The 57,671-nt window shown below is 34.4% G+C and carries 48 protein-coding genes and 1 tRNA gene (1 of these 49 running past the window's edge); 32 read left to right on the forward strand and 17 right to left on the reverse strand.

What is annotated here, in order from left to right; genetic code table 11:
- Positions 1-129: 129 nt before the first annotated feature.
- The 4 genes from OO775_RS09200 to OO775_RS09215 all read right to left on the reverse strand — a co-directional run bounded on the left by OO775_RS09200 (position 130) and on the right by OO775_RS09215 (position 5,250).
- Positions 130-1,812, reverse strand: coding sequence for a glutamine--tRNA ligase/YqeY domain fusion protein (locus tag OO775_RS09200; RefSeq protein ID WP_264846788.1), 1,683 nt, complete (start codon positions 1,810-1,812; stop codon positions 130-132).
- A gap of 83 nt (positions 1,813-1,895) precedes the next feature.
- Positions 1,896-2,489, reverse strand: coding sequence for a hypothetical protein (locus OO775_RS09205; RefSeq protein WP_264846789.1), 594 nt, complete (start codon positions 2,487-2,489; stop codon positions 1,896-1,898).
- A gap of 2 nt (positions 2,490-2,491) precedes the next feature.
- A complete protein-coding gene (locus OO775_RS09210) occupies positions 2,492-2,677 on the reverse strand; it encodes a hypothetical protein (protein WP_264846790.1) in 186 nt (61 codons plus the stop codon).
- A gap of 1,592 nt (positions 2,678-4,269) precedes the next feature.
- Complete coding sequence (locus OO775_RS09215) at positions 4,270-5,250, reverse strand: leucine-rich repeat domain-containing protein (protein ID WP_264846791.1); 981 nt, start codon at positions 5,248-5,250, stop codon at positions 4,270-4,272.
- Positions 5,251-6,127: 877 nt separating this feature from the next.
- On the opposite strand from OO775_RS09215, the gene pheS reads away from it, so the two are divergent.
- Entirely contained in the window at positions 6,128-7,147 is a 1,020-nt protein-coding gene (gene pheS, locus OO775_RS09220; protein ID WP_264846792.1) for a phenylalanine--tRNA ligase subunit alpha, read from the forward strand.
- 53 nt (positions 7,148-7,200) lie between these two features.
- On the opposite strand, the gene dinB is transcribed toward pheS, so the two are convergent.
- The gene (gene dinB / locus OO775_RS09225; protein WP_264846793.1) at positions 7,201-8,283 is read right to left on the reverse strand and encodes a DNA polymerase IV; all 1,083 of its coding nucleotides are present in this window, start codon (positions 8,281-8,283) and stop codon (positions 7,201-7,203) included.
- Positions 8,284-8,346: 63 nt separating this feature from the next.
- Here dinB and OO775_RS09230 point away from each other — a divergent pair, with 63 nt between their 5' ends.
- Genes OO775_RS09230 through cysS form a run of 9 tightly spaced genes read left to right on the forward strand, consistent with a single transcriptional unit; the run spans position 8,347 to position 16,548 of the window.
- Positions 8,347-9,840: a YfcC family protein gene (locus tag OO775_RS09230; RefSeq protein WP_264846794.1), complete on the forward strand. Its 1,494-nt coding sequence runs from the start codon at positions 8,347-8,349 to the stop codon at positions 9,838-9,840.
- 56 nt (positions 9,841-9,896) lie between these two features.
- Positions 9,897-10,814: a pseudouridine synthase gene (locus tag OO775_RS09235; RefSeq protein ID WP_264846795.1), complete on the forward strand. Its 918-nt coding sequence runs from the start codon at positions 9,897-9,899 to the stop codon at positions 10,812-10,814.
- Positions 10,815-10,832: 18 nt separating this feature from the next.
- On the forward strand, positions 10,833-11,204 hold the full coding sequence (locus OO775_RS09240) for a hypothetical protein (RefSeq protein ID WP_264846796.1): 372 nt from the start codon (positions 10,833-10,835) through the stop codon (positions 11,202-11,204).
- An 18-nt stretch (positions 11,205-11,222) separates the two neighbouring features.
- The gene (gene folE, locus OO775_RS09245; protein ID WP_373874563.1) at positions 11,223-11,888 is read left to right on the forward strand and encodes a GTP cyclohydrolase I FolE; all 666 of its coding nucleotides are present in this window, start codon (positions 11,223-11,225) and stop codon (positions 11,886-11,888) included.
- Between the two features lie 55 nt (positions 11,889-11,943).
- Positions 11,944-12,492, forward strand: a complete 549-nt coding sequence (gene fic, locus OO775_RS09250) for a protein adenylyltransferase Fic (RefSeq protein ID WP_264846797.1) — start codon at positions 11,944-11,946, stop codon at positions 12,490-12,492.
- A gap of 29 nt (positions 12,493-12,521) precedes the next feature.
- Positions 12,522-14,102, forward strand: a complete 1,581-nt coding sequence (locus OO775_RS09255) for a DNA methyltransferase (RefSeq protein WP_264846798.1) — start codon at positions 12,522-12,524, stop codon at positions 14,100-14,102.
- A 3-nt stretch (positions 14,103-14,105) separates the two neighbouring features.
- Positions 14,106-14,324: a hypothetical protein gene (locus OO775_RS09260; RefSeq protein ID WP_264846799.1), complete on the forward strand. Its 219-nt coding sequence runs from the start codon at positions 14,106-14,108 to the stop codon at positions 14,322-14,324.
- Positions 14,296-15,078: a TdeIII family type II restriction endonuclease gene (locus tag OO775_RS09265; RefSeq protein WP_264846800.1), complete on the forward strand. Its 783-nt coding sequence runs from the start codon at positions 14,296-14,298 to the stop codon at positions 15,076-15,078. Before OO775_RS09260 ends, OO775_RS09265 begins: the two co-directional genes overlap by 29 nt.
- Before the next feature lie 3 nt (positions 15,079-15,081).
- A complete protein-coding gene (cysS, locus tag OO775_RS09270; protein WP_264846801.1) occupies positions 15,082-16,548 on the forward strand; it encodes a cysteine--tRNA ligase in 1,467 nt (488 codons plus the stop codon).
- 129 nt (positions 16,549-16,677) lie between these two features.
- Here cysS and OO775_RS09275 read toward each other — a convergent pair whose 3' ends face one another.
- A complete protein-coding gene (locus OO775_RS09275; RefSeq protein WP_264846802.1) occupies positions 16,678-18,531 on the reverse strand; it encodes a hypothetical protein in 1,854 nt (617 codons plus the stop codon).
- Positions 18,532-18,743: 212 nt separating this feature from the next.
- On the opposite strand from OO775_RS09275, the gene hflX reads away from it, so the two are divergent.
- Positions 18,744-19,949 (forward strand): GTPase HflX, encoded by a 1,206-nt coding sequence (gene hflX / locus OO775_RS09280; RefSeq protein ID WP_264846803.1) that lies wholly within the window; start codon positions 18,744-18,746, stop codon positions 19,947-19,949.
- Between the two features lie 28 nt (positions 19,950-19,977).
- Here the strand turns inward: hflX and OO775_RS09285 are convergent, their stop codons facing one another.
- Positions 19,978-20,721, reverse strand: a complete 744-nt coding sequence (locus tag OO775_RS09285; RefSeq protein ID WP_264846804.1) for a DUF6261 family protein — start codon at positions 20,719-20,721, stop codon at positions 19,978-19,980.
- Between the two features lie 698 nt (positions 20,722-21,419).
- Here OO775_RS09285 and OO775_RS09290 point away from each other — a divergent pair.
- The 7 genes from OO775_RS09290 (at position 21,420) to OO775_RS09320 (ending at position 35,367) form a co-directional block, all read left to right on the forward strand.
- Positions 21,420-24,488: a SusC/RagA family TonB-linked outer membrane protein gene (locus OO775_RS09290; protein ID WP_264846805.1), complete on the forward strand. Its 3,069-nt coding sequence runs from the start codon at positions 21,420-21,422 to the stop codon at positions 24,486-24,488.
- An 11-nt stretch (positions 24,489-24,499) separates the two neighbouring features.
- Positions 24,500-26,308 (forward strand): RagB/SusD family nutrient uptake outer membrane protein, encoded by a 1,809-nt coding sequence (locus OO775_RS09295; protein WP_264846806.1) that lies wholly within the window; start codon positions 24,500-24,502, stop codon positions 26,306-26,308.
- Between the two features lie 18 nt (positions 26,309-26,326).
- Entirely contained in the window at positions 26,327-27,424 is a 1,098-nt protein-coding gene (locus tag OO775_RS09300) for a DUF5017 domain-containing protein (protein WP_264846807.1), read from the forward strand.
- A gap of 85 nt (positions 27,425-27,509) precedes the next feature.
- The gene (locus OO775_RS09305) at positions 27,510-29,756 is read left to right on the forward strand and encodes a ligand-binding sensor domain-containing protein (protein ID WP_264846808.1); all 2,247 of its coding nucleotides are present in this window, start codon (positions 27,510-27,512) and stop codon (positions 29,754-29,756) included.
- Between the two features lie 60 nt (positions 29,757-29,816).
- A complete protein-coding gene (locus OO775_RS09310; protein WP_264846809.1) occupies positions 29,817-31,622 on the forward strand; it encodes a hybrid sensor histidine kinase/response regulator transcription factor in 1,806 nt (601 codons plus the stop codon).
- Between the two features lie 562 nt (positions 31,623-32,184).
- Positions 32,185-33,768: a glycoside hydrolase family 31 protein gene (locus OO775_RS09315; RefSeq protein WP_264846810.1), complete on the forward strand. Its 1,584-nt coding sequence runs from the start codon at positions 32,185-32,187 to the stop codon at positions 33,766-33,768.
- Between the two features lie 159 nt (positions 33,769-33,927).
- A complete protein-coding gene (locus tag OO775_RS09320) occupies positions 33,928-35,367 on the forward strand; it encodes a DUF4832 domain-containing protein (RefSeq protein ID WP_264846811.1) in 1,440 nt (479 codons plus the stop codon).
- Between the two features lie 68 nt (positions 35,368-35,435).
- On the opposite strand, the gene OO775_RS09325 is transcribed toward OO775_RS09320, so the two are convergent.
- Positions 35,436-36,008, reverse strand: coding sequence for a hypothetical protein (locus OO775_RS09325; protein ID WP_264846812.1), 573 nt, complete (start codon positions 36,006-36,008; stop codon positions 35,436-35,438).
- Between the two features lie 12 nt (positions 36,009-36,020).
- Positions 36,021-38,150, reverse strand: coding sequence for a S9 family peptidase (locus tag OO775_RS09330; protein ID WP_264846813.1), 2,130 nt, complete (start codon positions 38,148-38,150; stop codon positions 36,021-36,023).
- A gap of 137 nt (positions 38,151-38,287) precedes the next feature.
- Here OO775_RS09330 and OO775_RS09335 point away from each other — a divergent pair, with 137 nt between their 5' ends.
- The 9 genes from OO775_RS09335 (at position 38,288) to OO775_RS09375 (ending at position 46,119) form a co-directional block, all read left to right on the forward strand.
- Entirely contained in the window at positions 38,288-39,052 is a 765-nt protein-coding gene (locus OO775_RS09335; RefSeq protein WP_264846814.1) for an enoyl-CoA hydratase/isomerase family protein, read from the forward strand.
- Positions 39,052-39,240 (forward strand): hypothetical protein, encoded by a 189-nt coding sequence (locus OO775_RS09340; protein WP_264846815.1) that lies wholly within the window; start codon positions 39,052-39,054, stop codon positions 39,238-39,240. Before OO775_RS09335 ends, OO775_RS09340 begins: the two co-directional genes overlap by 1 nt.
- Before the next feature lie 5 nt (positions 39,241-39,245).
- Positions 39,246-40,022 carry a hypothetical protein gene (locus OO775_RS09345; protein WP_264846816.1) on the forward strand — a complete coding sequence of 259 codons (777 nt, stop codon included), beginning with the start codon at positions 39,246-39,248 and terminating at the stop codon, positions 40,020-40,022.
- A 15-nt stretch (positions 40,023-40,037) separates the two neighbouring features.
- Complete coding sequence (locus OO775_RS09350) at positions 40,038-41,372, forward strand: alpha-L-fucosidase (protein WP_264846817.1); 1,335 nt, start codon at positions 40,038-40,040, stop codon at positions 41,370-41,372.
- 23 nt (positions 41,373-41,395) lie between these two features.
- The gene (alr, locus tag OO775_RS09355) at positions 41,396-42,517 is read left to right on the forward strand and encodes an alanine racemase (RefSeq protein ID WP_264846818.1); all 1,122 of its coding nucleotides are present in this window, start codon (positions 41,396-41,398) and stop codon (positions 42,515-42,517) included.
- Between the two features lie 67 nt (positions 42,518-42,584).
- A tRNA-Met gene (locus tag OO775_RS09360) sits at positions 42,585-42,657 on the forward strand.
- A 189-nt stretch (positions 42,658-42,846) separates the two neighbouring features.
- Positions 42,847-44,544, forward strand: a complete 1,698-nt coding sequence (gene lysS, locus OO775_RS09365) for a lysine--tRNA ligase (RefSeq protein ID WP_264846819.1) — start codon at positions 42,847-42,849, stop codon at positions 44,542-44,544.
- 249 nt (positions 44,545-44,793) lie between these two features.
- A complete protein-coding gene (locus tag OO775_RS09370) occupies positions 44,794-45,342 on the forward strand; it encodes a hypothetical protein (RefSeq protein ID WP_264846820.1) in 549 nt (182 codons plus the stop codon).
- A 198-nt stretch (positions 45,343-45,540) separates the two neighbouring features.
- A complete protein-coding gene (locus tag OO775_RS09375) occupies positions 45,541-46,119 on the forward strand; it encodes an ADP-ribosyltransferase (RefSeq protein WP_264846821.1) in 579 nt (192 codons plus the stop codon).
- A 764-nt stretch (positions 46,120-46,883) separates the two neighbouring features.
- On the opposite strand, the gene OO775_RS09380 is transcribed toward OO775_RS09375, so the two are convergent.
- From OO775_RS09380 to OO775_RS09415, 8 genes are all read right to left on the reverse strand, one after another.
- Positions 46,884-47,525, reverse strand: coding sequence for an efflux RND transporter periplasmic adaptor subunit (locus OO775_RS09380; RefSeq protein ID WP_264846822.1), 642 nt, complete (start codon positions 47,523-47,525; stop codon positions 46,884-46,886).
- A gap of 121 nt (positions 47,526-47,646) precedes the next feature.
- The gene (locus tag OO775_RS09385) at positions 47,647-48,003 is read right to left on the reverse strand and encodes an efflux RND transporter periplasmic adaptor subunit (protein ID WP_264846823.1); all 357 of its coding nucleotides are present in this window, start codon (positions 48,001-48,003) and stop codon (positions 47,647-47,649) included.
- A gap of 19 nt (positions 48,004-48,022) precedes the next feature.
- Positions 48,023-48,304, reverse strand: a complete 282-nt coding sequence (locus OO775_RS09390) for a TolC family protein (protein ID WP_264846824.1) — start codon at positions 48,302-48,304, stop codon at positions 48,023-48,025.
- The gene (locus OO775_RS09395) at positions 48,301-48,429 is read right to left on the reverse strand and encodes a hypothetical protein (protein ID WP_264846825.1); all 129 of its coding nucleotides are present in this window, start codon (positions 48,427-48,429) and stop codon (positions 48,301-48,303) included. Before OO775_RS09395 ends, OO775_RS09390 begins: the two co-directional genes overlap by 4 nt.
- 229 nt (positions 48,430-48,658) lie before the next feature.
- Positions 48,659-48,880, reverse strand: a complete 222-nt coding sequence (locus tag OO775_RS09400; protein WP_264846826.1) for a hypothetical protein — start codon at positions 48,878-48,880, stop codon at positions 48,659-48,661.
- A 295-nt stretch (positions 48,881-49,175) separates the two neighbouring features.
- Positions 49,176-49,484: a hypothetical protein gene (locus OO775_RS09405; protein WP_264846827.1), complete on the reverse strand. Its 309-nt coding sequence runs from the start codon at positions 49,482-49,484 to the stop codon at positions 49,176-49,178.
- A gap of 79 nt (positions 49,485-49,563) precedes the next feature.
- Complete coding sequence (locus tag OO775_RS09410) at positions 49,564-50,538, reverse strand: HlyD family secretion protein (protein WP_264846828.1); 975 nt, start codon at positions 50,536-50,538, stop codon at positions 49,564-49,566.
- Positions 50,539-50,556: 18 nt separating this feature from the next.
- Entirely contained in the window at positions 50,557-51,945 is a 1,389-nt protein-coding gene (locus tag OO775_RS09415; protein ID WP_264846829.1) for a TolC family protein, read from the reverse strand.
- A 357-nt stretch (positions 51,946-52,302) separates the two neighbouring features.
- On the opposite strand from OO775_RS09415, the gene OO775_RS09420 reads away from it, so the two are divergent.
- From OO775_RS09420 to OO775_RS09440, 5 genes are all read left to right on the forward strand, one after another.
- Complete coding sequence (locus tag OO775_RS09420) at positions 52,303-53,862, forward strand: type I restriction-modification system subunit M (protein ID WP_264846830.1); 1,560 nt, start codon at positions 52,303-52,305, stop codon at positions 53,860-53,862.
- A 6-nt stretch (positions 53,863-53,868) separates the two neighbouring features.
- Positions 53,869-54,873 carry a virulence RhuM family protein gene (locus OO775_RS09425; RefSeq protein WP_373874564.1) on the forward strand — a complete coding sequence of 335 codons (1,005 nt, stop codon included), beginning with the start codon at positions 53,869-53,871 and terminating at the stop codon, positions 54,871-54,873.
- Entirely contained in the window at positions 54,870-56,018 is a 1,149-nt protein-coding gene (locus tag OO775_RS09430) for a restriction endonuclease subunit S (RefSeq protein ID WP_264846831.1), read from the forward strand. The genes OO775_RS09425 and OO775_RS09430 overlap by 4 nt, the downstream gene beginning before the upstream one ends.
- A 301-nt stretch (positions 56,019-56,319) precedes the next feature.
- Positions 56,320-57,432, forward strand: a complete 1,113-nt coding sequence (locus OO775_RS09435; RefSeq protein WP_264846832.1) for a Fic family protein — start codon at positions 56,320-56,322, stop codon at positions 57,430-57,432.
- Positions 57,433-57,487: 55 nt separating this feature from the next.
- Positions 57,488-57,671 carry the beginning of a type I restriction endonuclease subunit R gene (locus OO775_RS09440; protein ID WP_264846833.1) on the forward strand. The gene runs 2,870 nt beyond the window's last position, so 184 of the gene's 3,054 nt are visible here — the first part of the coding sequence; the start codon lies at positions 57,488-57,490; the stop codon falls past the right edge of the window.

The following is a 57,671-nucleotide window of genomic DNA, read 5'->3' on the forward strand; positions in this document are numbered from 1 at the left end:
AATATAATAAACAATATTTAATTAACAAGGCTAAATTTTTTAAGTTTAAATCAAAAAGAAAATCATTAGATACTTCAACTTTACTTTTTTAGGTAGTTATTCGGAAATTCCGAACAACTGATTTTTCATCTACTCCTTCACTTCAATCTTCGCCCACGTATCTTTCAGCCCTACGGTTTTGTTGAATACCAATTTGTCGGCAGTAGTGTCGGGGTCTACGCTGAAATATCCCAATCGTTGGAACTGGAATTTGTCGCCCACGTTGGCTTCTTTCAGACTTGGCTCCACATAAGCCGTTACCACTTTTAACGAATCCGGATTTGCGTATTCCAAAAAATCTTTCTCTTGGCGGTCTGGCTCTGCCACAGTGAAAAGTCGGTCGTAAATACGAGCCTCAGCCTCCACCGCGTGTGGTACAGAAACCCAATGTAGCGTTCCTTTTACCTTGCGTTGGCTTGCCTCAGTGCCACTTCCGCTGCGACTTTCAGGGTCGTACGTACAATGAATTTCAGTAATATTTCCTTCGTTATCTTTTACAACTTGCTCTGCTTTAATGATATACGCATTTTTCAAACGAACTTCTCCACCCAATTTCAAACGGAAAAACTTGTTATTTGCTTCCTCTTTAAAATCTTCTCTTTCGATGAAAATTTCTCTTGAAAAAGGCACTTTTCGGTAAGTAAGTACTTCTTCCTCAGGATTATTTTCGGCATCTAACCATTCTTCTTTTCCTTCGGGATAATTCGTGATGATAACCTTCACGGGGTCAAGCACAGCCATTACACGATTGGCGGTTTTGTTCAAATCTTCGCGAATGCAAAACTCTAATAATGAGACATCTATAAGATTTTCACGTTTTGCAATTCCGATAGTATCTGCAAATTTACGAATCGAATTGGGCGTATAACCTCTGCGACGAAGCCCCGAAATGGTAGGCATACGCGGGTCGTCCCAACCTGCCACGTGCTTTTCGTTTACCAATTGCAACAATTTGCGTTTGCTCACCACCGTATGACTCAGATTACGACGAGCGAACTCGCGTTGTTTCGGACGTACTTTATTTTCATCGATAATTTGGTTTAAAAACCAATCGTACAACTCGCGATGTGGCAAAAATTCGAGCGTACAAAGCGAGTGCGAAATTTGCTCCAAATAGTCGCTTTCGCCGTGAGCCCAGTCGTACATCGGGTATATACACCACTGATTTCCAGTACGATGGTGAACCGAGTGCATAATGCGGTAAATAATCGGGTCACGCATCAGCATATTCGACGAAGCCATATCGATTTTGGCACGAAGTACGTATTTTCCGTTCGGAAATTCGCCATTTTTCATTCGCTCAAAAAGGGCTAGATTTTCCTCTACTGATGTATTTCGGTACGGACTTTCTGTTCCTGCCTGTGTGGGCGTTCCTTTTTGCGAGGCGATTTGCTCGGAAGTTTGCCCATCTACATACGCCTTTCCTTTTTTGATAAGAAGCACCGCCCAATCATACAATTCCTGAAAATAATCGGAAGCATAGCATTCTCTATCCCACTGATAACCAAGCCATTCCACGTCTCTACGGATAGCATCAACGTATTCTTGTTCTTCTTTACTTGGATTGGTATCGTCAAAACGCAGGTTTACAGGAGCTTTGTAACGCAATCCCAAACCGAAATTCAGACAAATAGAACTTGCGTGTCCGATGTGCAAATATCCGTTGGGTTCTGGCGGAAAACGAAAACGTAATCCATTGTGAGGGAATCCATTAGATAAATCTTCCTCAATAATATTCTCAATAAAATTGTTTGATTTTACTTCTTCTGACATTGTTTGTAAATTTTAAAATGCAAAAATAATTATTTTTTGACAACTAAAGGTTAATTTCGGTCAAGGAATCTTATTTTTCGGGGTTATTTTTCTGAATAACTTAGCGAAGCAATTTGCTCACGAGCCACTCTTTCTATTTTTGAAACATTTTCTGCTGAAACAATTTCGATTTTGCTTGGAACAAAAACTTCGTGTTTATCTTGCCTTTCATACTTGCCTATTTTTAAGGTAAATCGAATGTGTTTTTTGTCTATATCCACCTTTATTTCATCGGTAAAAAGTTCCCACACATAGATTCTCACATCTCCTTTTTTGTAATGAATAAGCCTTGTGGGAGTGCCTACAAAATAGCCTCCTTCGCTGAAAATCATAAAGATAGCTGACACAGAAACCCACATACCCGCAAGCGAAAATAAACTTCCTATAACCAACACGGGCAATCTACTCTCCGAAATAAGTTCCATAATATTAGTTGTTTGGTCATATTCTCCTCGAAGAAAGGCAAACAAACCCATTTCGAAATTTAAAACAAAAATGCCCATTACAATGAAAATCAATCCCATAAGAAATGAAAATATCGTATTGCTCCAAGTGGCATTTCGTTGGGAAAAGCTGACAAATTCTATATTTTCGCCATTAATTATGTAATTGAGTTGATGAGGTATCGTTCCTTTCATTGTTAAAATGCAAATTTGTTAACGTCTTTATTTTCGGTGATTCGCTGACGAGAAATTCGTTCTATTTCTAAAATGTTATCTGCTGAAAACAAATTAATTACATCACAAATCATATACATATTAGCTCTTTTTTCTACCTTTCGAATGCTGTGCAAATAAAAGGTAATATGACGTCTGGAAGGATTCATATCGACATTTCCCGTAAAATCTTGCCACGGATGGATTTTTGGGGTGCCTTTTTTATAATGAATAAATCACTTGTCACTTGAATATCTACAAAATGCTTTCTGTTTAAGGAAAAAACTACTCTCCAAATAAGCAACCCTATTCTGATAAGTGCAAAAAAATCAATGCTTTGCGATGTACGTCTGTTTCTAAAACCTTCTCTTTTTGCCTATTTTTGAAATACTTTCCGTCATTATTACTAACTGTTCCACAATTTTGTTTAGTGGTTATCTTTTTCTATTTCAGAGAATTCTATTGTAAAATAACCTTAATTAATCTCAATCATATTCTTTAGAGTGTGGCATTTATTGCGATTTCCTATAGTTTTTGCAACTTGTGAACTATTATCTAACTAAAAATGAGAGATTTGAGCTTTGCATAATGATTCCGATTTGTAAAGAGGTTCGACTTTTATCGTTTTTTAACTCTCATATGTCCAGATGCTTTTGTGTCAGTAATGTGTTGTGCCATAGCACTTTTTTATGGATGATGCCAATCTTATCATATTGAGTCTTGAAATGATTGAGGCAATCTTGTTGTGTGTTGTAAAACTAAAAATATTTGTAACTTCTAACTTTTAAGCAAATATATAAATTTATTTTTGATTAATGATATACAATAGAATTCGTCTCAACTTTTTGTTCTTCCTAAATTTTCTCAAACCTAAAACTATAAAAGGAAAATAAGTAAAACCAAAATTACTTACAGCTGTATCAAAACGATTTAGAATCAAACTAAAACTATCCAACCAAACATTGCTTTTTTAGCATACTACTCTTTGTACAATTTTTCATCAAAATAGGATTCTTTTTCTTGTTTTGATGTTTTTTATTTCGCTTGTTTTCACAAATATTAGCTTATGCCTTTTGACATTGTTTTTTCTTCTAATCAATAAGATTTTAGCTTTTTCTAAAACAGAGGTAATTACTTCAAAATAAGCATCAATATTAAAATCATAATGATTCTGTGAAATGAAATAGGATATTTTAGTATTATTACATCTTGTCAGTCAGACAGATACAGACATAAACTATCAGTTGTTCTTGTTTTTTCTATGCTTACTATTCAGCCTGGTATCCTCCTTTCTTTACAGAATTTTGATTTCTATCAAAATAACAACTCAAAAAGTTTAATTTAGATTTACTTTAAAATTTCTATTCAAGAAATGCTCCAAACACCTTCCTTGCACCTTTTTCAGCAATGTCCAAATACAGTTTTATAGCTTAAGGCATTGTCCGAAAACGATTTGTTTACAAATAAAAACTCCCATTTAATGTTTATTTTTTACAGTTAATTATCTCACTAATAGGAATTTTTGACTTAAAATCTTTTTTTCTTTTATTACGTAAGTGAGGTAGTATCTCTTAAGTATTACAAATAAAGATTTATTTTTTTATGTTTTGTATCACGAAAATCTAAATTCTTCGTTTAATTTTCAAAAAATCAAAATCATTTCATCAATAAAAGTTAGTAGTCTCTCTTTATAGGGAATTGATAATTGATTAAGGAATAAAATACACCGCTAAAAAGCGGTGTATTAATAATAATTAATTTCTCATTTTCCTTTAATTTTTAGTTGAAATTGCTGCCAATACTTGTCATTAGTGTTACTACCAATATAAGTATGTATCGCAGATTGTGGAACATAAATAGTTTCTAATTTGGGTGTATTTAGGAAAGCATTTTCACCCAAGGTAGGAGGAGTTGTTGCCTCTATAGTTATGGTTCTAAGTTCTGTATTTCCTTCAAAAACTTCTTTACCAATTTCCATAATAGTTTCAGGTAATGTTATTTCTTTCAAGTCGGTACAATGACTAAAGGCATTCTCTCTAATAGTCTTTACTCCTTTTGGAACAGTAACAGAGACTAATTTAGTTCCTAAAAAAGTATTCCCGTTAATGGAGGTCAGTCCTTCATGAAGTGTAACTTTAGTTAAAGAACTCTCTGCAAAAGCATATTCTGAAATAGTAGTTACACTTCTGGGTATTTCAATAGATAATAAACCTGTTTTTGCAAAGGCAGCACGTCCAATAGTAGTTAAACTACTAGGTAAAGTAATAGATATTAAGTTTGTTTGATTATCAAAAGCATCTTCGCTAATGGCAGTTATTTTACTTAAAACAGGATCTGATTGCATATCAAGAGAAGTAATGCCTGAGTTTTTCCAACGTTTAAGTGTTGTACCTTCAACTTCATAATCTGTTGGTTTTGTTACATAAGGAGTTACAGTAAGTTTAAGTATTTGCATTGTATTACTCTGTTTATCAGTAACACTAATATCAGAATTTCCTACTTTTAACGCTTTTATTACCAAATTTTTTTTGTCAACCGAAATACTTACGTGTGCAATAGTTTCATCGGTCTGTTTAAGAGTATAATCACCGTTACCCGAAGTGATTTTTATGGTAGAACTTTGTCCATTTTCCAAGCTTAATTGAGTCTTTTCAAGAGCTAATGTTGTAGTGCTATCTTTACTACAACTAGTAATGATAATTGTTACAAGTGATAACAATAGATGTAAAAAATATTTTTTCATACTGTTGAAATTTTTATTAGTTTTATTTTGAGTTAACTTTATATTCAAAGAAAAAAAGTAAGGTTATTAAATCGGGGCAAAGGTATATATTTTTTCTCAAAAAAAAAAATTAAAAAAGAGAATTTTAAATTAAGTATTAAACTTGTCTATACTTTTCTGAGTAATAAAACTTCCAAACACACTAATATTCAAGGAACTTTGAGCAAAGATACAATTAAAAATGGATATTACTATATTTGAGATTTGGAAAGAGGAAGGGGGGTAGATTAAGATTTAATTTTTATTTTTTTACTGATAATTAAATCAGATTGCCAATATAAGGAAACTTCTGCTAGATATCACGCAAGAAAGAGAGCTTTTACCACAAATTCTATCTTTTTGGTAGATAATTTAGGTTAAATTTTAGCTTTTAATAATCCAAAATCGAGTATTATCATGATTAGAACAAGATAGAATAGAGATAATTTTGGAAGAAATTTTTCTTCTTTTAGAAGAAGCGGATATTGATCGCAAAAGGTTTATTTCTAAATACCAATAAAGGACTTGATAGTCAATAGTTTATATATTTTTAAAATGGAAAAGAATAATAGAAAAATATTCCTAAAAATTTAAATAAATGCAGAAATTTTTTGTGTTTTTGATGAAAAATTGTATAAAATTGGTTTAAAATAGAATTGAGTTTTGCTAAGATTGATAGATTTAATGAATTTATTTTCAGGTGTAAAACCCTAAATATAACTTGGAATACAATACTGTATTTAGGGATTATAATGAGATTTATTAGAAAAGTTTAGATAGGTTTTAAAAAATATATTATGGGGTAGTAAGTTTTGAAAAAAACTTCTATCTTTGCACCTCGAAAATTTGTATCACTTATATGATTGATAAAATAAAAGAACATATCGCTAAGGTTGAAGCTTTTACATCAGCAAAAAAAGAAGAAATTGAGCAATTCCGAATAGAATATTTAGGAAAAAAAGGTGTGTTGAATGATTTTTTTGCACATTTTAAATCGGTTCCTGTACAAGAGAAAAAGATGTTTGGACAGGCAATAAATGAACTCAAAGCCAAAGCAGAAGAGAAAATACAGCAATTACGTGATTTGCTTGAAAACAATACCGAAAAACAAGGAGTTTATGGTGACCTTACACGTCCAGCAACTCCTGTTTTGATAGGCTCTCGCCATCCGATATCTATTGTAAAAAATCAGATTACAGAAATTTTTGCAAATATAGGATTTAACGTTTCTGAAGGCCCTGAAATGGAAGATGATTGGCATAACTTCACAGCACTAAACTTGCCTGAATATCACCCTGCACGAGATATGCAAGATACGTTTTTTATTCAAACAAATCCAGATATTCTTTTGAGAACTCATACGAGTTCCGTGCAAGTACGATATATGGAAACTCATACACCACCCATTCGGACGATTTCCCCCGGGCGCGTGTTTCGCAATGAAGCTATTTCGGCACGTTCGCATTGTTTATTCCATCAGATAGAGGGGCTTTATGTAGATAAAGATGTTTCGTTTGCTGATTTAAAACAAACACTTCTGTATTTTACCAAAGAAATGTTTGGCAAGTCAAAAATTCGTATGCGTCCCTCATATTTTCCTTTTACTGAACCTTCGGCAGAGGTTGATATTTATTGGGGTTTGAATAACGAAATTGACTATCGAATAACCAAAGGTACAGGTTGGCTCGAAATAATGGGATGCGGAATGGTAGACCCTAATGTGTTGAAAAATTGCAATATAGATTCTGAAAAATATACAGGTTTTGCTTTCGGAATGGGAGTAGAGCGTATCGCAATGCTTCTGTACCAAATAGGAGATATACGAATGTTTTATGAGAATGATGTTCGATTTTTGGAACAATTCAGATATGAATTATAATGTTTTTTAGTTTGATATTTTATAACCGATGTTTTTAAGGGCATCGGTTTTTTTCAAAAATCAAATTTTAGTTGAATATATTTTGGTTTTTTGTCAGCAGTAGGTACATTGTTAAGGTTTGAGATTGAAATACCGAGCAAGCGTACAGAGTCTTGTGGTTTTTTCTGAAACAAAAGCTCTTTTACAATATCCAAAATCATTTTGGGGTCTAAAACGAAATATGAGACAGATTTACTGCGAGTTTGTGTGGTAAAATCACTATATTTTAGTTTGAGAGTAATGGTTTTTCCCGAAACATTTTTACGATTTAGCCGATGATACAACTCTTGGCTTATAATTTCTAAGTGTTCCAGTATACGTATTTCACTTGTCAGATTTTCTTCAAAAGTATGTTCTACACCAACCGATTTGGCTATATGAACAGCATTAACAGGGCTTTGATGAATACCTCGTGCCAATTGATAGAAATACAATCCGCGGTTGCCGAAATGCTCTTTTAGATAATCTAAATCTTTGGATAACAAATCTTTACCTGTGAATATCCCTTTTTGATACATTTTCTGAGCAGTTACTTTACCAATACCATAAAATTTACGAACATCTAATTTTTCTAAAAAAGGAATTACTTCGTCTTGAACAATGGTTTTCTGTCCGTTGGGTTTGTTATAATCACTAGCTATTTTGGCTACAAATTTATTAATCGAAATCCCCGCTGAGGCTGTAAGTCCAGTACATTGATATATTTTCTGTCGAATTTCTTGTGCAATAATTGTTGCAGATGGATTATTTTTTTTGTTGATAGTAACATCAAGGTAGGCTTCATCAAGGGAAAGAGGCTCGACAAGGTCTGTATATTCGTAGAAAATCTCACGAATTTGCATAGAAATTTCTCGATACCTATCGAATCGAGGTTTGACAAAGATAATCGTAGGACATAAACGCAAAGCAATTGCTCCACTCATAGCACTTCGTACGCCATATTTTCGAGCTTCATAGCTTGCAGCGGCTACCACACCTCGTTTTTCGCCTCCACCCACGGCAATAGGTTTACCTCGTAATTCTGGGTTATCGAGTTGCTCTACAGATGCAAAAAAAGCGTCCATATCAATATGAATTATTTTTCGTTGAGGTATCATTGGAGCAAAAATACTATTTTTGTGTAAAAAAAATACTATCTTTGCGCCATAAAATTTCTTTGAATGAAACGTGTTTTAAAATTTCCGACCCCTTACACTGTCCTTATGATAGTGATTGTTTTTGCAGCTTTATTGACCTATTTACTTCCTTCGGGAGCGTATGATACGTTGACTTATGATAGTACGCAAGATGTTTTTGTGCTAAAATCAAAAGAAACTACGCAAACTTTACCTGCCACACAACAAGTATTGGACGAAAAATCCATAGCTATCGACATTAGCAAATTCAAAGAAGGAAAAATCAAAAAACCGGTATCCATCCCAAATACCTATAAGGAAAGCGAATCACAGCCTCAGGGAATTAAAGAAATCTTGTTCGCTCCCATAAAAGGAATTTATGAAACGATTGATATTATCTTGTTTGTACTTATTTTAGGCGGATTTATCGGAGTTTTTAACAATTCAGGAACCCTTAACGAAGGCGTGGGCTATTTATCATATAGGCTCAAAGGGCGTGAGGGAATTTTGATTATCATCGTGTGTACGCTCATCGCTTTGGGAGGTACGTCTTTTGGTCTTGCCGAAGAAACTTTGGCTTTTTATCCGATTCTGATTCCGGTATTTTTAGCGGCGGGGTATGATTTGATGGTACCTTTGGCGGTGATTTATTTGGGTTCATCAGTAGGTTCAATGGCGGCTACTATAAATCCGTTTTCGGTGATTATAGCTTCAGATGCGGCAGGAGTGGACTGGACTACGGGAGCTACAACTCGCGTAATTATGCTGGTAACTTCGTTAGTAATCACAATCGTTTATATTATCCGATATGCCGAAAAAGTAAAGAAAAATCCGCAATTATCTATCGCTTACGGAACGCCTCTACCTGAATCATTATCCATAGAAAAAGCGGCTCCTGTCGAAAAACTAAAACTTTCAAGCAAGTTGCTACTGACCGTTTTCGCTCTGTCATTTCTGATTATGATTGTGGGTGTAGCCCGTTGGGGGTGGTGGTTCGAGGAGATGACCGCATTATTCTTAGTAGCTTCGGTGTGTATTGCTTTGTTCCAACGTATGGGAGAAGAACAATTTATTACTGATTTTATAGCAGGAGCGAAGGATTTGCTGGGCGTCGCTTTCATCATCGGGATAGCTCGTGGAGTTACGTTTATTCTCAATGACGGACAAATTTCAGATACGATTTTGCATTATTCGACCAATTTGGTAGGGGGGATGTCACCTGTGCTTTTTCTGCCTGTACTGATGTGCGTTTTCGGGATACTAACACTTTTCATTTCTTCTTCGTCAGGAATGGCAGTAGTTACAATGCCGATAATGGGTTCGCTGGCTACCGTAGTGGGTATTGAAGGGCAAAATGTAGTCAATGCATATCTTTTCGGGATGGGACTGATGAGTTTCATTACCCCGATAGGGCTTATTCTGCCGTCGTTGGCAATGGTAAATATTAGTTATAATCAGTGGTTAAAGTTTGTTATGCCATTGCTTATTATTTTAACTTTGTTATCAGTTGGTATGCTTTGGGTAGGTTATTATTTTTAAACAAATAATACCTTTCTTTTTCTTTAAAATATAGTATCTTTGTAAAAAATTTATGTATGAACTCAAATAAATCATTTCGTAAAACGAATAATAAACGAAATAATAATGAAAAGAATTCTTTTGAACGGAAATCTTCTACCAAAAATAAACCTTTTTCAAAAACAAATAATAGAGAAAAAACATTTCAAAAGAACAATAATTTTTCTATAAATACATATAAAAAATCATTCCAAAATAAACAAGAATTCCGCGAAGAAGAGCAGAAAGATATTCGTTTGAATAAGTTTATTGCTAACGCGGGAATTTGTTCTCGACGTGATGCTGATAAATATATTGTTGCAGGTAATGTTCAAGTGAATGGACAGGTAATGAATGAGTTGGGATATCGTGTAAAATCGACAGATATAGTTAAGTTTGATGGTAAAGTAATTTCTTCTGAAAGAAAAGAATATATTTTGTTGAACAAACCAAAAGGATTTATTACAACAACCGAAGATGAAAAAGGGCGCAAAACGGTAATGGACTTGGTTGCAGGTGCTACTTCGGTACGAATAAAACCTGTAGGAAGGCTTGATAGACTTACCACGGGGCTTCTTTTATTTACCAATGATGGCGATTTAGCAAAAAAACTAACCCATCCCTCACACGGAATTCGCAAAATATATCACGTGGTGTTGAATAAAAAACTCTCAGGCGAAGATATCTATAAAATACAAGAAGGACTTACTCTTGAAGATGGATTCGTTCAGGTTGATGAAATTAGTTATGTTGAAAATTCGCCTAAAAATGAAATCGGAGTGAAAATACATAGCGGAAAAAACCGTATCGTTCGACGTATTTTTGAGCATTTGGGATATGAAGTCGAAAAACTTGACCGAGTATCTTTTGCAGGGCTTACTAAGAAAGATCTTCCACGAGGACATTGGAGACACCTTACAGCACAAGAGGTTATAAATCTGAAAAATATTAAATAAATTGAAATAAACGAAAAAATGAAAAAAATTCTTATTCTTTTGGTTTTTGTATTATTGTGTTCAGCAGGAGGTTTTTTCTGGTGGAAATATTTTTATGTTTTTGGTGAAGGTGTCAAGTCGGGTTATTTGAACTATGCTGTTTATAAAGGAGATATATTCAAAACATACGAAGGGAAACTTATTCAAGAAGGTTTTGGAAGAGGCAAAGTAGGAGGTGTTTTGCAGAGTTATGAATTTGAATTTTCGATAGAAAATGAAGAGGTTTTCAATCAGTTGAAATCCAAAGCTGGAAAATACTTGGATTTGCATTATAAAGAATATCACGGAACACTTCCCTGGCGAGGAAATACCGTTTATATCGTTGATAGAATAGAAAATGTAAGAGATTAAAAATTTAAAAGAAAAATTATGTGTAAAGAACACGAAGATATTATAGGAGAAAATCATATTGGAACTTCTGCAAAAACTCCTTTACGTAGTGATGCTTTTGATATTTCAGAAGAAGAAAAAATTGCTCGTATAGAGAAATCGATGGCAGAAATTATGCAAACACTTGGGCTAGACCTTACGGATGACAGCTTGAAGGGAACTCCGCGCCGTGTGGCAAAGGCCTATGTAAAAGAATTGTTTGGTGGGCTAAATCCAAAGCGTAAGCCCAGCTCCTCAACTTTTGAAAATAATTATAATTATGGAGAAATGCTCGTAGAAAAGAATATCGTAGTGTATTCAACGTGCGAACATCATTTCTTACCGATTGTAGGAAGAGCCCACGTAGGATATATTTCTAATGGAAAAGTGATAGGTCTTTCCAAAATGAATAGAATTGTAGAATATTATGCCAAACGCCCACAAGTACAAGAAAGATTGACACTTCAAATAGTACAAGAAATGCAAAGGGTTCTTGGAACACAAGATGTTGCTTGCGTGATTGATGCCAAGCATCTTTGCGTGAATTCTAGAGGAATAAAAGATATTGAAAGCAGTACAGTTACAGCAGAATATGGAGGAAAATTTAAAGAAGAAAGCATTAAAAAAGAATTTTTAAAATATATCCAGATGGAAACAAAATATTAAGTTTTTGTTTTTGTGGGAATTATGGAAGGAAAGATATATTTGTAAAAGAATTAAAATGAAAAACATCGATCAGCAGAGTATTGAAAAAGCCTATCAGTTGTTTGAAAGTGGAGCTATTGACCAAATGGAAATCGGAACAACCAAAGGTTTGCAACAAATTCACGCATATTTGTTCGGCGGATTGTATGATTTTGCTGGGAAAATTCGAACACTAAACATTTCAAAAGGTGGTTTTCGATTTGCTAATAGTTTGTATATCAATGAAATATTAGTAAAAATAGAACAAATGCCTGAAACTACGTTTGAAAAAATCATTGCCAAATATGTGGAAATGAACATTGCACACCCTTTTATGGAAGGCAACGGCAGAACTATGCGAATTTGGCTCGATATGATGCTGAAAAAGAACCTAAAAAAGGTGGTCAATTGGCAATTTGTCGATAAAACACTTTACCTCCAAGCAATGGAACGCAGTCCTATCAATGATTTGGAAATTCGTTTTCTTTTGAAAGAAAATCTTACCGAAAATGTAAACGATAGAGAGATTATTTTCAAAGGAATAGAACAATCTTATTATTACGAAGGGTATAGAAAGGAGAAGTGATTTATAAAATAATCGAATATTTTTGTAAAATGCCAGAACAATTATTTACAATAAAAGATGCGAGTCTTTGGGCTACGGAATATACGGGTAAGCGTGTAACGACTTCCAATATTTCGTATCTGATTCAATATGGGAGGGTGAAAAAAATCGAGACTAACGGCATTACTCAAATTTATCAGAAAGAATTAGAAAACTATTATAATTCACAGACACACAACAAAGAATCAGAGTGGAAAGAAAAATTGGGATATGATTTGAATTGGCATTTATCGTTTGACCAATATAAAGAATCAGAAACCACCAAACACGTTCATCGTTTGCATCCGTATAAAGGAAAATTCATTCCGCAATTGGTTGAATATTTTTTAGACAGCCATACCGACGAATTTAAAAAAGAGGTATTTTTTCAAAAAGGAGATATTGTACTTGACCCATTTTCAGGAAGTGGGACTACTATGGTACAAGCCTCTGAATTAGGTATTCACGCTATCGGAATTGATATTTCTATGTTCAATACATTGATAGGAAATAGCAAAGTAGGTAAATACGATTTGTTTGATATTCAGGAGCAAACGAGAAAAATAACTCATAAATTAAAATTATTCTTAGCAGAAAGACATATCCTTGATTTTGATGTGGAATTGTTAGAGGCTCTCAATGAATTTAATAAATTGTATTTTCCAGTTCCGGATTATAAATACAGACTTCGTCAAAAAGAAATCGACGGAAAAATTTATGGAGCTGAAAAAGAACAATTATTTTTAGAAAAATATTACGCTTTGATTGAGAAATATAATATCCGGTTAAAGCAAGAAAAAACAGAAAGTTTTTTGGATAAATGGTACATTAAAAATGTCCGAGAGGAGATTGATTTTGTGTTTGATTTGATAAAACAAATTGAAAATCCGAGAACTAAAAATATTGTTACTATTATTCTAAGTCGAACTATTCGCAGTTGTAGAGCAACTACACACGCAGATTTAGCAACACTTATAGAACCTGTGATGACCACTTATTATTGTGCAAAACACGGGAAAATATGTAAACCATTGTTTTCTATCCTTAAATGGTGGGAAACATATTCCAAAGATACCATCAAACGACTTCAAGAGTTTGCAACTTTACGAACAAACACTTTTCAAATTTGTTTGCAAGGCGATAGCAGAAATGTTGATATTGAGGAGGATTTAGCAAAAAAATATCCTCAATTTGCCGAATTGGTGAAGCAACAAAAAATAAAAAGTATTTTTTCATCGCCTCCTTATGTTGGGCTTATTGACTATCACGAACAACACGCCTATGCCTATGATTTATTTGGTTTTGAACGCAATGATGACAAAGAAATCGGTCCGCTGTTCAAAGGACAAGGGCAAGAAGCTAAAAAATCGTATGTAGAAGGCATTTCTATGGTTTTAAACAATTGCAAAAAGTATTTAGTAGAGGATTATGATGTATTTTTGGTGGCGAATGATAAATATAATTTGTATCCACAAATCGCCGAAAAAGCAGGAATGCAAATTGTCAATCAGTACAAACGTCCGGTACTAAACCGTACCGAAAAAGATAAAAATGCGTATGCAGAGATAATATTTCATTTAAAAAAAGCATAAAAAATGGATGATATTAATTATGAAAAATCTATATATACTCTTACAATTGAAGATTTACAAAAGGTAGCAGATGATGTTCTCAATAGGAAATTAACATTATCGGAAATAGAAATACTTGAAGATAGAATAGGAGACTATATAGATTGGTACTCTATTATAGATTTGCTAATTTTTGATAATATAAAAGACGATAATGGCACTAACTCCACAACAAATAACTAACATAGAAAACACTTTACGCCATAGTTTGCGGAATAAGTTTCAAAACTATAATCCAGAACCTGCCGTAATGCCTTTTCATACACGCCTTTTAGGGCAGGATAGAATGGCGTTGTTCTCTTTTATTCATTCGTTGAATACCAATTTTGGCACAACAATATTTGAGCCTGTTGCTAAATCTTTGGCTGAAAGTAAGTTTAAAAATGTAAAGTTGCAAGCCACAGCAGGTACTCAAATTAGCACAGAAGCACAGCGTGTTATTCAAGATATTATAGATAATCTTACGGCAGCAACGGATAAACCTGTCAAAGATGTAGAAATCGAACGAATTAGAAAAGTTTGTCAACAAGGTGTAATGAAAAAAGTAAAACCTACCAAAGTTGATATTTGGCTTGAAAGTGAAACTGATGAACTCTTTTTGTTTGATATAAAAACTGCTAAACCAAACAAGGGAGGATTTAAAGAATTTAAACGTACACTTCTGGAATGGGTAGCTTGTGTATTAGCAGAAAATCCAGAAGCTAAAATAAATACACTAATAGCAATCCCTTACAATCCTTATGAACCCAAGCCTTATTCTCGTTGGACTATGGCAGGAATGTTAGATTTAGACAAAGAACTCAAAGTAGCTCACGAATTTTGGGATTTTCTTGGAGGCCAAGGAACATATCAAGATCTGTTAGGTTGTTTTGAACGTGTAGGAGTAGAGCTACGCCCAGAAATAGGCGAATATTTTAAGAATTTCAATAAAGTATAATATATGCAATTAAAAATATACAACTCGCTTTCGGGCGAAAAAGAATTGTTTAAACCCTTGAAAGAGGGGTATGTAGGAATGTACGTTTGTGGGCCTACGGTGTACAGCAATGTGCATTTGGGAAATGTGCGTACGTTTATGTCGTTTGATTTTATCTTTCGGACGCTCAAGTATTTGGGTTACAAAGTGCGTTACGTTCGCAATATTACCGATGCGGGACACTTGACCGATGACGGAAATGTGGATAACGACCGATTCGTAAAACAATCCCGATTGGAGAAGCTCGAACCGATGGAGATTGTGCAGAAATACACCGTTGATTTTCACAAGGTTTTGGAAATGTTTAACTTGCAACCGCCTACCATCGAACCGACAGCTACGGGACATATTTTGGAACAAATTCAGCTTACCGAAAAGCTCATCAAAGACGGATTTGCATACGAAAGCAACGGTTCGGTATATTTTGACGTGTTGGAATACAACCGTCGAGGTCTGAATTATGGCGAACTTTCTCGCAGAAATATTGAAGAACTTTTTGCCAATACCCGCGATTTGGACGGACAAGGTGAAAAACGGAATCCGCAAGATTTTGCCTTGTGGAAAAAGGCTTCTCCCGCTCATATTATGCGTTGGGCTTCACCTTGGGGCAATGGTTTCCCTGGTTGGCATTTGGAATGTACTGTAATGAGTACCAAGTATTTGGGAGAAGAATTTGATATTCACGGTGGTGGAATGGATTTAAAATTTCCGCATCACGAATGCGAAATTGCACAAGGAAAAGCAGGACACGGACATTCGCCAGTTCGCTATTGGATGCACGCCAATATGCTGACAATGAATGGACAACGAATGAGTAAATCTACTGGAAATTATATTTTGCCGATGCAACTCATCTCGGGTGAAAACAACTTTTTTGAAAAAGTCTTTTCGCCAAGTGTGGTGCGTTTTTGCTTTATGCAGGCTCATTATCGCTCGGTTTTGGACATTTCCAACGAAGCGATGCTTGCAGCCGAAAAAGGTTTTGTACGACTGATGGAAGCTGTAAAAGTTTTACCTACATTGCCAATTTCTGAAAAATCATCATTCGACTTGCAAACGTGGAAAAAAACGTGTGAAGAAGCCTTGACAGACGATTTTAATTCTCCGATTTTGATTGCACAATTGTTTGAAATTGTGAAGTTTATCAATTTAATCAAAGACGGAAAAGAAACGATTTCTGCCACCGATAAAGAAATGTTGATAGCCACGTTAAACACGTATGTTTTTGATGTATTAGGGTTGGAAGACAATCAGCAAAATGCTCAAAACAACGATAAATTGGACGGCGTTTTGCAAATGCTTATCAATATGCGATTGGAAGCCAGAGCTAACAAAGACTGGGCGTTGTCCGATAAAATTCGTGATGAACTCAAAGCCCTGGGCATTCAGCTTAAAGACGGAAAAGACGGAACAAGTTATAGTTTGGAATAAAAGAGATAAATAAAACGGGATTTTACAATTTCCCGTTTTATTTTTTAGAATATACCCAATAAGATGGCTTTATGAAAATATAAATTAGAGTATAAATACTTTTTCTTTTAAGAATAGCAAAAAAAGGAGCTAAGATTTACTATTATCAGAGAGAATATTTTGTAAAAAATCTTCGAGAGTATTATTTGTTTTGATATTTAGTTTTTGTTTTATTCGGTATTTACTCATACGTACGCTTGTAATTTCTACATTGAAAATAGTTGCAATTTCTTTGGTTGATAATTTCAGATATATGTAAGCACAATATTTTAAATCAAGAGAGGTTAATTTATCATTTGAGAGTTTTTTTAACTTGTCAAAAAAGTTAGGGTGTATATCTTGAAATTCTTTAACTGTTTGATTTATTGTTTCTTCTAAGTATTTTTCATTTCTAAAAATACGTTCAATATTAAAACTTTCGCCATCTTCTTTTATTCTATCTTTAATTTCTTTTAAGAGTTTATTTTTTCTTTCAATTTGTAGTGTATTGAATAGTATTTCCTTTTGCATTTGTTCATTTTTCAAATACAAAAGTTCTTTTTCAGCTTTCATTCGTGCTTTTTCTTCTTTTTCAAGTTGTATTTGCATTTTTACTTGTTTTTCCATTTGTAATTTTTGTATAGATAGTAAGCGTCTTTCTTTTTCTTTAAGAAGTGCTTTTGCTTTTGCTTCATCGTTTTCTTTTTTGAGTCTCAGCTCTTTTTCAGTTTGTAATTTTGTTTTATTTCTATAAAAAATAAAAATGATAAATAAAGAAAAAAGAGCTAATATGGTAATACTTATATACAAATAGTTTAAAAGTTTTCTATTTTTGGCAAGTTTAGTTATTATTTCTATCTCTTGTTTTATTTGTTTGTTTTCAAATTCTGCTTCAAGTCTAAAAATTTTTTCTAATTGTTTTTGATTATATAATAAATTTGTATATTTTTCTTTTTCTTCTTTTAATGAAAATGCTTTTTCATAATTTTTATTTGTTTTATATAAGTTTGAAAGTGCATCAGTGATAGAAATTATTGTATAATAGTCAGGATTTTTTTGTAAATTAAGATCAATTAAAGATTTGATAAGTAACTGTTCTGCATAGCTACTATTACCTTCATTTAGAGCAAGCATAGCAAGTATTCCATTTGCATTGGCTTGTATTGAGGTAGTATTTTCTTTATTTTTGGTTATATTTTTAGCAATATTGACATATTTTTTTATGCTATCATTTATATCTTTTTTAGAAATATTTTCGTTTTGATAATAATAGTTTGCAATATTGATATTTGTTATAGCGTAAGTTTTTGTACTTATTTTATCAGGATATTTTTTATAAAGTGAAGAAGATTCTTTCAAATAAATTAAAATACTATCTTTATAAGTTTGATTTTGTTCCTTTTTATATAGATATTCCATTACGATTGATTTAGCGCTATATCCATTAGAAAGCAAATTATAGTTTTTAACTTTTTTGGAATATTTTATAGTCAAATTTGCATAATTTTGAGCTTGATTTACTTGATCAAAGTTCGAATATGCTCCGTAAAGAATATAATAGATACGAGGTTTTATATTTTCTAAGTTATATTTTATAGCAATGTCCAATGCACTTTGACTATTTTCAACTGCTAAATTTCGGATATCTAAATAGTTATAATAATAAGCCTTTGTATAATATTTATATGCAATAGCTTGTGGTGTATTGAATTTTTTGGAAGAAGATTCAGCTTTATACATCATATCTTTTGCTAACGAATTATTATTTGTAGCAAAATAAAATTTAACATATTCGCTATAAATTTGTGGTAAATAATCTGAATTTATTTTTATAGCTTTTGACTCTATTTGTTGTAATAAACTTAGTGCTTGGTCAAAATTACTTTCACCACGTAGAAATTCAATTTTTTCTAATGCTATTTCAAATTGATTTGTATCTTCTTGTCCAAATATTTTAATAGTCATAAAAAAAATTACTATAAATAAAATAAATTTTGGTATATATACTTTTTTAGATTCTTTTTTCATAAGCAAAGCTATTAAGTTTTTATTTTATATTACTTATAAGATATAAGTAAGGCAAAAATATAATTTTTTATTTAAAAATAAAATATTTTATAGATAAAAAATTAGAATTTATATCAGAAATTTACTATCTTTGCATAAAAAATTAGATAATGCTAGAAAAGAAAAATTTAGATTATGAAAAAGTAGTACTTGTTGGTATTATTCATCAGCAACAAGATGAAAAAAAATCAAAAGAATACTTAGATGAATTAGAATTTTTAACATATACAGCAGGAGGTGAAGTTGTTAAACGTTTTGTTCAGAAAATAGATACACCCAATCCAAAAACTTTTATAGGTACTGGTAAAATAGAAGAGGTAAAACTATTTGTTGAAGAAAATAAAATAGGTACAATTGTATTTGATGATGAACTTACACCTGCACAGCAGAATAATATTGAAAAATTACTACAAATTAAAGTTTTAGATAGAACAACACTTATTTTAGATATTTTTGCACAGCGCGCACAAACAAGTTATGCTCGTACACAGGTAGAATTAGCTCAATATCAGTATTTATTACCTCGACTTACAGGACTTTGGACACACTTAGAGCGACAACGAGGTGGAATAGGTATGCGTGGTCCAGGTGAAACTGAAATTGAAACAGACAGACGTATTGTTAGAGATAGAATCGCTCTTCTGAAAAAAAAATTAGAATCAATTGACCGACAGATGGCAACACAACGAAGTAACAGAGGGGCATTGGTTCGAGTAGCGCTTATCGGGTATACCAACGTGGGGAAATCTACACTAATGAATGTGATAAGCAAAAGTAATGTCTTTGCAGAAAATAAACTTTTTGCTACGCTTGATACCACAGTTCGTAAAGTTGTTATTGAAAATCTACCTTTTTTACTTAGCGACACGGTAGGTTTTATAAGAAAACTACCCACGCAACTTATTGAATCATTCAAAAGTACGTTAGATGAAGTTCGTGAAGCTGATTTGCTCTTGCATGTAGTAGATATTTCACACCCCAATTTTGAAGAGCATATCAATTCTGTAAATCAGATTCTGTCAGAAATAAATAGTATAGATAAACCTACAATAATGATTTTTAATAAAATAGATGCTTACAAATATGAAATCTTAGAAGAAGATGATTTAATTACTCAAAGAAGTAGCAAACATTTTACACTTGCTGATTGGAAACAGACATGGATGAATCGAACAAATGGAGATGCTATTTTTATTTCTGCAACTAATAAAGAAAATTTGGACGAATTTAGAGAAAAAATTTATGAGAAAGTTAAAGACATACATGTTACAAGATTTCCATATAATAATTTTTTGTATCCTGAGATTGATACATAATAAAAAAGGAACAAATTTGTTCCTTTTTTTAATTACTTTCTTCTGAACTTACTTCTTTTGATTTATTAGTACGTGTTTTTATCTGATTTCTATGATAGCTTAAAAGCTCTGTTAGCTCATTGATAAGCGGTGTATAATTTTTATCTTCGTGTTCTGTTTTGCAAAATATAATAGCTGTAAATAATTTATTGGTAGCATCATCTATTTTAGCGCGAATACTTTTTACATCAATGCTTGGATTCTTAGCAATTTCAGCAGTTCTATTTCTAAACAATTCTTCAAAGTCTGTATTTGCTTTTTCTAATTTTTTTACTAAATCTAATAAATGCAAATTCTCTAACGCATCAGTTATTTTTATATTCTTTTGCTTATCAGAAAGTAATTGATTTGTTTTTTCAGTTTGAGATGTATAATTATCACGAATAATTCCTTTTCCATACTTACTTAACCATAAGTCAAGTATCTTAGCATTCGATGTATAAGGTTCTATACCTAATTTTTTATAATTATCAACAAGGTTGAAAATACATTTTGTTAATCTACCTCTTAGGTCATCAATTTGTGTAATAGTTTCAGTTATAGTACTTGTTTTCCCTTGAATTTTAATTTTTGAAAGGTCTTCTTGATATGATTCTAATCTATCATATGCCTTTTTTAGATAAAGTTCTTCAGGATTATACCTTTTTACAATATCTAAGATACGTTCTATAACTAATGGATACTCACTATTCCATAATCTTGGAAAATTAAAACTTAATGCTTTCTTTTTCATATCTGATTTATATTTTGAAAGAATTTTACACTGCAAAAATACTATTTTTTTTGAAATATAAAAATAATATCTATAATTTTTTTTGAATATCTATATAATTTTTTTGTTTTCTATAATAAATTAAGTTTTTGTATCTTTTAATTTTTTATTTTTGAAAATGTTTTAATTTCTTGTATTATTATATTTTGTAAAACAGAAGATACTTGGTTTCTTTTATAAATATATTTATTTTTATTAAAAAATAAAAAGTTTTTTATATAATTTAAAAATGAAAGTCTTAATATACTTAATTTCTAATTCAATTTAATTGTTAATATTAAAAAATACTACATTTCTGTTATTTTTTTATTTTTATTTACTCAATATATTGAGTATATTATTATATATAATTATATTTTATTAAATATACTTTGTGTGTTATATATTTTTGTTTTTATTTTGATAATATACTAAGTATATACATCTGATTTTATAATTCATTTATCAAAAATAATAAAGAAAAAAAGCGGTAAAAAAATTTGCGTTTATCAAAAATAAAAAAAATGTAAAAATCAACAACAATGCTTTATTTTAGTGTATTTTGAGCTTAAATTTCAATAAAACGTACAATAAGTCAAGCCAAATGTACAATGAGTTAAGCGCTACGCTTGAAAATTGTTGTAATTTTGTACTGAAATAACAACTTAACATTACCAAGTATGAAACCAAAATATTTATTGACACTATTATTGGTGTTTAGTATCTTTTGTGCGTGGGCGCAGCAGGTGAGTATTTCGGGGCAAGTATTTGACGATAATAAAGAACCCTTAGCGGGAGCTACTATTATTGTACAAGGAACAACCCACGGAGTTACTTCTGATTTTGATGGAAAATTTACAATCAATTTGCTTCCCTCACAAAAAATAGAAGTTAGCTTCTTAGGATACAAAAACCAGGTGCTATCAGTAGGCAACAAACGACAATTTCAAATTGTTTTGGAGCCCGAACTTCTCGAAATGGAAGAAGTTGTGATTGTCGGGTATGGGACACAACGCAAAAGCGATATTTCTACCGCAGTATCTTCGGTGAAAGTAGGAGAGCTGACACAAAGTGGCTCAACACAAACCCTACAAGCTCTGCAAGGAAAAATAAGCGGTGTGCAAATTACCTCAAACGATGGTTCAATTTCTAGCGGAGTTACCTTTAAGATACGTGGAGTTAATTCTATTACAGGAGGAACTCAACCTCTTTTTGTAATTGATGGTGTTCCGATGCCTTCACAACGTATTACTAACAGCGATACTGAAATAGTTAATAATCCGTTATTGGGACTTAATCCTAACGATATTGAATCAATGGAAGTACTGAAAGATGCAGCAGCAGCTATTTATGGGGCAAGTGGTTCTAACGGAGTAATTCTCATTACTACAAAACAAGGAAGATCGCTTTCGAAACCCAAATTTTCATTCACACATTCTAGTGGAATTGATATGATGCCCCAAATACCACTAAAAGTACTTTCTCCCGAAGAATATGCTTACAAAATGCGCCGTTATGGAACATATGGCAATCAAAATTCAATTGATTTTTGGCAAAATATCATCGACCAAAAAGGCTGGAATGACCCTTCGGTACATAATTGGTTAGATGATGTAACTCAAATAGGTACAAAACGTGAATTTAATGGAAGTATTACAGGAGGAACAGCACATACGCGATATATGCTATCGGCAGGTTATCTGAATAATAAAGGGCTTATTAAGCGTTCAGCTTTTGACCGATTTACTACGCGTCTTAATCTAAGTCAAGAAGTAAATTCAAAAATGAATTTGGGGATAAATCTGGCATATTCAGCTTCTAAAGATCAAAATCCAGTAACACATTGGTCGCAAGAGAGTGTTGTATTATCATCTTTGTATCGGTCGCCATTTGTATTTTACCCTGGGTTTTCAACCTTGATGAATACCAGCAATGCCAACCGAATGAGCCCGCTAGTATATATAGACCAATTGGATATAAATCGAAATTATAACGAACTTAATGGAAATATCTATATAGATTACAAAATACTAAAAGATTTGATATTTACCACAGGGGCATCATATCGAAGACATACTATCGGAGAAACTCAAGTTTGGGGACCCGATACGTGGATAGGTCTTTCCGAAAAAGGACGTATGGAAATTACTAATACTCAAGAAAATAGTTGGGTATATGAAGCTCGTCTACAATATAATAAAAGCATTAAAAAACATTATTTTTCACTAATGGGAGCTTTTGAAGCCTCTCAATACCAAATGGACAATACATATAGTAAAGCCACAGGTTACGAATATACACGCAATGGTATTTGGGATATTGGTCAAGGACTTGTAACTTATGCACCTATTTATACATACGATGGTAATCAAACCGCATCGCTCATTAGTCGTGGAACATATTCGTATGATAATAAATACGTATTGAATGCCTCATTACGTATGGATGGGTCTTCCAAATTTGGTAAAAATAACAAATACGCATATTTTCCTGCTGTGAGTTTGGCGTGGCGTGTTTCACAAGAAGAATTTATCAAAAATATTGATTTTATATCAAATTTGCGTTTGCGAACAAGTTTTGGTATGACAGGTAATAATCAAATTCCGTCGTATCAATCACTTTCCCAATTGGCTGTTAATAAGGCTATTATGAATGGTACATCAATTCATTTAGGACGTTATCCTGCCAATGTCGCTAATGATGATTTAAAATGGGAAAGTCAGAAACAATATAATGTTGGTTTTGATTTTTCACTACTTGACAATCGATTTTCGCTTACTACCGATTTTTATTACAAGCGTATAGATGATATGCTTTTGCAAGTGAATATTCCTTCAACGTCAGGATATGTAACTGCTTGGAAAAATGCAGGTTCAATGGAAAATAAAGGGTTAGACCTTACCTTTACAGCCAATTGGTTGCGAGGTTCTAAATTCAACTGGACAACAGATTTTAATATTTCATTCTACAAAAATAAAATACTATCGTTAGAACAAGGTCAATATCAACAATTTTATAGTCGAGGAATCAATAGCAAAGTAACCAATGATGTCTTATTACAAGTAGGACTGCCTGTGGGTATTTATTATGGATATATAAGTGATGGGACATATAATACTGATACTGAGGTTCTTAATGGATATCCAGGACCTAATTTGAAACTGGGGCAGCTTAAAGTTGTTGATATTAACAAAGATGGAATTATTGATACTAATGACCGTACCCCAATTGCTGATGTAAATCCCACACATACAGGAAGTATTGGGAATACATTCTCTTACAAAGGAATTGAGTTATATGCTTTTTTTCGTTGGTCGTATGGTAATGATGTAGTTAATGGAAATGCGTATTATTTGAACAAAACTACAAGTACAGACAATATACTAAAACGAGTATATGACAATGTTTGGTCACAAGATAATCCAACGAATAATTATCCACTTACAGGGTCAGGTACGTGGGACGAAGGCGTTTTTAGAAGCGACCTTGTAGAAGACGGATCATTCCTTCGATTACAAACTTTGTCGTTGAGTTATAATCTTCCACAAGATTATATCAATTCGTTAGGAATTAGTAATTTGAAACTATCGGTTATAGGATCTAACTTATGGCTTTGGACACGTTATTCTGGTTTTGACCCCGAAGCTAATACAGGTTATGGAACAGTTACTCGCTTGGCTCCTGGACTAGATATGAGCCCATACCCCAGACCACGCTCAATAACTTTTTCAATAGAATTAGGATTTTAAAATATAAAAATATGAAAACTAAGTATATAAATATTATATTGTTCAGTGCAAGCCTTTGTATAGTAGGTTGTGCCAAGTTTTTGGAAGAAGACACAAAAAGTATTACTACAACAGGAACTTTTTACCAAAGTGAAAATGATGCTATTCAAGCCATAAATGGCGCATACAGAAACCTTACTGAACCTGGAGTTACAGGACATGAAACTAAACAAGTACCTACCGACCTAACCAAAAGAGCTAATTGGGACGAAGCTAGCGGACTTAGTAATTTTACTTTTGGAGCAGATAATCCTTATTTTGCAACTATGTGGCAAAAGCATTATGCATGTATTAAAGATTGTAATTCCATTGTCGATAATATCACGTTAAATCAAGAAAAAGTAACTCATTGGGAGCGCTATGTTGCCCAAGCACGAGGTATTCGAGCATACTTATATTTTAATTTAGTACGTTGGTTTGGAGATGTTCCTCTTATTCTAACAGCACCTCAAACCTTGAATAAAATAGAACAAGCGCCACGTGCTTCACAGAAAGAGGTTTTTCAACAAATTATACAAGATTTGGAATATTGCCAACAATATTCAATGGAGAAAAATGATATTGCCAATGGATATCAATATGGACGATTTACTAAAGATGCCGCTCGTGGATTTCTTGCTAAAGTGCATTTGTGGTTGGCAAGTGTAGCCGAGCGTGATGGAAAAGAAATACTTGGAACGGCTTCTGAAAACTATAAAAAAGCATTGGATTATGCTCAAGCTGTTATCAAAACAGGGAGATACGAATTAGTTGATTATTATCCCGATATATTCAATGCCAAAACCAAAGAAAAAGCCGTTTCCGAAGTTTTGTGGGGCGTACAAGGACTTACAGGTGATGGAACAGGAACACTTGTTGGTATGGTATTTGGAATACGAGGTAGTGAAAACTTAGGTGGTTCGTGGGACAATATTTCGAGTTCTGATTATCACCGAATGATGTATGAACCAAGTGATTCTATTCGTCGATTGTGGAATTGCCCTCGTGTTCAACTGCAAGAAGATGGAACTCTTTGGGGTTGGGATTATAAACAATATTGGGACACTCGTAATGATCAAAAATTAAGTCAAGCAACCGAAAATGATAATTGGGTTATGTGGAGCATTGGAAAATTCAGACGTTTCCCCGTAGCTAATCTTTCTACATACAACTACGCAAACTTTGGAATGGACGAACCTTTGTTAAGATATGCTGATGTGTTACTTATCTATGCTGAGGCTTACAACGAAGTGAATCATTCGCCAAGAAGTTATACTCCTTCTTCGTCTTTTGCAATGAATGGAGTTTCAATTCAATCGGCTTACGATGCGGTAAATTTGGTTAGAAAGCGAGCAAGAATAGCAAATAAGGCTGGTAAAGGTATTATTCATGAAGATAATTTACCTCGCGATTTGGAAAAGAAAAACATCAATTTGGTTGATGATTGTGTTGCCGATTGGAAGCCTTCTTCGTATGGATATAACCACGACGGAACAAGCAACGTGTGGGATTATAAAAATTATTCAGACGATTACACTGCTTTCAGAAATGAAATACTCAACGAACGAGCTCGTGAATTGGTTGGTGAAACTACCGATCGTTGGTGCGATTTGGTTCGACGAGGTATTTTGGTAGAACAAATGCAAGTATGGCGATTATACAATCCTTTTATTAGCCAAGCAGAACGCAATGTTCCGGCACCCGCTGCACCTGAAAATGTGAAGCGAACACACTGGTTACTACCTATTCCTCTTCGGGAAATGGAAAGTAACAAAAAACTCACTCAAAATCCAGGTTATTAACCTTTAAAATCAAAAACAATGAATACAATATATCGAAAAATATTTCTGGGAATAACAACGATACTACTAATAGCTTGTTCAAAAGATGAGCAAGCCGAAAATGTACAAATTTCAGTTAGTGCTGATAAAAATCAGGTAAAAGTAGGAGAGAATATTCAATTTCGAGTACAACACAATGCTTCAGCAGTAACTATTTTTACCGGAGATGAAGGACATAATTACGATGCAAGTGCTTATGTGTTACTTGACGGAAAAACAGAACAAGAAATTCAAAATAATGTTCATCGTATTACAGATCCTGATATTAGACCTTATCGAGCCGATTTTGCCCAAGCACAAGTAGGTGAAAATCCTTTTTTAGGAGGAATATTTCGAGTGCTTAATGCTAATAGTGGTGATGATTTGGATATAGCTGAAGCAATGTCCGATGCCTCTATAAATCAGAATGTACTAAAAGTAACATCAACAAATCCCGATTGGTGGAATGAAGCCTTACGCCTGAATGTTAATTCTAAAATAGGAAGTGATAAAAAACTTATACTACGAATGAAATTTGACAAAAGTGTTTTGGAAGAACCACGAACTGGCGTACAAAAACCCAATGTAGAAACATTTCCTGTGGTAATACGTTTAGCAGGAATTCCCGAAGGAGAAACTAATGTCATTTTCAATGACTCTTCGGTTTGGGATATTTATTGGAAACCTCAAACATCTTATTCCGATTACACATTAGATCTTATTCGCCATATAGCTGCTTGGGAGCAAGGTACAAATAAGAAAATGGAAACTTTGTCATATATTCAAATTCTTTTTACAGCCAATTCGGGAGCAGGATATATAGGTGATTATTATATTCAATCAGCTTCCTATGGAGGGGTAAGTTATCTTCCTTTCAGTACAGGAAAATCATTGTCTGTTAATAGTAACTCGGGTGAGCTTATTCATAATCACACTTATACCCAAGCAGGAACTTACAAAGTAGTAGTTGTGGGTACCAATAAAGGCTTTAAAAACTATTCTGGTAAAGGGTATCAAGAAGAAAAAGCAACAGGCAATAGCAATGAATATAATTATAGTAGAACAATAGCAACCTTAGAAATTACAGTGACTCCTTAGAAAACAATCATTAACACTTTTTTTCAATTTGTTATCTTTGCCAAAGTTTTATGGCTTTGGCAAAGATTTATTTAAAAATGAAAAAATGGAAAATATTACGTATTTTTATCAGATGAAATTTTTAAAAAAAATAGGGTTTGTTTATGCTTTCTTTTGTGTGCTGACTTGGGTCAATGCACAAGAAGGGCTTTTATTTCATCATCTGACGCGAAAAGACGGATTATTACATGACAATGTAACTTGTATTTCTCAAGATTCATTAGGATATATGTGGTTTGGAACACATCGAGGTCTTAACCGATATGATGGATATACTATTGATTCGTACAAAAATGGAAAGGGAAAAGTCGAATCCGTATATTATAACCGCATATATAGCATGCAATCTATGGGGCATTATCTGTGGCTTGCTACTGCTGCTGGTTTAACTTGTTTTGATATTCAGTCAAAAAAATTTATTGAATATGAACAAAGAGAAAACTCGTCTAAAACATCTTTTTATGACCAAGTACGCATTGTTAAAAAAGGATTTAACAATCAGTTATGGCTTATTTCGGACAGAGAAATACGAGTAATACATATTGTATTGCCTTCAAGTTCAAACAAAAATGAAAAACCAGTTATTGAACCTATCTTAATACAATCGCAATACCAGATTACTTGTGAAGTATTACATCCCAAAATAGCTACGGACAATCAACAGAATGTATGGATTACCGAAAATAGCAACTTACGATTATATCATTTTAAAAATGGAAAATACACACTTGTTCCTTCTGAAATAAATTTTATAGGTTCGGGAGTGCGAGATATGTATTATGAAAACGGATTTTTGTGGATTTTATACCATAATCAATTAAAAAAATATCAAGTAAATAAGCAAAAAGCAACCTATACACTTGTTGATGAATTTACTTTTGAAACTCAAGACGGACTAACATCGTTAAGTATTGATAATCAATCGGTTTGGATTACTTCTAACAGAGGACTTTTTCAGGTTAATAAGCAACAGAAGACTATTTTTGCTCATCGGCATGACCCTACCAATCCGTATTCGATAAGCAATGATGTTAATAATAATTTTCTTGATAATCAAGGTAACATATGGGTTTCGGCTTGGGCATCGGGGATATCCTATGCAGATACAAAACTTCCGTTTTTTCATACGATTCGTTATACGTTTTCCGATAAAAATTCTGTAAAGGGTTCAGAATTTATCAGTGCGATGCATTACAGCGATGACGGATATATATACATAGGGAGTAAGTTCTCAGGAATTAGTCGATTGGATACTCGTACTAAGAGTTTTGAGCAAAATTATTGTAATTCGCCTGAGCTTTTGCCTAGTATTACCAGTCTTCATTCAGATGCGAAGTATTTGTACGCCGCTGTAAGAGAGCAAATCACAATTATCAGGAAGGCAGACAAAAGAGTAGAGCATATTCTTCCTACCAAGGGGTATGTTTTTGGGGTAGATATGGACAAATACCATCGATTATGGGTAGCTACTCACGAAGGATTGCAATGTTTTGAACAAAAAAATGGAACTTGGCAACCTCTATATTCATTCACGCAATATAGTGATGAACCTTATCGGTTATCAACTAATATTCTCCATAATATTTATAGTGATACGACTAAAAATGAATTGCTTATTACTTCTGCAAAGGGAATTCATAGAGTAATTCTTTCTGATTCGGGAGAAGTAAGCCGTATTGTTATCTATGTAGCTCGAGAGAATGATTCCACGAGCCTTAGTAGTAATTATCTTTGGCCTATTCGTAAGGGAGGGGAGCATACTTATTGGGTTGGAACACTCGGAAGTGGATTGAATAAGGTTACTTTTTTGGACAAAAATGGGGCTTATACTTATACATCGGAGTGCTATGGTACAGAATCGGGGGCTTTGTCGGGTGATGTGGAGAGTATTGAAGTTGATGCCTTTGGTAAGGTATGGTGTGGCGGATATAATCTAAGTTATTTTGATGATTCTGCGAAACGATATCGGGTATTTGATACTAAAAGTGGTTTGCAAAGTCATATCTTTGGAACTTCTTCTTCTTGTCGAGATGCACAGGGTAATTTGTATTTTGGAGGTGCTCATGGATTGAATTACTTTTTGCCATTGGTTGAAGAGAAACAAGAGATAACTCCTATCTATTTTTCTCGTTATCGAAGTAATCAAATATATCAGAATGATATTGAATTTTCTAACAAAATAGCACTTGAATATCCGAATAATACCTTTTCAGTTGATTTTACAATACTTTCGTATAATAAAGAACCTATTTGTTATCGGTATAAGCTAAGTGAGACAGACACTAAGTGGTAGTATATAGAAGGAAAGCCTACTATTACATATCAGAGAGTTCCTTTTGGTAAGCATAAATTATTGGTTGAGGCGGGTAATTGGGACAGATGGAGTGGTAATGTTTATTCGCTTGAAGTGGTATCTTATCCTCCGATATGGCTTTCGTGGGGTGCTTATGTGTTGTATTGTTGTTTGGGAATCGGATTGGTCTATATAGGGTTTCGGTATTTTATCCGTTGGACACAAATGAAGCAGCTTCTTGCTATACAAAATGAACGAGAGCAACAGAAAGAAGAGATGATGCAGCTCAAAATGCAGTTTTTTACAGATGTTTCGCACGAGTTCCGAACTCCTTTGACGATGATTGGACATGCCGTAACCGAAATTGACGAAGAACCCAATCAATCCAAAAAATATATAAACATTATCAGACGCAATGCAGGGAAGCTCTCCAATATGGTCAATGAGTTACTTGACTTCCACAAAATGGAGCTTCGTCAGCCTACACTAAAAACTAGTTATATCAACGTTTCATCTTTTATAACAGATATTTACGACGAATTCAAAGAATGGTCATCTTCTCAAAATATACAAATGAGCTTAACGATTGATACCTCACCAATCAATATGTGGATTGACCAACGTTATTTCGGCAAAATCATCTCAAATATTCTATCTAATAGTATTCGATATTCCAAAGAAGGTAATTTGATACATATTCAGGTAAGTCAAGGTACTTTGAAGTCGATATCAACTCGATATAAAAATAGTTTTTGGAATACGCAATCGATGATAAACGCTCCGCAGCTTATTATCAAAGTGAGCGATATGGGTATTGGCATTGATAAAGAGGTACTTCCGAAGATTTTTGACCGATTTTACCGAGGTAATAAACAACGTACGCGATTGGGGTCTGGTATTGGACTTTCTTTGGTCAAATCGCTAATTGAATTACATAGAGGAGGTATTATAATAAGTAGTGAAATGAATGTTGGGACTGAGATTATACTAATGTTTCCTATAACAGATACTTATTTGATTTCTTCCGAAAAGATTGACAAGAGTGATTTCGTACTCAAAGAGTACCTATCTGACTATGCTGTTGAGTACGAACCACATATCGAAGAAGAATGCATGGAATCACAACAAGCAACTGACAAACCTACGCTACTTCTTGTAGATGATAACCACGAAGTGCTGATGATTCTACGTGAGATTTTTGTAAAAGAGTATGCTATACTAATGGCAAGCGATGGACAAGAAGCCTTAGAAAAATGCAATACATACTTTCCTGACCTTATCATATCTGATGTGATGATGCCCAAAATGGACGGATTAGAACTCTGCGAAATACTCAAAAAACAACTTCGTACTTGTTTTATCCCTATCATATTACTAACAGCCAAAGCCCAAATAGAACATCAGATAGAAGGAATAGAAACAGGAGCCGATGCATACTTACTAAAACCTTTCAATACCAAGTTGTTAAAGGCAACCGTACGCAATCTTCTTCGTAAAAATGGTAAGAATAAAGGTACTTTGACACGCAAAGAACATATCGATAAAAAACAACAAGCATATCTACAACGTATTGAAACCTTGGTACTTGATAACTTGACCAACCATAAGTTCTCGGTAGATCATCTAAGTATGGAGCTAGGGTGGAGTAGAACCAAACTATATGCTAATGTGAAAAACGCAACAGGAATTACATTGGCACATTATATCCGAAAAATAAGGCTTGACAAGGCGGCTGAGCTTTTAACTACTACCGATATGCGCATCAGTGAGGTTTGTTATCAGGTAGGTATTGATAGCCCAGCTTATTTTACCAGAGCTTTCAGAGAAGAGTTTGGTGTTTCGCCATCAGAATATATACATAAATAACACATAGATTATTTTTTACTAATGAAAATACTAATTTGTTAATCAATAAAATTACAAATTATAGGTTTAAAGTTTAAAGTTTTTAAGTTTCAGGTTATAATTTACAATTGACAAAGAGGACTTATAGTGTCTAAGTCTAAAAATTACAATTGACAAAGGGGACTTATAGTGTCTAAGTTTAAAAATTACAATTGACAAAGAGGACTTAAAGTATCTAAGTTTAAAAATTACAATTGACAAAGAGGACTTAAAGTGTCTAAGTCTAAAAATTACAATTGACAAAGAGGACTTATAGTGTCTAAGTCTAAAAATTACAATTGACAAAGGGGACTTTAGAGTGTCTAACATCATAATTTACATTTGTAAATCGTAAAAAAAAGTGTCTAACATTATAATTTGCATTTGCAAATTGTAAAAAAAAGTATCTAACATCATAATTTGCATTTGCAAATCATAAATTATTAAAGGTAAAAATAGGTAGTTACCAATATAAATAATAACTTTTGTATAAATTGAATTATAAAAAATAAAGTAAATAAGTTAAATTAAATAGGTTTTAATTATGAAAAAGATATTTTTAATTGTATGTTATTATATTTCAATTGCTGTTGTAGCGCAACAAGCACAAGAAATAGAGATATTGCCCAATGAAAAATGGTGGGGTGGTATAACTGATATGGGTAGTAATATGCCTTTTGCAAGTGAAACAGAGGTTTTTGATTTGCGTACCAGAAATTATAACAATCAAACCACACCACTGTTAGTCTCTAACAAAGGGCGCTATATATGGAGTGAATCACCTTTTTCGTTTCAGTTCAAAAACAACAAAATAGTATTGCACCCTACACGCTCCGAAATTCAGTTAGTCAAAGACGGAAATACACTTCGAGAGGCGTATCTTTCGGCTATGAAAAAACATTTTAAACCTTCGGGAGTTATACCTCCTGAGTTATTTTTCTCTAAACCGCAGTATAATACTTGGATTGAGTTAATTTACAATCAAAATCAGCAAGATGTACTCAATTATGCTCGTAACATTATCAAAAATGGTATGCCTACGGGAATTCTGATGATTGATGATAATTGGCAAAAGTATTATGGAAACTTTGAATTTCGTCCGGACAAATTTCCAGACCCAAAAGCAATGGTCGAAGAGTTACATTCGTTAGGCTTCAAAGTGATGTTGTGGGTAAGTCCATTCGTTTCTGCTGACTCGCAAGAGTTCCGCGCTTTGCAAGAGAAAGGATTTTTGGTAAAGAAAAAAGGAACAGACCTACCTGCAATTCTCCATTGGTGGAATGGTTTTAGTGCTTGTTACGATTTGAGTAATCCGCAAGCATATGAGCATTTTGTTCAAACACTTAAACAAATGCAAAAAACCTATAACATTGATGGCTTTAAGTTCGATGCAGGCGACCCTGAGCGCTATTTGCAAGAAAATGTAGATGTATTCGATGGCAAATCGTTTGATACGCAACAGACTTATCTTTGGGCAAAGTTGGGGTTAGAGTTTCCTTATAACGAGTTTCGAGCCTGTTGGAAGATGGGCGGCGAGGCACTTGTACAACGTTTAGGCGATAAGAAATATTCGTGGAATGGTGTTTTCCGATTAGTTCCAGATATGATTAGTTCTGGATTGTTGGGACACCTATATACGTGTCCAGATATGATTGGTGGAGGTGAGTATGGGAGCTTTATAGGAATTGATACCCATAGTTTTGACCAACGACTGATAGTTCGCTCGTATCAAATTCATTCAATGATGCCGATGATGCAGTTCTCAGTAGCGCCATGGCGTATTTTAAGTGATGAAAACTTAGCTATTTGTATCAAATATGCTAAATGGCACGAACAATTAGGAAGCTATATTACTGAACAAGCTAAAAAAGCATCACAAACGGGAGAACCTATCGTCCGCCATATGGAATATATGTTCCCCAATCAGGGATTTGAAGATTGTATAGACCAGTATATGCTTGGCGATAAGTACTTAGTAGCTCCAATAGTTTCCCAAAACGATACCCGAAGCGTGAAGCTACCCAAAGGAAAATGGAAAGATGACCAAGGAAAAGTATATAAAGGGGGAAAAACATACACCATTACAGTACCTTTGGATAGATTACCTTGGTTTGTAGCCGTAAAATAATTTGATAATTTTCAATCAAATATTACCAAAATAAAAGCAGACAATACGTATTGAGTAGGCAATAAAACGAATAATATAAAAAAATTTATTAAAGAAACTATTCAAAAATTATAACTGCTTATTTTGATATAATACAATGTATAATCTAAAATTATTAACATGAAAAAAAGGAATTTATGGATAGTACTCTCTATCATACTATCGCTAAATTGCACCAATAGTATTGGAAGTGATACTACCGAAAATACTGAGCAAGATGTAGCCCAAGAAGTTAAAGACGGACAAGAACCTCAAGAAGAACTCATTAAGGTAACTTATAAAGAATCGCAACAGATAATTACAAACCCAGAACGAGGTTTTTATGCCTATGCCGATTTTAAATCGAATGAAAATACAACCCTTTCTGAAAATAAATTACGCGAATATCGCTCGCAAGGTATTTCGCTTGTTTATAATGTATATTATATGTATGATTTTCAGAACAAACCCATCTCTGAGGCCTATCTACAACGCATACGAACCAATATGCAAACCCTTCGAAATGGTGGTTGTAAAGCTATTTTACGATTTGCTTATTCTTCCGATGAAGGAAAAAAACCTTGGGACGCCCCTTGGGCTATCACACAAAAGCATATCGAGCAACTTCGACCTATATTCCAAGAGTATGCCGATGTAATTTGTGTATTGCAAGCAGGATTTATAGGTGTGTGGGGAGAGTGGTATTATACAGACAATTATATATTTGAACCCAATAAAGAACAATATCAGCCTCGCCGAAAACTATTAGATGCCCTCTTAGATGCCCTACCCAAAGAGCGAATGGTATGTGTTAGGTATCCACAAGCCAAATTATATTCATACAATATCGAACCAAATCAAACCATCACTGAGCAAACCGCCTATAACCAAGAACCTCTTTCACGTATAGGTTATCATAATGATTGTTTTTTGGCAGATAAAGACGATACAGGTACTTTTCAGAATATTCCTCAGTATAGAACCTACTGGGAGAAAGAATCCAAATTTCTCCCTATGGGAGGAGAAACCTGTCGTTTATCTTCCTTTTCAGCTTGTACCAATGCCCTTTCAGATATGGAAAAATACCACTGGTCATACATAAATAAGGACTACCAAACCGATGTAATTCGCCAATGGGAAAATAATAATTGCCTTGACCAAATAAAAAGGCGCTTAGGCTATCGTTTTGTACTAACCGAAGGTACTTTCTCTAAGAATGCTGTTTCAGGAATGCCTTTTTTTGTAGAAATGAAGCTCAAAAATATAGGTTGGGCAGCTCCTTTCAACCCACGTAAGGTCGAAATAGTATTAGTAGGTAATCAAGGTTCGTACAAAGTAGCTATTAAAAAAGATCCTCGCTTTTGGTTTGCAGGACAAGACATCGTAATAAAGGTTCGATTCAAGCTACCCGAAAGCCTAAAAGAAGGTACTTACGATGTGTATCTGAACCTTCCAGACCCAAAAGAGTCCCTTTATTCTCGCCCCGAATTCAGTATACAACTTGCCAATGAAGGAATTTGGAATGCATCGCTCGGATACAATAAGTTACACACTATCCGTGTAACAACTTCTAAGCAATAAATCAAAAGAACTAAGTATAATAAATACAATTTTTTATAATTGTATATTCATTTACTTAGTTCTTTTTTTTAATTAAAAGCAATTTGTAATAAAATTTTTACTAATTTTTGTAAAGAATGGGGTAAGTGAAGCTCCCACCGATGGATATATTTATTCTTTTTGTCTGTGTAATGAACTTCTATATGCTGATTTTGTATTGTACAGAGCGTTATTAAGTAGTTTTCACTTCTGATAGGATACATAAAATACCCCCTATGCGGATTATAATCAATGGTAAATCGCTGATAATCGGCATTCTCACAAGTTATTTCGAAATAATTTCCTTCAAAACGAATATTGATGCGGTCATAATACCTCGAAAACCAATGAAAATATGATTTTTCACCATTGGCTTTTTCTATAAAAGATAATAAAAAAGGAATTACACGATGTGTATGCCCTACGTAAACTTCCGAAAAGATAGTTTCATTAATTTGAAAAGAGAATTTATTTTCATAGAATGCTATTATTTCGTAAAATTGCCCCTGATTGCAATATTTTATTGTCCCATTCTGGTAACAGAAGAGCAAATCGCCCAAGCGTATTTCCAATAGTTCTTGATGTGGAGTATATCTAAATTGTATTACCGAATGAAAGCTCATTGCACAGGGGTTTTATTTGTTATGTTCAATAATATATTCCGAGATAAGTTTTGTTAAGTGCGCTCTATCTTGTCCCGAAACATTATGTTTATGATTTGGGTATAAAAACAAATCAATTAGTTTTCCTTGTTTAATAGCTTCCTGCGAAACAGAAAGCACATGCTCAGGCACGACCACGTCATCTAAATATCCGTGAATAAAAAGTAACTTTCCTTTGAGATTTTTGATATAATTATTCACGTGCGTATTTTGATAGCCATCAGGATTTTCTTGCGGTGTATCCATATATCGTTCTCCATACATTACCTCATAGTATTTCCAATCGGTAACAGCACCTCCTGCAACAGCAGTAGTAAAAAAAGTAGGGTATCTAAGCATAAGTGACGAAGCTAAAAAGCCACCGAAACTCCATCCATATACTGATAACCGATTGGGGTCAATGTATTTTTGTTTTTTTAGAAAGTCAACGGCTGTTAGTTGGTCTTTGATAGCGTAAGTTGCCAAATTTCTGTGGATAACACTCTCAAAAGCAAATCCCCGATTGGCAGACCCTCGATTATCAAGTGTAAAAATAATATAATTTTCATTCGAAGCCATTGCCAACATCCAAAGTTCTGTAGAAGCCAACCAACTATTGGTTACCAATTGTGCATGCGGACCTCCATAAACATATAGTAAAACAGGATATTTTTTAGTAGGGTCAAAATGTTTTGGTTTTATCATCTTGGCATACAAGTCTGTGTTATCTTCGGCTTTGAGTTTTAATAATTCGATTGTACCAATGTTGTAATCACGCAACGGATTTACTGCATTTAGAATGGTATTTCGGGTATTTTTTTTGCTCAAATCAATAATTTCAATACGATTTGGAAGTTGAATATTACTGAATTGGTCTATCAAAAAATTACCATTGTAGCTCAGTTGGGTATTGTGTGTACCTTCGGAGGGAGTAATATTCTCGTATTTGCCACTTTTTAGATGTATTTTGAATGTTTTTTGCTCGCGAGGATCAATTCCTGTTCCAGAGATAAAAATATTTTCACCTTTGTTATCAAACCCAATAATTTCTTGTACAACCCATTGAAAATTAGTTAATTGTTTTATCAATTTTCCATTGATATTATACAAATACACATTCATAAATCCGTCTTTTTCGCTAAGCCATAGAAATTCATTATTGCTTTTAGGAAGAAAAACAGCAGGATTTTCAGGTTCAACCCATTTGTCATTTTTTTCAGTTAAAATTGTATTGATTTTTTTGCCCGAAACCACATCATATCGATTCAAATCATATTGGTTTTGTGCGCGATTGATTTCAGCCAAAAGGATATATTTTTCGTCTAAAGACCAAGAAAGATTCGTCAAATAATGTTCATCAGTAGTATTTATATCCAGATAAATAACTTTTTGAGTTTTCAGATTGAAAATTCCAACTTTGGCTTGTTCACTAGGCATTCCTGCCATCGGATATTTTATGTTTTTGAGTGAAGAAGGTGTTGTATTGATATCTACTAGCGGATAGTTAGTTACATTGCTTTCATTTTTTTCATAGAAAGCTAAATAATTTCCGTTAGGAGACCAAAAAATCCCTTTTTTTATACCAAATTCGTTACGATGAATACTTTGTCCTGAAACAATTTCCGAATTTTGATGATTGGTTACAGCTATTTTTGCATTTTGTGAAGTTCCAATGTACAAATTATTATCTATTGTATAAGCAACGGCATTATTTTGTTTGTTGAAAACATCATTTTGAGCATTTTCGTCAATTTCAATAAATTGAAAAGGCTTCTGTGCTACATAATCATACAATTGATAAGATTTATCATCGCGAAAAACTAAAATATGGCTATCTATATACTGGATTTGAGGATATTTTTTAATATCTGGATATGTTTTTTTCAAATCAGAAATAGAAATTGTTGTTTGTTTATTGGTTTGTGCATCGGTAATTACAAAACTTTGCTCGGTGGCATATACGTACGCATTGGTGTCTTTTAACCATTGCAGATTATACAAAGTCTCAGGATAAAGTCCGTACCAATACCCCAAAGTAGCATCAACTGTTGAAATAGTTTTTTCCTGAGCTCTTACAAACCAAGTACATACAAGTAAAAAGGTTATAAATACAATTTTTCTCATAAATTTAATTTTTAAATAAATGATTTTCAGCTACAAATATACTATTTTTTAATTATAAATTGTTTTTTTGATAAAATTTTTTTCAAAAATCAGTATTGATATTCAAAAAATCGCTACTTTTGGACAAATTTTCAACAATGGAAACAAATCGAGAAAACGGATCACTTTATACTAATATTTTAAACGGAGTGGCGACAATTGAATTTGGACACCCCCAAGCCAATTCTTTTCCGTTAGAATTATTAAATCGATTAACTACCGAATTGAATCTGATATCAAACAATCCGCAAGTGAAATTGGTTGTACTCAAAAGCGAAGGTGACAAAACTTTTTGTGCGGGAGCTTCCTTTGGCGAACTTTTAAAAGTTGATTCTGAGGCGAAAGGATACGAATTTTTCAGCGGATTTGCTAAAGTAATCAACGCAATACGGCATTGTTCCAAACTTGTCATTGGGCGAGCTCAGGGCAAATCTGTCGGGGGAGGTATTGGTCTTCTAGCTGCTTGCGATTACGTATTTGCCACCGAAGCTGCAAGTATCAAGCTCTCCGAAATTAGCATCGGGATAGGTCCTTTTGTTATTGCACCTGCCGTAGAACGCAAAATGGGCGTAGGAGTACTTGCTGAACTTGCACTCACTCCCGACCAATGGAAAAACGCCTATTGGGCAGAAAAAAAAGGATTGTATGCCCGAGTTTTTGAAACGATTTTGCAAATGGATAAAGAAATCGAATATTTTACTCAAAAGCTCAGTGCTTATAATCCAGAAGCACTTTCGGAATTGAAAAAATCATTTTGGAGAAATACTGAAAATTGGGATACCTTACTTTTTGACAATGCCCGAATTTCAGGCAAACTAATTCTTTCCGATTTTTCTAAACAAATCTTACAAAAATTAAAATAATGGACGAAAAAGACAAAATGTTAGAACAAATAAACGACAAACTTAATGCAGCTCCCGATGCTTCTTACAAAATAGGTGTAATTATCGGACAAATGCTTCCCTTTGTGGTACTTGTTGCTTTGGCTTATTTGTTATTCTCATATATGAAGAATAAGTCCAATGATAAAGATGATATTTTAAAAGATTAGTTTTTATGAACAAACTAATAGAAATTGCGCTGATTATCGGGGCTTTTTTGATGTATTTGTTTCTGCGGATTGAAAACTTTGGAATTTGGTGGTGGATACTTGAAAATACAGGAGATTTTGCACCAATTTTTGATGAATTGATTCGAGGATTACCCCTCTTTTTGGTTGTTTTACTCCTACGTGATGAAAAACAATTTCTGAGAAATATTTTTAATTGGAAATCATTGCTAACAGCGCTTATCATCGCTTTTTTGTATGCTTTGCCTTTGGTGTATTTTGTTTGTCAATATATTGATTTACAGCTTTTTGAACATTTGAAATATCCCAAAATAGAACGTATTGTTGTCGGATTTTTGATTAACGTGTATTATTTTGCGTTTTTCTATCGATTACTTGTTCAAAAAACAAAATTAGGTTATCTGTCTGCAACTTTACTCTTGTGTGCAATTTCAATGTGTATGCACAGCTTGTTATTGAATGACCCTTGGTATGGCTATCATTGGGTTTTAGATATATTTTTGTTTTCATACCTCTATGCAGAATGGAAAAACAATCTGTGGTTGGTGTTTTGCATTGACTTTTTAATCAAAGGAATTTTTACATATTTTTTCCTTGATAAGGATATGTGTTTGCCTTATTATGAGCATATTACATTAGTTTTATATCTCTATTTTTCTTTGATTATAGCAACCATATTATATAAATATATCCGAAAAATTCCTTTTGTAATCAATCGAAAAACGATTTTTTGGAAAAATAATGAAAATATATCACACAACTAATAACTTTACACCATTATGAAAATAAAAAATCTCTTTTTAATTGCGTTGATGGCGATGGGGCTATCGGTTATGGCTCAGCCAAATTACAAGCCCTCGCCTGAGAACTTGAAAGCCCGAAGTACTTTTCAAGATGATAAGTTTGGGATATTTATTCACTGGGGGCTTTACTCGATGCTTGCCGATGGCGAATGGGTGATGCATAATAAAAACCTAGATTGGCAGGAATACGAAAAGCTGGCTGGCGGGTTTTATCCTGCTAAGTTCGATGCGGCAAAATGGGTCTCTGCGATTAAATCCTCCGGAGCTAAGTACATAACTATCACCACCCGACATCACGACGGCTTTTCGATGTTCGATACCAAGTACTGCGATTATAATATAGTGAAAGCGACGCCTTTCCAGCGTGATGTCATTAAAGAAATCGCCGATGAATGCAAAAAACAAGGTATCCGATTACATCTTTACTATTCTCATCTGGATTGGCGGCGTGAAGACTATTATCCGCTGGGTAGAACGGGCAAAGGTACAGGTCGAACAAAACACGGGAAGTGGGAAGATTACCACAAATTTATGAACCAACAGCTAACGGAGCTACTTACCCGTTATGGCGAGGTTGGAGCAATTTGGTTTGACGGAATGTGGGACAAAGATATCTATCCTGATGGTATGACGCCCCAGACGTGGAACTTGAACGAGCAATACGAACTTATTCATCGTCTGCAACCCGCTTGCCTGATTGGAAATAATCACCATCTTGTGCCTTTTGCGGGTGAAGATATTCAAATTTTTGAGCGAGACCTCCCCGGGGAGAACACGGCGGGTCTTTCAGGACAAGATATCAGCAAACTGCCACTGGAAACCTGTGAAACGATGAACGGAATGTGGGGATATAAAATCATCGACCAGAATTATAAATCGACCGAGACGCTCATTCAATATTTGGTGAAAGCCGCTGGCAAAAATGCCAATTTGCTGATGAATGTAGGGCCTCAGCCCGATGGGGAACTTCCGTCAGTGGCTGTGCAGCGTCTTAAAGAAATGGGGGAGTGGATGCAAGTCTATGCCCCGACTGTACAAGGAACGCGGGGTGGTGTAATAACGCCACGAGATTGGGGAGTAACTACCCAGAGGGGCAAAACGCTCTATGTTCATATTCTTAATTTAAAAGATAAGGCTTTATTCTTGCCTTATGCGGGTAACAAACTTAAAAAGGCGGTAGAGTATGCCAGCAAAAAGGCTATCCAATTCACGCAGGACAAAGATGGTATCTGGCTGAAGCTACCCCAAATGCCGACAGCCCCAGATTACGTACTGGAACTGACCTTTGAAAAGGATTTGCCCAAAAAATAAATTTATAATTATTTAAAAATAAAATGATGCATTGTACATCTGAAATAGGAACAACACACTTAATTATTCGTTTAGACAACTTGGAGCACAATGTTCGTTATTTACGAAGCAAATTGAAAGAAAATACGCTTTTTATGGCGGTTGTAAAGGCTTTTTCTTACGGAAATAATCATTGTGAAATAGCTTCATTTTTACAGAAAAAAAATCTAGCAGATTATTTTGCCGTAGCTTATGTTAACGAAGGAGTAGAACTTCGAGAAGCAGGTATAACAAAACCTATTTTAGTGCTTCATCCACAAATGGCTGATTTTGAAAAGATTACTTTCAATAACTTAGAACCTACGTTGTATTCTATGCGGATTTTGCAGCAATTTATTAAGTTTGCCAAAAATCAAAGAAAAAAAGAATATCCTGTGCATATTAAGTGCAATACAGGAATGAATCGCCTAGGGTTTTCAATAGATGAAATAGAGCAAGTTTGTCAAGTTTTGGCAATTGAAAAATGTGTAAAAGTAAAAACGGCTTACGCTCATTTATTTGCTTCGGAAGACAAATCAGCTCAGTTTTTTATGGAAAAACAAATAAGTAATTTTATTGATTTTCAAGAAATTATAAAAAAATATTTTTCACATAAAATACTTTTTCATAATTGTAACACGTCAGGAATATTAAATTATCCGCAGGCTCATTTTGATATGGTACGAAGTGGAATAGGAATGTACGGATTTGGTAACGACCCTGCGTATCAGCCTCATTTTCGCCCAATTACAATTTTAAAAAGTCTGATTTCGCAAATTCACGAAGTTCCCAAAGGTGGTTATGTGGGCTACAATTTTGGTTTTCAAGCAGAAAAACCTACTCGAAGTGCGACAATTTCAGTAGGACATGCTGATGGACTAAACCGAATTTATGGCAAAGGTGTAGGTTTTGTGTATATCAATGGCAAAAAAGCTCCTATTTTGGGCAATGTTTGTATGGATATGCTTATGGTCGATGTTACTGAAATTGATTGTGAAGAAGGAGATGAAGTAATTATTTTTGATGAAAAACATACCTCTGAGATTCTTGCCGAGACGGCACAAACCATTTCGTATGAACTAATTACATCGCTTTCCAGACGTATTAAGCGTATCTATGTAGAATAATTTTTTAGAATTTTGTTGAAAAATCTTTGTCAAGAAAAAAAAAAGTTATATATTTGCACCCAGAAATCGCGGGATAGAGCAGTAGGTAGCTCGTCGGGCTCATAACCCGAAGGTCACAGGTTCGAGTCCTGTTCCCGCTACGAGATAAGCGTAACTATTCTGTAAATCAGGTTGTTACGCTTTTTTAATTTTAAAATATAAAAGTTATAAAAAAATTTGAAACATACTTAGGTTTAAAAATACCATTCATTTTTTATCTTTTATCTTTGTTGCCATTTTGTTATTTCTTCAAAAATCAGTATTTTTGTCCGTTTTTAAAAACTAAAAATATGCAACTTTCAGAACAAGAAATCATCCGTAGAGAGAAACTCGATAAACTAAAAAAGCTGGGTATCAACCCCTATCCTGCCGATTTGTATCCCGTGAGCCACACTTCCGACAAGGTGAAAAACGAGTTCCAAGAAGGACAAAAAGTAACCTTAGCAGGGCGATTAATGTCCGTGCGTATTCAAGGAAAAGCCTCCTTTGCCGAACTCCAAGACAGTCAAGGACGCATACAACTTTACATCAATCGCGATGAAATATGCCCCGATGATGACAAAACCCTGTATAACGAAGTCTTTAAAAAACTCCTCGATTTGGGCGACTTTATCGGTATTGAGGGCGAACTCTTTCTTACCCAAGTAGGCGAAAAATCCGTGCGAGTGAAGAACATAAAACTCCTCAGTAAAGTGCTTCGTCCGTTGCCGCTTCCCAAAACAGACGCCAACGGAAACGTATACGACGCCTTCACCGACCCCGAACTTCGCTACCGTATGAGATACGTCGATTTGGTGGTAAATCCGCAGGTGAAAGAAGTGTTTATCAAGCGTACCAAGCTCTTCAATGCGATGCGTCAGTTCTTTAACGAGCGTGGGTATATGGAAGTAGAAACGCCTGTGCTTCAATCCATTCCGGGGGGAGCGGCGGCACGTCCGTTTATCACGCATCACAACTCACTCGACATTCCACTTTATATGCGTATCGCCAATGAATTGTATCTCAAAAGGCTTATCGTGGGCGGATTTGACGGAGTGTACGAGTTCTCCAAAAACTTCCGAAATGAAGGAATGGACAGAACCCACAACCCCGAGTTTACCGCTATGGAAATCTACGTGGCGTACAAGGATTATAACTGGATGATGGAGTTTACCGAGCAACTTTTGGAGCATTGTGCCATTGCCGTGAACGGAACCACCAAAGCCACTTTCGGACAGTACGAAGTGGATTTCAAAGCCCCGTATCCGCGTGTTACGATGACCGAAGCAATCCAAAAATACACTGGTTTTAACATCACCGGAAAGACCGAAAAGGAATTGTTCGACTTTGCCAAGTCCATCGGCATTGAAGTAAACGAAACGATGGGCAAAGGAAAGCTCATCGACGAGATTTTTGGCGAAAAATGCGAGGGAAATTTCATCCAACCGATATTTATTACTGACTATCCGAAGGAAATGTCGCCCCTAACGAAGGAACACCGCAACAATCCAGACCTTACCGAGCGTTTCGAGCTGATGGTTTGTGGAAAAGAAATCGCCAACGCCTATTCGGAGCTGAATGATCCAATCGATCAGCGTGAGCGTTTCGAGGTACAGATGGCACTTTCGGAGCGAGGCGATGACGAAGCGATGTTCATCGATCAGGATTTCCTCCGTGCGTTGGAATTTGGTATGCCACCCACTTCGGGCTTGGGCATCGGAATGGATCGATTGATAATGTTTTTAACGAATAACGAAAGTATTCAAGAAGTACTTTTCTTCCCACAAATGAAGCCTGAGGCGAAAGCCACACAGACAGTAGAGTTAAACGAAGACGAAAAAATGGTGTTTGAAATCCTCCAAAAAGCGGAAACACTTCCGTTGGAAGAGTTAAAAACACAATCGGGATTATCCAACAAAAAATGGGATAAAACTATTAAAGGACTGACCAGCAAAAAAGTAGCTTCTGTTGAGAAACAAGGCGATAATTTATTGGTGAAATTAGTATAATAAAAGGGCGAAAGATTTTTCGCCCTTACTTTTATATAACATACAATAACATAAGGCAATTATGTGTTGTCTTTTTTATGAAGTAAACATATCCATCAAAGAGGGCGAAAAATCTTTTGCTACTACGTATCCAAATATCAATGCTTTTCTTAACTTTACAATCTAATAATTTGATATTGATAATCTTAAAAGATAAATTTTATCAGTGTAGCAATAAAGTACTAACAAAACTAAAATAATTGATTGAATATGAGTAAAATATTAGACAATTTAATTCTTAAAGGAAAAGAATTAGAAAAATCCATATATTCATCGGAACAATATATGGGATTAACTACCTATAAAAGTATGAAAGAACAAGAATATCAAAATTGGATATTCACAGTGAAAAGGCTTGTTGATACGCAATATAAAAGTTCTATTAATAGACTTCGACCATATGAGAATAATATATCTCCTGAAAATCATATAAAAATTTTGGGAATATTAGAAGGAATAAAACTTTTTCCTGAAGAACCTATCAAAGACAATGGTAATGAAAGTAAAATATCCATTACCAATAACCAAACACAAAATAACAGCCAAGAGATAAATTTAAACATTTTCAATGAGGCTATTAAAGATGAAATTACAGGAAAACAACTAAAAGAACTAAAAGAAATATTAGCAGGATTCAAAGAAGACCCTGAAAAAACAAAATCAACACTTTTAGAAAAAATCAAAGGCTTTGGAAGTGATGTACTATCTAATATAGTTGCAAATATATTAACGAATCCAGCCATATATAACTCTCTTTAATTGTAAAATGATATATCATAATGTTAATAATTTTGCAGGAGAAAAATACAATTTATTTCCTTATAAAAACACATTTTTACAAAGAGCATTGGATATTCGTATAAAAATAGCTAATTATTTTTTTGAGTTATATTTTCGAAAGATTATTTGTAAAATAAAAAAAAAGGAGCATATAAGGTCTTTGAGTCCCCAGCCAAAATGGACGAATGGGGGAAATCTCATTCTGATTATTTTAAAGAAAGTAGAGAAATAAAATCAAGAGGATGGACAACTGATGAAAATGATAAAAATAGAATAAATGAATTAGAAAGTATAGAGATTTATTGTGGATATGGAAGTGAATATGTTAATGATTGTTTAAGAAAAAATAAGTCAATAGATATTTCCATTTATAAAAATATACCTTTTTATTTGAAAAATCTAATCAATAAGTTTGAAATAGAAGATGATATTATTGTAGTAAAAAGAATTCCATCTTTGGTACTAAAAAAAGAAAACTACAGAGAAGGAAACTTGTATAAGGATAAAGCCTTCCTAAGTACATCTTTGAATATAAATTATAGATTAAATTATCAAAGTGAGGAAAAAAAATTAAATAATAATGCACTTTGTATCATAAAAGTTCCAAAAGGAACAAATGGTGTTTATATACATAAAGCATTAGGAGGTGGAGGAAGAGATGAATACGAAGTTTTATTCAATACAGAAACTTCATTCATAGTAGAAAAAAGAAGAAAGATATTTAATAATTATATACTTAACTTAAAAATAGAATAGCAAAAATCAGGAGTGAATAATCATTGTTCCTTTTTACATAAAACACTCATATCAATTAAAAACAGGCAAACGATTTTTTACTCCTACGTATCCGAATATCAATATTTTTCTTAATTTTACAACCTAAACTCTCCCATACAAAGAGAAAGAAAATCAGTATAGAAAATCAAACTCGTAGGGGCCGAACGAGAGGAACTGACGAAGTAAATCACAAATTGCTCTTATTTGGATATTGAAACTTGTTACTTGGATTTTATATGTTTTTAACAATCCTTTTGTAGATAGAAGTAAGAAATGAGTATAGTTGCTAAAAATTTCGGAATGTATTTTTTAATAGTTTGTTTGCTACTAATTTTGTTATATATTGGATTGTATCCAACCTTATGGATTTATGATGATGGGATAGATCATTCTGAAAGAGCAAAATTTTGCATGCTGATTTTTGATGTAGTCTTTTTTTCGTATTTCTTTTGGGCAAAAGCTGAATTTGGAGTTTTTACTTTGATATTGACTTTTTTAGTATCAGCATTTTTTATAACAATCTTATTGACCTTCCTAAATAAATTTGCTGAAAAGAAAAAGAGTTAAAATAAAATGATTTTTCAAATAACAATATATATTTACTTAATTTAGGTATTTCAGAAGACCTTATTATCGAAAAAATGTACAAATATTTCGGAGATATATTACAAAAAGAATAACTATAAAAAATAGAAAGCGTACCAGCCATACACTTTCTATTTTTATCAATTTTTGGTTGCTTTTTATTTTATCAGTTCAAATACTTTATTATTCAAAAATTGTTTGTTGGTGTGTTCTTGTATTTCAACAAAACCTTCGTAAATGGTATTTGAAGGAATTTTCACTTGGTCAAAATAGTAACCTTTATCGGTTTTTTCGTTCAGAATCAATACGTAAAGGTTGTTGTCGCTTTCGGCATAAGCGGTTTCGGGCAGTCCGAAGGCTTTGTGCGTATCGGTGATAATATCGGCTTTGGCAAACATTCCACTGATGAAATTCATCGCTTTTTCGTTGTCAAGATGAGCGTTGATTTCCACCATACGATTTTGATTGATGTTATTGCTGATAAGCTGAATGGTAGCCGAAAATCGCTCTTTGGACACTTCCGAAAGTGTAAATTGTACTTTTTGTCCTTTTTTGAGGTACAAAGCGTCTTTTTCAAAGGCAGTAAGTATCAAATGTAGGTGCTGATTGTCAATTATACGAATTAGCGGCGTAGTTTCTGACACAAATGCTCCTTGTTCTACCATAATTTCTGAAATATTTCCACTTATGGGCGACGAAATACCCACTACCGAACTGATATTTTCAAAATTAAGCGAACTGGTATTGATACCGATGAGTTGCAACTGCTTTTTGAGTCCACTATGCTGAGCCAACGCCATATTGTATTCGCTCTGTGCTTTCAGATAATTTTTCTGTGAAGATGATTTGTTCCTCCCAAAGCGTTTTTTGGCGTTCGTACTCCGATTTCAAATATGTGAGCTGTTATTGCACTTCTAAATATTACTGTTGCAATCGTACAAATTCCTGATTTTCAATATAAAGCAAAGGTTTGCCTTTATGCACTACATCTCCTGCCAAAAAGGGAATTCGGCGTACATACCCACCCATAATAGCGGTTACGACGGCTTTGTGTTCGGGCGGAACGTCGATTGTACCATTTACCGATATTACTTTTGGAAAATCTCTTTCGGTAGGAGTTATCAACGACATTGCGTTTTGTTCAAATTGTTCGTTGGTTACAAAAATGCGACTCTCTTTCATAATATTTTCCATTGTTGTCGCCTCTTTTTTCGATTCATTACAAGCCGAAAGCATTGTAATTCCGATGATTACTATAGTGTAAAATATTTTTTTCATTTTTCCGATTTTTATAATTTTAAAATTGCGTGTCAAAGTTATCCTCCCACATTAGATAATGCAATTGCAAAAGTGTTTGGTTGTAGCTGTTGAGCGATTGCAAATGTTCCACTTTAAGCTGATAGGCATTTTTGAGGGTCAGTATGTACTGAAAATAATCAATTTCGCCGTGTTTGAAACTACTTTGAGCCATTCGCAAAAGTTCGTCAGCCAGCGAATTTCCTCCCGTTTGATAATATTCCAACGCTCGTTCTTGCTGTGTTAAGGCTTCGCGAAGGCTTTCGTATCTTTCGGAAATCATTGCAGCATTGTGCGTGGTTTGCTCTTTGGCAATTTCATTTTGGGTAGAATATACATTTTTGATTCCACTTCATAAGGAGAAGTGGCTACATACTCTATTCGTCCATCTTCTGTGGTAACATACATATTTTGGTTTCTAAATTTCCCTTGCCAATTTACTGATACAAGATATTTATGACCTTGATATGTTTCTCTATTTAAAAAATTGTTTTTTGTATCTCCGTTTAGTGTAATAAATGATTTTTTCTGAGATAATTTATTAAAATTATAAACATTTGGTTATCAATTGTATATTTTTATTTTTGACTTATAAAATTTAGCTACTAACTCTTTTATTAGTGATAACGGAGATACATTAATTGTTTTTAGCAAAAGTATATGCGTTATAGAGGTTATCTATCTTTTTTGTATAATCTAGCAAAAATGCAACTCCAAATTTTTTATGTTTTACATAACTATCTAATTCGATATTTTCTCCTTCTATTTTACTACTAAGCACCGATGAAACAGACACATAAAAACTAAAAGTATCTGTCGAAATTTCAGCATCTTCTAAAGCATTAAACTTTGATTGCAAATCATTAGGAATTTGCTTTAAATAGTTTTCAAGTAATATTGTCGTTTCAATTGTTCTGTCATTTAAAAATAGGGGTTTGATGTGATATTTAGATAATATTACTAAATTTTAGAAATTAATTTTAATTTTTTTTCTATTTGTAAAAATCTCATTATTGGAGATTTCATTTCTTGGGATGTGTTTTTTGCTTTTTCTCTTAGTCCATTTATACAATTTAAATATTTTTCATTGTAAATCACCTCTATTTCTAAATTATGTTTTTTCTTAAAATAATTCCGAATTGTCTCAATATCTCTTAGTTGATTATGCTGTGCTGTTTCTTTTTTAGGAATTCGAATAAAAGGAGTCTAGCATATTCAATATTTTTTTCAAATTTATTGATAAATCTATTTACATTATCAGGTTTTTTATCTTTTGTATATTGAAATCCAGTCTCTAAATGTGTAGCAACTTCACATATATAAATCTCATTCTCTGTTGAATTTATTCCAACAACATCAATTTCTCTTAGTTTAAAAATCGTTTGAAGATTATATTTAACAAAATCACATTTTTTTATTTGTCTAAGATATTGACCAACTAAATGTTCTCCTGCATTTTCCATATATTGAAAAGTTTAAAATATTTAGACCACCACACAAAAGTATATTTTTTATTGAAATATTCAAATCGAAATATCAATCTCACTGCCTCACCAAAACCGACATTCCCGGTCTAAAACCTTCGATAGTGGTGGTCGGATAGGCTTTTATTTCAAAGGTTTTGCGGTCAAAGTCGCCTTGGGATTTGGTGGCTGTCCAAGTGGCAAAATCTGCCATTACCGAAATATGGCGAACCTCCAAAGTGATTTCCTTATTGCCCAACGCAGGTACAATCGCCTGAAATTTCGTTCCTTTTTGGAAGCGGTTCATATAATCCTCGCGGATGTTCAGCACCACCCACATTTCGTTCAAATCTACCAGCGTAATAATCGGATACCCCGTATTGACCAACTCGCCTTCGTTGGGGATAATCTTCTGAATTTCGCCCGATGCTGGGGCATAAACATTGGCTTCATTCTTATAGGCTTTCACCTCATTTACCGCTCCTTGTGCCTTGTTTACCATCGCTTTGGCAGCTTGTTTGTCCTCTTGCTGAGCTCCCGCCAACGCCAAATCGTACTGTGCTTTTGTGGCGTTTGCCTGTTGCACCGATGCCTGATAACGCGTGTAGGCTTCGTCACGTTTTTGTGCCGAAATCAATTCGTCTTTATACATATTTTCTACGCGGTCAAAACTGGTTTTGGCAAAATCTGCGGCTGTTTTCGCCTGTTGCCAAACGCTGTATGCAGCTTGTATTTGCTGAGTTCTGGCTCCGCTATTGGCTTTGGCAAGTTGAGCTTCGGCGGCATCGTGAGCGGCGTTGGCTTGTTCCAATTTGGCGTTGATTTCGGGCGTTTCGATGCTCAAAAGTAGCGTTCCTTTTTCGATGCGTTGCCCCTCGTGAACCCAGATTTTGTCTATTCTCCCTGGGATTTTCGGTGCTACGCTCACTTGTTTGGCTTCTGCCTGACCCTGCCAATACTGCTCTTCCGAACGGAATAAATAACTCAATATCACTACGGAAATTCCTACAATTACCAATAATAGCAACAATTTTATGACTTTCTTACCTTTCATTTTCTAATGTCTTTTTATTTATTGAATCGAATAATTTGCGAGTTTTCCGGTGGTTTTTATTACCTCAATTGCTGTTTGTCTTTGCTGCTGAATACCTTGCACTTGCTCTATCACGGCTTTGTTGTAATCGTCTTCTATTTGTAGGCGTTCCGAAATATCTATCAGCCCTTCTTTATATTGCTTGGTGGCGATGTTTAGATTGTTTTTGGCAACGCTTACCTTTTGGTCATTGACGCTCATTTTTTCGTTGGCAACGCGGTAATTTTCCAAATTTTTATTGAGCAACAAATTGAATTTTTGTTTGGCATCAGAAAGTTTGCTTTCCGTAGTTTGAATATCGATTTGAGCCTGACGAATGTTGTTTTTTCGTTGAAAACCATTGAAAATATTCCACTGAGCCCCGACGCCAACATACATCGTGGGAAATAGCGTAATGTGGTCAATACCAAAGCGTAAAGGCAGTCCCGTAACGGGTATATTTCCCAAATCTACCGAACCGTTAAACCACGAAGTATAGCGAACGCCACCCACCAAAGCCACCTGCGGAAGCAAAGTTCCCTTTTCTTTTTTTAGGGCAAATTCTTTTGCTTTTACAAATGAAGACAAGGCTTTTAGTTCGGGTTTTTCGTCTACCGAATGTTCATTTTCGGCAATTAAAAAGGGATGTAATTCGTTTGCTACCAACAGAATTTGCTCTTCGGAATAGCCCGTCAGATACTGAATATTTTGAAAAAGAAGTCGACGATTGCCATCCAATTCGAGTTGTTTTGACTGCAATTCGAGTTGTGCCAAAGTGATTTTATCCCTATCCAAAGGAATGGCAAACCCCTCTTCGATGCTTCGTTCTACGCGTTTTTTCTCCATTTCCAAACGCTTGCCACTTTCGTCTATGAGTTGCTGCACAGCGTCCAACACACGGATTTTGTCAAAATTGACTATCACCTCCTGAATCAGCTCGTCGGAAGTAACCTGAGAGAGTTGTTCTGTACCTATTTTTTTGTACTCCAACGCCTTTGCTCCGTAAGGGATTTGCATTCCGCTAAACAGCACCATCTTTGCCGAAAGGGCTGCCATTGCGAGATTTCCATCGGTTGCAGAGGATTTGACACCATCAAAAATTGGTATGCCGAGCAGGGGCGTGTGAAGGGTTTCCAAGTCTATATCAGAGCGACTGTCAAAGTAGAGATAACTTCCCGACGCCGTGATATGAGGCAGGTGCATTTGCTTTACAGATTTTCGTTGAAGTTTGAGTTTTTCCACTTCCCATTGTTGGGTTTTCAGGGTTTCGCTTTTGCTTTTAGCTGCCTGAATCGCCTCGTTCATTGTGGGCGACACCACGATTTGAGCCTTGGCTTGTCCAGTCCAAAGTCCGCAAATCAGAGCCAAAGCCACTCGTATATTTTTCATTTTTCTATCTTCTAAAATTCTGTGGCAAAAATACGCCCCCACCACAAGATACCGCTGACGCAATTGCGTCAATAATCGATATTTAATGATTAATTGTTAATGTGGTTCACCTCCGTAGGGATAAATTATCATTTGTCCGAAGGTAGAAAGCAAAAGAAAACGACCATTTATGATTACATAAATCATTCAACTGAAAGCAAAATAATCATTAACAATTGATAATTAAACATTTTCATAAAATTGCCTACATTTCCGTCAGTAATCAACTGCAAATAAGAACTTTTTATTACCTTTGCGTTTTCATTTAGAATACTTTACAAATCTTTCATTTTCTAACTGTTACATAAAAAATATCAAATGACAAACCAAGAACAAGCCCAAAGAACTGCTCTACAAAATCAAATATGGAAAATAGCCAACGATGTCCGCGGTTCAGTAGATGGTTGGGACTTTAAACAATTTGTGTTAGGAACGCTCTTTTATCGATTTATTAGCGAAAATTTTACGCGTTATATGAATGCAGGTGATGACATTAACTATGTTGATTTTTTGGACACCGACCCAAGAATTGAATTGGTAAAAGATGAAATTACAAAGGAAAAAGGCTATTTTATTTACCCCAGCCAGTTGTTTGAAAATGTAGCCAAAAATGCCTATACCAATTCCAATCTCAATACCGATTTGAAAGCCATTTTTACCGCTATTGAAAGCTCGGCAAATGGCTACGAATCAGAGCGAGACATCAAAGGATTGTTTGCCGATTTTGACACGACCAGTACGCGATTAGGAAACACCGTAGAGCAAAAAAACAAAAGACTTGCAGCGGTAATTGAGGGAGTAAAAGGTTTGGATTTTGGAAATTTTGAAGAAAATCACATTGATTTGTTTGGCGATGCCTATGAGTTTCTTATTTCTAACTATGCCGCCAATGCTGGAAAATCGGGAGGAGAGTTTTTTACGCCGCAAAATGTGTCCAAACTCATTGCACAACTTGCAATGCACAAGCAAACCAGCGTAAACAAAATTTACGACCCTGCTTGTGGTTCGGGTTCGCTATTACTTCAAGCTAAAAAACATTTTGACGCCCACCTAATAGAAGACGGCTTTTTCGGGCAAGAAATCAACCATACGACCTACAACCTCGCTCGTATGAATATGTTTTTGCACAATATCAATTATGATAAATTTGATATTTCTTTAGGCGACACACTTCTTAATCCTCAATATGGCAATGAAAAACCTTTTGACGCCATTGTGTCCAATCCGCCCTATTCCGTGAATTGGATAGGAAGCGATGACCCTACACTCATCAACGACGACCGCTTTGCTCCTGCTGGCGTGTTAGCCCCCAAATCAAAAGCCGATTTTGCCTTTGTACTTCACGCTTTGCACTATCTTTCCGCCAAAGGACGAGCGGCGATTGTGTGTTTTCCGGGGATTTTCTATCGAGGCGGTGCAGAGCAAAAAATCCGTAAATATTTGGTAGAAAACAACTTTGTAGAAACCATCATTGCCCTACCAGCAAATCTATTTTATGGAACTTCTATTGCGGTAAATATCTTGGTGCTTTCCAAAAGCAAACCGAATACTCAAATGCAGTTTATCGATGCCAGTGGCGAGGCGTTTTTCAAAAAAGAAACCAACAACAATGTGCTGACCGATGCTCATATAGAGCATATTATGCACCTTTTTGACAAAAAAGAAAATGTGGAACACACCGTTCAGATGGTGGACAATAGCCAAATTGCCGAAAATGACTACAACCTCTCTGTAAGTGCTTATGTAGAAGCCGAAGACACTCGCGAGGTAATTGACATCGTAAAACTCAATGCCGAAATTACCCAAATTGTAGCCAGACAAACCGAATTGCGTAATCAAATTGATGAAATTATCGCACAATTAGAAATTAACCATTAAAAAATTATGGAAGAGCAAAACATCATCATTTATAAAACCCAAGACGGCAAGGCAAAATTATCGCTTTACGCTCGCGATGGCTCGGTGTGGATGAACCAAAATCAAATTGCAGAACTTTTTGACACCTCTGTGCCTAATATTAGTATGCATATATCTAATATATTGAATGAAAGAGAGTTGGAAGAGGATTCAGTTATTAAGAATTACTTAACTACTGCCTCAGATGGCAAAAATTATGAGGTAACTTTTTACAGTTTGGATATGATTTTAGCCATAGGTTTTCGGGTGCGAAGCAAACGCGGTACGCAGTTCAGGCAATGGGCGAATCGAAACCTGAAAGAGTATATGGTAAAGGGCTTTGTGATAGACGATGACCGACTGAAAAACCCCGACGGCCATCCTGATTATTTTGATGAATTGTTGGCTCGTATCCGTGATATTCGTGCCTCTGAAAAACGATTTTACCAAAAAGTGCGTGATTTGTTCAAGCTCAGCAACGATTATGACAAAACCGATAAATCCACGCAAATGTTTTTTGCCGAAACGCAAAATAAAATGATTTTTGCCGTAACGCATCAAACAGCTGCCGAGATTATCACAAGTCGTGCAGACGCTCAAAAGCAAAATATGGGTTTAACTTCTTGGAAGGGAACTATCGTACGAAAAGAGGATATTTTCACGGCGAAAAATTATTTGACCGAAGATGAAATAGATACACTCAATCGCTTGGTGGTAGTCTTCCTTGAAACAGCCGAACTCCGTGCCAAAAACCGACAAGATATTACGATGGATTTTTGGCGAGAAAATGTAGATAAAATCATTGAATTTAATGATAAAAAACTCCTTAAAAACAAAGGGACTGTGAGCAATGCCCAAATGGAAAAAATAGCAAGTGAAGTTTACGAAGATTTTAACCAAAGACGAAAAATCGCGGAGGCTGAGCAAGCCGACCGAGACGACTTGGAGCAAATAGAATTATTGGAAAAACAAATCAAAGCAAAGACACAATGAAATACATAGAAAATTTACTACAAGGACAAAAAGTAGAATGGAAGACGCTGGGGGAGGTGTGTGAGATAAACAAAGGGAAACAATTAAATAAAACAGAATTAAAAGAGGAAGGTAAATATCCCGCTTATAATGGAGGTAAAACATATTCAGGATTTACAGATAAATATAATGTAGAAGAAAATACAACTATTATAAGTCAAGGAGGAGCTTCTGCTGGATTTGTAAATTTTATTACTACTAAATTTTGGGCAAATGCTCATTGCTATTATGTAATACCAAATATTGATTTTGTAAATAATCGTTATTTATTTCATTTTTTAAAGTGGCAAGAGTTTTATTTGATGGAAGCTCAACACGGAGCAGGCATTCCTGCTTTGGCTACAAGTAAATTAAGCAAGCTACAAATCCCCCTCCCGCCTTTAGCCGTACAGCGAGAAATTGCAAAAATTCTCGACACCTTCACAACGCTGGAAGCGGAGCTGGAAGCGGAGCTGGACTGCCGCTTGCGGCAGTATCATCACTATCGGGATACCTTGCTTACCTTTGGAGATGATGTAGAATGGAAAGCGCTGGGGGAGATAGGGGAATTTATAAGAGGAACTGGGTTACAAAAAAAGGATTTTACAGAAACGGGAGTTCCTGCTATTCATTACGGACAGATTTATACAAAGTATGGAAATTCAGTAACTGAAACTATTTCTTTTGTATCAGAAGAATTGGCTAAGAAGTTGAGGAAAGTGAATAAAGGAGATGTTGTGATTACTAATACAAGTGAAAATCTTGAAGATGTAGGAAAATCTCTTGTCTATCTTGGAGAAAAACAAGCAGTAACAGGAGGACACGCCACAATTATCAAACCTAATGAAAACCTTTTGGGTAAATATTTAGTTTATTACACTCAAACAAATATGTTTTCAGACCAAAAAAGAAAATATGCAAAGGGGACAAAGGTAATAGATGTTTCTGCAACTGATATGCAAAAAATTCAAATCCCCCTCCCGCCATTAGAAGAGCAAAAACGCATTGCGGAGATATTAGACAAGTTTGATACGCTTACCAATTCTATTACGGAGGGGCTTCCCAAAGAAATAGAATTAAGAAGAAAACAATATGAATATTATAGAGAACGGTTGCTTAGTTTTTAGCTATCTGCTAAAAGCTATCAGCTTACTGCATTTTAATAATTGCTATTCTTTTTTGCCAAAATAAGACTTGCAAATAAAATTGTCCTATCAAAAAGACTTACAAAATTATTTGTTATTCCTTTTTGTCAAAATAAGATTTACAAGTGAAATTATCCTATCAAAAAGACTTACAAAATTATTTGTTATTCCTTTTTGTTGAAATAAGACTTTTAAAATAGGTTTGTTATTCTTATTTTTACGAAAACGATTTGTAATAAAGGAAAAAGATGTATTTTTGCATAAACAATAAAAGCTTAAAAATATGAATGGTTTGGATACTTCAAGTGCAGTGCACTATCATTATGACAAATTTCCTCCACAAGGAGTAGACCTCAATCTATTGATAGATAATCTATTGTTGGCTACCGAAGCAATGTCAAGGTTTGACCAAATACTGAAGAATATGCATAACAAAGAGGTTTTTCTGGCTCCTATGCGTGGTCAGGAGGCGGTTTTGTCGTCCAGAATGGAGGGGACTATCAGCACAATGGACGAAATTATGGAGTATCAGGAAGTGGATGCCAATGAACTCAATGTGCGTGCGGATATTATAGAAACAGTACTGTATCAGCGTACAATGCGAAATGCACAAAAGTCTATAGAAGAGGGTTATGAGCTCTCAGCCTCATTTATCCGAGCGATGCACCAACAACTGCTCAGCTTGGGAAGAGGAGCCGATAAAAATCCAGGTAAGTTTAAGCATCAGCAAAATTTCTTAGGTGATAAGATTACCAAAAAGATTTATTTTATCCCGATTAGTCCCGAAAAATTATCAGACGGTTTGGATAAATGGAGTGAATTTATTGCCGTTTCATCGTTGCCAAATTTGATAAAAACAGCCATTTTACATTTGGAGTTCGAGGCATTACACCCTTTTGAGGACGGCAATGGAAGAATTGGAAGAATGCTTATTCCGCTGTTGTTGTGGAAGTTTGGCTGTATCAATGCACCTCATTTTTATATCAGTAAGTTTTTTGAAAAAAATAAAGATGAATACATCCAACGTATGCGAGAAGTGTCAGCTACTAACAATTGGGATCAATGGATAAATTTCTTTTTGAGAGCAGTAATAGAACAAGCCAACGAGAACCTTGCTACGGCTCAAAAAATCCAACTCTTTTACGAAGATATGAAAATAGCATTTGCCGACTCTACTTCTTCAAAATGGAGCGTACAAGTTTTGGATTATATTTTTGCCAATCCTATTTTCAAAAGCAATAGTTTTTATAGTAAAACGGGAATTCCTCAAGCAACAGGAATGAAAATTTTGAAAAAATTAGTTCAAGATAGTTTATTGATTATTAAAGAAGAAGGGGCAGGTAGCAAACCAACGCAATACTCTTTCGAGCCTTTGATGCGTCTGGTGAGGGTTTAGAACTCAAAAAAACTTAGATACTTTTAGACATTAAAATATATAGCATAATAAAAATATGAGCACATACAATACGATCACACAAACCAACAATTTTATTGTTTTAGATAAATACGAAAAAATAGACCAATCCCAAGCCTCTTACCAGACCGAGGCGGCTTTGGAGCGTGAGTTTATCCAAGACCTCATCAATCAGGGGTATGAATATCGCACCGATTTGACAACTACTACGGCATTGCTTG

The sequence above is a fragment of the Capnocytophaga catalasegens genome, assembly GCF_026005215.1.
GTDB classification, from domain to species: Bacteria; Bacteroidota; Bacteroidia; order Flavobacteriales; family Flavobacteriaceae; genus Capnocytophaga; species Capnocytophaga catalasegens.

Coding starts and splice junctions, on each gene's coding strand:
- OO775_RS09425 (WP_373874564.1), top strand. CDS start 53,869: ATGGAAGAGCAAAACATCATCATTTATAAAACCCAAGACGGCAAGGCA.
- folE (WP_373874563.1), top strand. CDS start 11,223: ATGTGTAAAGAACACGAAGATATTATAGGAGAAAATCATATTGGAACT.
- hflX (WP_264846803.1), top strand. CDS start 18,744: ATGCTAGAAAAGAAAAATTTAGATTATGAAAAAGTAGTACTTGTTGGT.
- OO775_RS09300 (WP_264846807.1), top strand. CDS start 26,327: ATGAATACAATATATCGAAAAATATTTCTGGGAATAACAACGATACTA.
- OO775_RS09420 (WP_264846830.1), top strand. CDS start 52,303: ATGACAAACCAAGAACAAGCCCAAAGAACTGCTCTACAAAATCAAATA.
- OO775_RS09375 (WP_264846821.1), top strand. CDS start 45,541: ATGGACGAATGGGGGAAATCTCATTCTGATTATTTTAAAGAAAGTAGA.
- lysS (WP_264846819.1), top strand. CDS start 42,847: ATGCAACTTTCAGAACAAGAAATCATCCGTAGAGAGAAACTCGATAAA.
- OO775_RS09415 (WP_264846829.1), bottom strand. CDS start 51,945: ATGAAAAATATACGAGTGGCTTTGGCTCTGATTTGCGGACTTTGGACT.
- OO775_RS09405 (WP_264846827.1), bottom strand. CDS start 49,484: ATGGAAAATGCAGGAGAACATTTAGTTGGTCAATATCTTAGACAAATA.
- OO775_RS09295 (WP_264846806.1), top strand. CDS start 24,500: ATGAAAACTAAGTATATAAATATTATATTGTTCAGTGCAAGCCTTTGT.
- dinB (WP_264846793.1), bottom strand. CDS start 8,283: ATGATACCTCAACGAAAAATAATTCATATTGATATGGACGCTTTTTTT.
- OO775_RS09265 (WP_264846800.1), top strand. CDS start 14,296: ATGGCACTAACTCCACAACAAATAACTAACATAGAAAACACTTTACGC.
- OO775_RS09290 (WP_264846805.1), top strand. CDS start 21,420: ATGAAACCAAAATATTTATTGACACTATTATTGGTGTTTAGTATCTTT.
- OO775_RS09380 (WP_264846822.1), bottom strand. CDS start 47,525: ATGGCGTTGGCTCAGCATAGTGGACTCAAAAAGCAGTTGCAACTCATC.
- OO775_RS09435 (WP_264846832.1), top strand. CDS start 56,320: ATGAATGGTTTGGATACTTCAAGTGCAGTGCACTATCATTATGACAAA.
- OO775_RS09385 (WP_264846823.1), bottom strand. CDS start 48,003: ATGAAAAAAATATTTTACACTATAGTAATCATCGGAATTACAATGCTT.
- OO775_RS09395 (WP_264846825.1), bottom strand. CDS start 48,429: ATGTATGTTACCACAGAAGATGGACGAATAGAGTATGTAGCCACTTCT.
- OO775_RS09240 (WP_264846796.1), top strand. CDS start 10,833: ATGAAAAAAATTCTTATTCTTTTGGTTTTTGTATTATTGTGTTCAGCA.
- OO775_RS09350 (WP_264846817.1), top strand. CDS start 40,038: ATGAAAATAAAAAATCTCTTTTTAATTGCGTTGATGGCGATGGGGCTA.
- alr (WP_264846818.1), top strand. CDS start 41,396: ATGATGCATTGTACATCTGAAATAGGAACAACACACTTAATTATTCGT.
- OO775_RS09370 (WP_264846820.1), top strand. CDS start 44,794: ATGAGTAAAATATTAGACAATTTAATTCTTAAAGGAAAAGAATTAGAA.
- OO775_RS09235 (WP_264846795.1), top strand. CDS start 9,897: ATGAACTCAAATAAATCATTTCGTAAAACGAATAATAAACGAAATAAT.
- pheS (WP_264846792.1), top strand. CDS start 6,128: ATGATTGATAAAATAAAAGAACATATCGCTAAGGTTGAAGCTTTTACA.
- OO775_RS09275 (WP_264846802.1), bottom strand. CDS start 18,531: ATGACTATTAAAATATTTGGACAAGAAGATACAAATCAATTTGAAATA.
- OO775_RS09305 (WP_264846808.1), top strand. CDS start 27,510: ATGGAAAATATTACGTATTTTTATCAGATGAAATTTTTAAAAAAAATA.
- OO775_RS09215 (WP_264846791.1), bottom strand. CDS start 5,250: ATGAAAAAATATTTTTTACATCTATTGTTATCACTTGTAACAATTATC.
- OO775_RS09320 (WP_264846811.1), top strand. CDS start 33,928: ATGAAAAAAAGGAATTTATGGATAGTACTCTCTATCATACTATCGCTA.
- OO775_RS09345 (WP_264846816.1), top strand. CDS start 39,246: ATGAACAAACTAATAGAAATTGCGCTGATTATCGGGGCTTTTTTGATG.
- OO775_RS09340 (WP_264846815.1), top strand. CDS start 39,052: ATGGACGAAAAAGACAAAATGTTAGAACAAATAAACGACAAACTTAAT.
- OO775_RS09315 (WP_264846810.1), top strand. CDS start 32,185: ATGAAAAAGATATTTTTAATTGTATGTTATTATATTTCAATTGCTGTT.
- OO775_RS09325 (WP_264846812.1), bottom strand. CDS start 36,008: ATGAGCTTTCATTCGGTAATACAATTTAGATATACTCCACATCAAGAA.
- OO775_RS09210 (WP_264846790.1), bottom strand. CDS start 2,677: ATGAATCCTTCCAGACGTCATATTACCTTTTATTTGCACAGCATTCGA.
- OO775_RS09205 (WP_264846789.1), bottom strand. CDS start 2,489: ATGAAAGGAACGATACCTCATCAACTCAATTACATAATTAATGGCGAA.
- OO775_RS09260 (WP_264846799.1), top strand. CDS start 14,106: ATGGATGATATTAATTATGAAAAATCTATATATACTCTTACAATTGAA.
- OO775_RS09430 (WP_264846831.1), top strand. CDS start 54,870: ATGAAATACATAGAAAATTTACTACAAGGACAAAAAGTAGAATGGAAG.
- OO775_RS09330 (WP_264846813.1), bottom strand. CDS start 38,150: ATGAGAAAAATTGTATTTATAACCTTTTTACTTGTATGTACTTGGTTT.
- OO775_RS09390 (WP_264846824.1), bottom strand. CDS start 48,304: ATGATTTCCGAAAGATACGAAAGCCTTCGCGAAGCCTTAACACAGCAA.
- OO775_RS09200 (WP_264846788.1), bottom strand. CDS start 1,812: ATGTCAGAAGAAGTAAAATCAAACAATTTTATTGAGAATATTATTGAG.
- cysS (WP_264846801.1), top strand. CDS start 15,082: ATGCAATTAAAAATATACAACTCGCTTTCGGGCGAAAAAGAATTGTTT.
- OO775_RS09285 (WP_264846804.1), bottom strand. CDS start 20,721: ATGAAAAAGAAAGCATTAAGTTTTAATTTTCCAAGATTATGGAATAGT.
- OO775_RS09410 (WP_264846828.1), bottom strand. CDS start 50,538: ATGAAAGGTAAGAAAGTCATAAAATTGTTGCTATTATTGGTAATTGTA.
- OO775_RS09335 (WP_264846814.1), top strand. CDS start 38,288: ATGGAAACAAATCGAGAAAACGGATCACTTTATACTAATATTTTAAAC.
- fic (WP_264846797.1), top strand. CDS start 11,944: ATGAAAAACATCGATCAGCAGAGTATTGAAAAAGCCTATCAGTTGTTT.
- OO775_RS09230 (WP_264846794.1), top strand. CDS start 8,347: ATGAAACGTGTTTTAAAATTTCCGACCCCTTACACTGTCCTTATGATA.
- OO775_RS09255 (WP_264846798.1), top strand. CDS start 12,522: ATGCCAGAACAATTATTTACAATAAAAGATGCGAGTCTTTGGGCTACG.